57 protein-coding genes and 1 pseudogene (1 of these 58 running past the window's edge) are annotated in these 56,792 nt (G+C 68.6%); 32 read left to right on the forward strand and 26 right to left on the reverse strand.

The genetic code is table 11. The annotated features are described in order from the left end of the window. The 5 genes from AB4Z09_RS13800 to AB4Z09_RS13820 all read left to right on the forward strand — a co-directional run. The coding region (locus AB4Z09_RS13800) for a Fe-Mn family superoxide dismutase (protein ID WP_442240028.1) at nt 1–147 on the forward strand (147 nt) is incomplete at its 5' end. Between the two features lie 169 nt (nt 148–316). Beyond that, nucleotides 317–1,387 (forward strand): SMP-30/gluconolactonase/LRE family protein, encoded by a 1,071-nt coding sequence (locus AB4Z09_RS13805; protein WP_442239978.1) that lies wholly within the window; start codon nt 317–319, stop codon nt 1,385–1,387. A gap of 164 nt (nt 1,388–1,551) precedes the next feature. Then, entirely contained in the window at nt 1,552–2,079 is a 528-nt protein-coding gene (locus tag AB4Z09_RS13810) for a peptidase (protein ID WP_114724056.1), read from the forward strand. 276 nt (nt 2,080–2,355) lie between these two features. Further along, nucleotides 2,356–3,060: a TMEM165/GDT1 family protein gene (locus AB4Z09_RS13815; RefSeq protein WP_442239979.1), complete on the forward strand. Its 705-nt coding sequence runs from the start codon at nt 2,356–2,358 to the stop codon at nt 3,058–3,060. Between the two features lie 9 nt (nt 3,061–3,069). Beyond that, complete coding sequence (locus AB4Z09_RS13820; RefSeq protein ID WP_114724045.1) at nt 3,070–3,549, forward strand: FABP family protein; 480 nt, start codon at nt 3,070–3,072, stop codon at nt 3,547–3,549. A gap of 7 nt (nt 3,550–3,556) precedes the next feature. Here AB4Z09_RS13820 and nrdF read toward each other — a convergent pair whose 3' ends face one another. Both nrdF and AB4Z09_RS13830 read right to left on the reverse strand, forming a co-directional pair. Further along, nucleotides 3,557–4,525 (reverse strand): class 1b ribonucleoside-diphosphate reductase subunit beta, encoded by a 969-nt coding sequence (gene nrdF / locus AB4Z09_RS13825; RefSeq protein WP_442239980.1) that lies wholly within the window; start codon nt 4,523–4,525, stop codon nt 3,557–3,559. After that, nucleotides 4,518–5,165 (reverse strand): superoxide dismutase, encoded by a 648-nt coding sequence (locus AB4Z09_RS13830; RefSeq protein WP_442239981.1) that lies wholly within the window; start codon nt 5,163–5,165, stop codon nt 4,518–4,520. Before AB4Z09_RS13830 ends, nrdF begins: the two co-directional genes overlap by 8 nt. A 256-nt stretch (nt 5,166–5,421) precedes the next feature. Here AB4Z09_RS13830 and AB4Z09_RS13835 point away from each other — a divergent pair, with 256 nt between their 5' ends. From AB4Z09_RS13835 to AB4Z09_RS13855, 5 genes are all read left to right on the forward strand, one after another. Further along, nucleotides 5,422–6,237, forward strand: a complete 816-nt coding sequence (locus AB4Z09_RS13835) for an alpha/beta fold hydrolase (protein ID WP_442239982.1) — start codon at nt 5,422–5,424, stop codon at nt 6,235–6,237. 653 nt (nt 6,238–6,890) lie between these two features. Further along, the gene (locus AB4Z09_RS13840; protein WP_442239983.1) at nt 6,891–7,121 is read left to right on the forward strand and encodes a hypothetical protein; all 231 of its coding nucleotides are present in this window, start codon (nt 6,891–6,893) and stop codon (nt 7,119–7,121) included. Nucleotides 7,122–7,135: 14 nt separating this feature from the next. Continuing rightward, the gene (locus tag AB4Z09_RS13845) at nt 7,136–7,765 is read left to right on the forward strand and encodes a VOC family protein (RefSeq protein ID WP_442239984.1); all 630 of its coding nucleotides are present in this window, start codon (nt 7,136–7,138) and stop codon (nt 7,763–7,765) included. 337 nt (nt 7,766–8,102) lie between these two features. Beyond that, nucleotides 8,103–8,876 carry a TetR/AcrR family transcriptional regulator gene (locus AB4Z09_RS13850; protein WP_429520129.1) on the forward strand — a complete coding sequence of 258 codons (774 nt, stop codon included), beginning with the start codon at nt 8,103–8,105 and terminating at the stop codon, nt 8,874–8,876. Between the two features lie 53 nt (nt 8,877–8,929). After that, nucleotides 8,930–10,348 carry an amidase gene (locus AB4Z09_RS13855; RefSeq protein WP_442239985.1) on the forward strand — a complete coding sequence of 473 codons (1,419 nt, stop codon included), beginning with the start codon at nt 8,930–8,932 and terminating at the stop codon, nt 10,346–10,348. Nucleotides 10,349–10,432: 84 nt separating this feature from the next. Here the strand turns inward: AB4Z09_RS13855 and AB4Z09_RS13860 are convergent, their stop codons facing one another. Genes AB4Z09_RS13860 through AB4Z09_RS13870 form a run of 3 tightly spaced genes read right to left on the reverse strand, consistent with a single transcriptional unit; the run spans nt 10,433 to nt 11,645 of the window. After that, nucleotides 10,433–10,747 carry an ankyrin repeat domain-containing protein gene (locus AB4Z09_RS13860; RefSeq protein ID WP_442239986.1) on the reverse strand — a complete coding sequence of 105 codons (315 nt, stop codon included), beginning with the start codon at nt 10,745–10,747 and terminating at the stop codon, nt 10,433–10,435. Beyond that, nucleotides 10,711–11,046 (reverse strand): hypothetical protein, encoded by a 336-nt coding sequence (locus AB4Z09_RS13865; protein ID WP_442239987.1) that lies wholly within the window; start codon nt 11,044–11,046, stop codon nt 10,711–10,713. The genes AB4Z09_RS13860 and AB4Z09_RS13865 overlap by 37 nt, the downstream gene beginning before the upstream one ends. Further along, entirely contained in the window at nt 11,043–11,645 is a 603-nt protein-coding gene (locus AB4Z09_RS13870) for a GlcG/HbpS family heme-binding protein (RefSeq protein WP_442239988.1), read from the reverse strand. Before AB4Z09_RS13870 ends, AB4Z09_RS13865 begins: the two co-directional genes overlap by 4 nt. A gap of 49 nt (nt 11,646–11,694) precedes the next feature. Between AB4Z09_RS13870 and AB4Z09_RS13875 the strand changes: the two are divergent. Then, nucleotides 11,695–12,321 (forward strand): annotated as a pseudogene (locus AB4Z09_RS13875) (response regulator). Nucleotides 12,322–12,588: 267 nt separating this feature from the next. Further along, nucleotides 12,589–12,855, forward strand: coding sequence for a hypothetical protein (locus tag AB4Z09_RS13880; protein ID WP_442239989.1), 267 nt, complete (start codon nt 12,589–12,591; stop codon nt 12,853–12,855). Here AB4Z09_RS13880 and AB4Z09_RS13885 read toward each other — a convergent pair. Beyond that, entirely contained in the window at nt 12,847–13,317 is a 471-nt protein-coding gene (locus tag AB4Z09_RS13885) for a hypothetical protein (protein WP_442239990.1), read from the reverse strand. The two genes, AB4Z09_RS13880 and AB4Z09_RS13885, sit on opposite strands and share 9 nt — an antisense overlap. A gap of 183 nt (nt 13,318–13,500) precedes the next feature. Between AB4Z09_RS13885 and AB4Z09_RS13890 the strand changes: the two genes are divergently transcribed. Further along, nucleotides 13,501–14,007, forward strand: a complete 507-nt coding sequence (locus AB4Z09_RS13890; RefSeq protein WP_442239991.1) for a DUF3558 domain-containing protein — start codon at nt 13,501–13,503, stop codon at nt 14,005–14,007. 118 nt (nt 14,008–14,125) lie between these two features. Continuing rightward, nucleotides 14,126–14,392: a hypothetical protein gene (locus AB4Z09_RS13895; protein ID WP_442239992.1), complete on the forward strand. Its 267-nt coding sequence runs from the start codon at nt 14,126–14,128 to the stop codon at nt 14,390–14,392. A gap of 63 nt (nt 14,393–14,455) precedes the next feature. Here the strand turns inward: AB4Z09_RS13895 and AB4Z09_RS13900 are convergent, their stop codons facing one another. The 3 genes from AB4Z09_RS13900 to AB4Z09_RS13910 all read right to left on the reverse strand — a co-directional run bounded on the left by AB4Z09_RS13900 (nt 14,456) and on the right by AB4Z09_RS13910 (nt 20,865). Continuing rightward, nucleotides 14,456–16,009, reverse strand: a complete 1,554-nt coding sequence (locus AB4Z09_RS13900) for a TerD family protein (RefSeq protein WP_442239993.1) — start codon at nt 16,007–16,009, stop codon at nt 14,456–14,458. Nucleotides 16,010–16,019: 10 nt separating this feature from the next. Further along, nucleotides 16,020–17,237 carry a TerD family protein gene (locus AB4Z09_RS13905; RefSeq protein ID WP_442239994.1) on the reverse strand — a complete coding sequence of 406 codons (1,218 nt, stop codon included), beginning with the start codon at nt 17,235–17,237 and terminating at the stop codon, nt 16,020–16,022. Between the two features lie 172 nt (nt 17,238–17,409). Continuing rightward, on the reverse strand, nt 17,410–20,865 hold the full coding sequence (locus tag AB4Z09_RS13910; RefSeq protein ID WP_442239995.1) for a DEAD/DEAH box helicase family protein: 3,456 nt from the start codon (nt 20,863–20,865) through the stop codon (nt 17,410–17,412). A 367-nt stretch (nt 20,866–21,232) separates the two neighbouring features. On the opposite strand from AB4Z09_RS13910, the gene AB4Z09_RS13915 reads away from it, so the two are divergent. Beyond that, nucleotides 21,233–21,802: a hypothetical protein gene (locus AB4Z09_RS13915; RefSeq protein ID WP_442239996.1), complete on the forward strand. Its 570-nt coding sequence runs from the start codon at nt 21,233–21,235 to the stop codon at nt 21,800–21,802. A 72-nt stretch (nt 21,803–21,874) separates the two neighbouring features. Here AB4Z09_RS13915 and AB4Z09_RS13920 read toward each other — a convergent pair whose 3' ends face one another. From AB4Z09_RS13920 to AB4Z09_RS13950, 7 genes are all read right to left on the reverse strand, one after another. Next, the gene (locus AB4Z09_RS13920) at nt 21,875–23,653 is read right to left on the reverse strand and encodes an ATP-binding protein (RefSeq protein ID WP_442239997.1); all 1,779 of its coding nucleotides are present in this window, start codon (nt 23,651–23,653) and stop codon (nt 21,875–21,877) included. A gap of 176 nt (nt 23,654–23,829) precedes the next feature. Beyond that, nucleotides 23,830–24,465, reverse strand: coding sequence for a DUF6308 family protein (locus AB4Z09_RS13925; protein ID WP_429520114.1), 636 nt, complete (start codon nt 24,463–24,465; stop codon nt 23,830–23,832). A gap of 1 nt (nt 24,466) precedes the next feature. Then, the gene (locus AB4Z09_RS13930) at nt 24,467–25,051 is read right to left on the reverse strand and encodes a hypothetical protein (RefSeq protein WP_174907370.1); all 585 of its coding nucleotides are present in this window, start codon (nt 25,049–25,051) and stop codon (nt 24,467–24,469) included. Continuing rightward, a complete protein-coding gene (gene mcrC, locus AB4Z09_RS13935; protein ID WP_254622718.1) occupies nt 25,044–26,153 on the reverse strand; it encodes a 5-methylcytosine-specific restriction endonuclease system specificity protein McrC in 1,110 nt (369 codons plus the stop codon). The genes AB4Z09_RS13930 and mcrC overlap by 8 nt, the downstream gene beginning before the upstream one ends. Continuing rightward, nucleotides 26,150–27,973, reverse strand: a complete 1,824-nt coding sequence (locus AB4Z09_RS13940) for an AAA family ATPase (protein ID WP_442239998.1) — start codon at nt 27,971–27,973, stop codon at nt 26,150–26,152. Before AB4Z09_RS13940 ends, mcrC begins: the two co-directional genes overlap by 4 nt. Then, nucleotides 27,970–29,136, reverse strand: a complete 1,167-nt coding sequence (locus tag AB4Z09_RS13945) for a restriction endonuclease subunit S (RefSeq protein WP_442239999.1) — start codon at nt 29,134–29,136, stop codon at nt 27,970–27,972. Before AB4Z09_RS13945 ends, AB4Z09_RS13940 begins: the two co-directional genes overlap by 4 nt. 11 nt (nt 29,137–29,147) lie before the next feature. Next, nucleotides 29,148–30,692, reverse strand: a complete 1,545-nt coding sequence (locus tag AB4Z09_RS13950; RefSeq protein ID WP_442240000.1) for a type I restriction-modification system subunit M — start codon at nt 30,690–30,692, stop codon at nt 29,148–29,150. Nucleotides 30,693–30,858: 166 nt separating this feature from the next. On the opposite strand from AB4Z09_RS13950, the gene AB4Z09_RS13955 reads away from it, so the two are divergent. Together AB4Z09_RS13955 and AB4Z09_RS13960 are read left to right on the forward strand one after the other, a co-directional pair. Continuing rightward, a complete protein-coding gene (locus AB4Z09_RS13955) occupies nt 30,859–31,392 on the forward strand; it encodes a DUF3558 domain-containing protein (protein ID WP_442240001.1) in 534 nt (177 codons plus the stop codon). Between the two features lie 16 nt (nt 31,393–31,408). Then, complete coding sequence (locus AB4Z09_RS13960; protein ID WP_442240002.1) at nt 31,409–31,780, forward strand: hypothetical protein; 372 nt, start codon at nt 31,409–31,411, stop codon at nt 31,778–31,780. A 37-nt stretch (nt 31,781–31,817) separates the two neighbouring features. Here AB4Z09_RS13960 and AB4Z09_RS13965 read toward each other — a convergent pair whose 3' ends face one another. Next, nucleotides 31,818–32,186 (reverse strand): RidA family protein, encoded by a 369-nt coding sequence (locus AB4Z09_RS13965; protein WP_442240003.1) that lies wholly within the window; start codon nt 32,184–32,186, stop codon nt 31,818–31,820. Between the two features lie 102 nt (nt 32,187–32,288). Further along, nucleotides 32,289–33,623, reverse strand: coding sequence for a hypothetical protein (locus AB4Z09_RS13970; protein WP_442240004.1), 1,335 nt, complete (start codon nt 33,621–33,623; stop codon nt 32,289–32,291). 313 nt (nt 33,624–33,936) lie between these two features. On the opposite strand from AB4Z09_RS13970, the gene AB4Z09_RS13975 reads away from it, so the two are divergent. The 8 genes from AB4Z09_RS13975 (at nt 33,937) to thrS (ending at nt 43,404) form a co-directional block, all read left to right on the forward strand. Further along, the gene (locus AB4Z09_RS13975) at nt 33,937–35,226 is read left to right on the forward strand and encodes an SWIM zinc finger family protein (RefSeq protein WP_442240005.1); all 1,290 of its coding nucleotides are present in this window, start codon (nt 33,937–33,939) and stop codon (nt 35,224–35,226) included. After that, the gene (locus AB4Z09_RS13980) at nt 35,223–36,407 is read left to right on the forward strand and encodes a DUF5691 domain-containing protein (RefSeq protein WP_442240006.1); all 1,185 of its coding nucleotides are present in this window, start codon (nt 35,223–35,225) and stop codon (nt 36,405–36,407) included. Before AB4Z09_RS13975 ends, AB4Z09_RS13980 begins: the two co-directional genes overlap by 4 nt. Next, complete coding sequence (locus tag AB4Z09_RS13985; protein ID WP_442240007.1) at nt 36,404–36,622, forward strand: hypothetical protein; 219 nt, start codon at nt 36,404–36,406, stop codon at nt 36,620–36,622. The genes AB4Z09_RS13980 and AB4Z09_RS13985 overlap by 4 nt, the downstream gene beginning before the upstream one ends. Then, nucleotides 36,619–37,722 (forward strand): ATP-binding protein, encoded by a 1,104-nt coding sequence (locus AB4Z09_RS13990; RefSeq protein ID WP_174907346.1) that lies wholly within the window; start codon nt 36,619–36,621, stop codon nt 37,720–37,722. Before AB4Z09_RS13985 ends, AB4Z09_RS13990 begins: the two co-directional genes overlap by 4 nt. Then, entirely contained in the window at nt 37,680–39,953 is a 2,274-nt protein-coding gene (locus AB4Z09_RS13995; RefSeq protein WP_174907344.1) for a DUF5682 family protein, read from the forward strand. The genes AB4Z09_RS13990 and AB4Z09_RS13995 overlap by 43 nt, the downstream gene beginning before the upstream one ends. Next, nucleotides 39,950–41,137 carry a VWA domain-containing protein gene (locus AB4Z09_RS14000; RefSeq protein ID WP_174907342.1) on the forward strand — a complete coding sequence of 396 codons (1,188 nt, stop codon included), beginning with the start codon at nt 39,950–39,952 and terminating at the stop codon, nt 41,135–41,137. Before AB4Z09_RS13995 ends, AB4Z09_RS14000 begins: the two co-directional genes overlap by 4 nt. Nucleotides 41,138–41,229: 92 nt before the next feature. Beyond that, a complete protein-coding gene (locus AB4Z09_RS14005; RefSeq protein ID WP_114724000.1) occupies nt 41,230–41,997 on the forward strand; it encodes an SDR family NAD(P)-dependent oxidoreductase in 768 nt (255 codons plus the stop codon). A gap of 153 nt (nt 41,998–42,150) precedes the next feature. Next, nucleotides 42,151–43,404: a threonine--tRNA ligase gene (gene thrS, locus AB4Z09_RS14010; RefSeq protein WP_442240029.1), complete on the forward strand. Its 1,254-nt coding sequence runs from the start codon at nt 42,151–42,153 to the stop codon at nt 43,402–43,404. Nucleotides 43,405–43,408: 4 nt separating this feature from the next. On the opposite strand, the gene AB4Z09_RS14015 is transcribed toward thrS, so the two are convergent. After that, nucleotides 43,409–43,918, reverse strand: coding sequence for a pyridoxamine 5'-phosphate oxidase family protein (locus AB4Z09_RS14015; RefSeq protein WP_442240008.1), 510 nt, complete (start codon nt 43,916–43,918; stop codon nt 43,409–43,411). Between the two features lie 159 nt (nt 43,919–44,077). After that, nucleotides 44,078–45,637 (reverse strand): TM0106 family RecB-like putative nuclease, encoded by a 1,560-nt coding sequence (locus tag AB4Z09_RS14020; protein WP_441346838.1) that lies wholly within the window; start codon nt 45,635–45,637, stop codon nt 44,078–44,080. Between the two features lie 214 nt (nt 45,638–45,851). Here AB4Z09_RS14020 and AB4Z09_RS14025 point away from each other — a divergent pair, with 214 nt between their 5' ends. Genes AB4Z09_RS14025 through AB4Z09_RS14045 form a run of 5 tightly spaced genes read left to right on the forward strand, consistent with a single transcriptional unit; the run spans nt 45,852 to nt 49,240 of the window. Then, nucleotides 45,852–46,481: a DUF6474 family protein gene (locus tag AB4Z09_RS14025; RefSeq protein ID WP_442240009.1), complete on the forward strand. Its 630-nt coding sequence runs from the start codon at nt 45,852–45,854 to the stop codon at nt 46,479–46,481. A gap of 19 nt (nt 46,482–46,500) precedes the next feature. After that, nucleotides 46,501–47,028 (forward strand): hypothetical protein, encoded by a 528-nt coding sequence (locus tag AB4Z09_RS14030; protein WP_174907336.1) that lies wholly within the window; start codon nt 46,501–46,503, stop codon nt 47,026–47,028. 43 nt (nt 47,029–47,071) lie between these two features. Further along, nucleotides 47,072–47,734 carry a YcnI family copper-binding membrane protein gene (locus AB4Z09_RS14035; RefSeq protein ID WP_174907334.1) on the forward strand — a complete coding sequence of 221 codons (663 nt, stop codon included), beginning with the start codon at nt 47,072–47,074 and terminating at the stop codon, nt 47,732–47,734. After that, complete coding sequence (locus AB4Z09_RS14040) at nt 47,731–48,276, forward strand: copper resistance CopC family protein (RefSeq protein ID WP_114723994.1); 546 nt, start codon at nt 47,731–47,733, stop codon at nt 48,274–48,276. The genes AB4Z09_RS14035 and AB4Z09_RS14040 overlap by 4 nt, the downstream gene beginning before the upstream one ends. A 19-nt stretch (nt 48,277–48,295) precedes the next feature. Continuing rightward, complete coding sequence (locus AB4Z09_RS14045) at nt 48,296–49,240, forward strand: CopD family protein (protein ID WP_174907332.1); 945 nt, start codon at nt 48,296–48,298, stop codon at nt 49,238–49,240. A gap of 10 nt (nt 49,241–49,250) precedes the next feature. Here AB4Z09_RS14045 and AB4Z09_RS14050 read toward each other — a convergent pair whose 3' ends face one another. The 3 genes from AB4Z09_RS14050 to AB4Z09_RS14060 form a co-directional block, all read right to left on the reverse strand. After that, the gene (locus AB4Z09_RS14050) at nt 49,251–50,018 is read right to left on the reverse strand and encodes a hypothetical protein (protein WP_442240010.1); all 768 of its coding nucleotides are present in this window, start codon (nt 50,016–50,018) and stop codon (nt 49,251–49,253) included. Nucleotides 50,019–50,020: 2 nt separating this feature from the next. Then, complete coding sequence (locus tag AB4Z09_RS14055) at nt 50,021–51,043, reverse strand: DUF916 domain-containing protein (protein ID WP_254622713.1); 1,023 nt, start codon at nt 51,041–51,043, stop codon at nt 50,021–50,023. A gap of 65 nt (nt 51,044–51,108) precedes the next feature. Further along, nucleotides 51,109–51,624, reverse strand: a complete 516-nt coding sequence (locus tag AB4Z09_RS14060; protein ID WP_442240011.1) for a hypothetical protein — start codon at nt 51,622–51,624, stop codon at nt 51,109–51,111. A 261-nt stretch (nt 51,625–51,885) separates the two neighbouring features. Between AB4Z09_RS14060 and AB4Z09_RS14065 the strand changes: the two genes are divergently transcribed. Both AB4Z09_RS14065 and AB4Z09_RS14070 read left to right on the forward strand, forming a co-directional pair. Continuing rightward, nucleotides 51,886–52,746, forward strand: a complete 861-nt coding sequence (locus AB4Z09_RS14065; RefSeq protein WP_442240012.1) for an SDR family NAD(P)-dependent oxidoreductase — start codon at nt 51,886–51,888, stop codon at nt 52,744–52,746. Between the two features lie 112 nt (nt 52,747–52,858). Beyond that, the gene (locus AB4Z09_RS14070; protein ID WP_397484754.1) at nt 52,859–53,272 is read left to right on the forward strand and encodes an SPW repeat protein; all 414 of its coding nucleotides are present in this window, start codon (nt 52,859–52,861) and stop codon (nt 53,270–53,272) included. Nucleotides 53,273–53,292: 20 nt separating this feature from the next. On the opposite strand, the gene AB4Z09_RS14075 is transcribed toward AB4Z09_RS14070, so the two are convergent. The 3 genes from AB4Z09_RS14075 to AB4Z09_RS14085 form a co-directional block, all read right to left on the reverse strand. Then, complete coding sequence (locus AB4Z09_RS14075) at nt 53,293–54,930, reverse strand: DHA2 family efflux MFS transporter permease subunit (protein WP_114723988.1); 1,638 nt, start codon at nt 54,928–54,930, stop codon at nt 53,293–53,295. A gap of 137 nt (nt 54,931–55,067) precedes the next feature. Beyond that, on the reverse strand, nt 55,068–56,630 hold the full coding sequence (locus tag AB4Z09_RS14080) for a carboxylesterase/lipase family protein (RefSeq protein ID WP_442240013.1): 1,563 nt from the start codon (nt 56,628–56,630) through the stop codon (nt 55,068–55,070). A gap of 29 nt (nt 56,631–56,659) precedes the next feature. Further along, nucleotides 56,660–56,792: the end of a GAP family protein gene (locus AB4Z09_RS14085; protein ID WP_442240014.1), read on the reverse strand. 545 nt of this gene lie beyond the right edge of the window; 133 of the gene's 678 nt are visible here — the last part of the coding sequence; its start codon lies beyond the right edge, outside the window — the gene reads right to left on this strand; it ends in the stop codon at nt 56,660–56,662.

Genomic DNA, 56,792 nt, shown 5'->3' on the forward strand with positions numbered 1-56,792 from the left:
ATGTGGGAACACGCCTTCTACCTCGACTACCAGAACGTCAAGGGCGACTACGTCAACGCCTTCTGGAACATCGTCAACTGGAACGACGTCGCCACCCGCTTCGCCGCCGCCCGCACCCAGACCGCCGGACTCATCGTCCCCGCCTGATCTGCGCGCAAAGCACTCCAGACATCTCAGCGGCGCCGCCCCCGATTCGTCGGGCGCGGCGCCGCTGCGCTGCCCCCACTCCCGCGCTTTGCACTTGTCGCGCTCCGCGCTCACGTCCACCGCGCTTTGCGCACTTATCGCCGTTGCCGCGCCCGGAGAATCGCGACAAGTGCGCGAAACGCGAGTTGGCATAGTCGTCGTCTGGGTCCTCGAGAATCAGACATGTTTGTGTCGCAACGCCGTTCATCGCGTACGTCGCGTAGCTGCAGCGCTGCGAGCCCTGACCCGACTCCGGAGTGAGACCACCCGGGCCGCCACCGAGTCCACTCAATCCGGTTGGGTGAATGGGAGATTCACCGCGATGGGTATCGTGGCTGCTATGACGGACATCACAATCGAGACCATCACCACGGGCCTTGCCTTCCCCGAGTGCCCGCGCTGGCGGGAGGGCCGCCTGTGGTTCTCCGACATCTACCGCGGTGTCGTCCTGCGCCTCGATCCGGCGACCGGCGAGGTCGAGCGGGTCGTCGAGGTCCCCGGCCAGGCCGGCGGGCTGGGCTTCCTGCCCGACGGCCGCCTGCTCGTTGCGTCCGTGCAGGAACGGAAGGTGTACCGCCTCGAGGACGACGGCACGCTCACCGTCCACGCCGATCTCCACGGCATCGCGCCGTGGCACCTCAACGACATGGCGGTCGACGCGTCCGGGCGCGCCTACGTCGGCAACTACGGTGACGACAGCGCGCCCCCGGCACCGCCGTTCCCCGCCGACCTGGCGATGGTCGAACCGGACGGTACCGCGCACGTCGTCGCGACCGAGATGCTGTTCGCCAACGGCATGGTGATCACCCCGGACGGTGCGACGCTGATCGTCGCCGAGACCCGTGCGTCCCCGGGACGGCTGACCGCCTTCACGATCGAGGCCGACGGCAGCCTCGTGAACCGGCGCACGCTCGTCGAGTTCGACGACGCGGCGGTCCTGCCCGACGGCATCGCGCTCGACGCCGAGGGCTCGGTCTGGGTGGCCTCACCGTTCAACCAGGAGGTGATCCGGGTGACCGCCGCCGGCGAGGTGGCCGAACGCATCGCGGTGCCGCACCCGTACGCCGTCGCGCTGGGCGGCGAGGACGGCCGCGACCTGTTCGTGTGCACGGCCGACACGTGGGTCCCGGAGGACGCGATCCGCATCGGCGGCGGCGCGATCCGGCGCCTGCGGGTACAGGTTCCGGGTGCGGGTTTCTGACTCCCGGCTGRCACTCGGGACCCCTTGTGTGCCAGCGATACAGGAGCGCATGCTCGTAGTACCCAACGAGGTGTGAACGACGTGCGCGCCGGGCGGGCTCCGACCACAGGGGCCCGCCCGGCTGCTCCCGTCGCCAGGTGCCGCACGGGAGAATCGGGGTCGCGATGAACGAGCACGAATATGTCGGGGTCGCACCGTTCCACGCCTCCGGCGACCTCCGTGGCTTCGTGATCTCGGGACGCTGGCCCGACACGACCCGCGAGTGGGCGCAGCTGCTGGCCCTTGCCGTGCGGATCGCATCCCTGCCCGGCCTGCTGCCCACGTCGACCGTCTTCGGGGCGCGGGAGGAACTCCCCGACGATCCCGCACCCGGAACGGTCGGTCTGATCGTCTCCGAAGGACCCGTGCTCGGCGAGTCCGCTGTCGCGCCGGGGCGCTTCGTCGATCATCTGCCCCCGGCACTGCTGGTCCTGCACCCGCCTGCGGAGACCGTCCCGTCGCTTCCCGAGTGCGCCGGGGTGGCATCCGGGTGCGTGCTGCTCCCCGGCCTGCCGCATCTCGGGCTCGAACACCGCGCGGCGTGGGTGGAGGCGGAGGCGGACGGCACTGTCACATCGATGATTTCGCGTGTGGGTATCGATCCGATCAGCGATCCCGACACCGCAGTTCTGGCGATGCTGCTCGCCGCGTGAACGGTTGCGGAAGAAGAAAGTTCGGGATTCCAAACTTATTGTCGCCTTTGCACTTTCGCTGATCCGGAGTTATCGTTGCCTCAGCGAAGGGGAGTAGCCCCCAATCGCTGGGTCGACATACTGGCCGGCACATTGCAGTGCCCGCCCGGCCCAGCGGACCGGATCTTCTCCGGTGGGCGAGACCTTCGGCCGTGAACGCATACGTGGCGTTCGGGGCCGGAGGAAGGTTTCCCGACATCCTCCGAGAAGCGAGAAATCCGGAGGAGGGGTACATACATGCTGGCCGCGACACTGCTGAGTTTCGGCGTCATCTTCGTCGCCGAACTGGGCGACAAGTCCCAGCTCATGGCGATGACGTTCGCGCTGCGTTACCGCTGGTGGGTGGTGATCGCCGGCATCACGGTGGCGACCACCGTCGTGCACCTGGTCTCCGTCGGCGTCGGCCACTTCCTCGGTGCCGCGATTCCGACCACCGCCATGTCGATCCTCGGCGGCGTCGCCTTCCTGATCTTCGGCCTGTGGACACTGCGTGGCGACAAGCTCTCCGACGAGGAGGAGCAGAAGGCCCGCAAGGTCACCGGATCGGCCTTCCTGGCGGTCGCGTCGGCGTTCTTCCTCGCCGAACTAGGCGACAAGACCATGCTCGCCACCGTCACGCTCGCAGCGGACAACGACTGGGTTGGCGTGTGGATCGGATCGACGGTCGGCATGGTGGCCGCGGACGCCCTCGCGATCGTCGTCGGCGCGCTGCTCGGCAAGCATCTGCCCGAGGCGGTCGTCAAGATCGGCGCCGCGGTGCTGTTCTTCGCGTTCGGCGCCTGGCTGCTGCTCGAGGGCTTGTTCCCGGACAGCCCCGCCGGTCCGATCGCGGCGGGCGCCATCGTCGCCGTCTCCGCCGTCGCGGCCATTGCCCGACGCGCTGTCCGTGGGCCCCACACCCCGGCACCCGCCGAGCAGGTCGACGCACCCCGCGGTTCCTAGACTGACGGCATGGACCAGACGCAGCCCGACCTGCTCGCCCCTCTCGGTGATCTCGCCGCCTTCGCCGGACGCTGGGTGGGCGGGGGTGCCGGCCACTACCCGACGATCGACGACTTCGCGTACGACGAGGAGATCGAGCTCTCCCCCAGCGGAAAGCCGTTCCTGTTCTACCGCTCCCGCACCCGCAAGCCCGGCGGCGGCATGCCGATGCACACCGAGACCGGCTACCTGCGACTCACGGACGGCGTCGCCGAACTGCTCGTCACCCAGCCGACCGGTTTCGTCGAAATCCACCGCGCCACACTGTCCGACGGCATCCTCGACTTCGCACCGCACGCGCTGAGCGCGTCGCCCGACGCCAAGCCGGTCCACGAGATCCGGCGCCGCTTCGCCGTCGACGGCGACGTGCTCAGCTACGACATGTGGATGGCCTTCGACACGACGCCGATGACGCACCACCTGCGCGCGGAGCTGCGGCGCGCCGCGTAGAGCACGCTCAGAAGTCCCAGTCGGCGTCCTCGGTCGGCTTCTGCTTCCCGATGACGTAGGCGCTGCCGGAGCCGGAGAAGAAGTCGTGGTTTTCTCCGGCCCCGGGGTCCAGCGACGACAGGATCGCGGGGTTGACCTCGCAGTCCGATGCCGGGAACAGCGCCTCGTAGCCGAGGTTCGCGAGCGCCTTGTTCGCGTTGAACCGCATGTAGGACAACACGTCCGACGTCCAGCCCACCTCGTCGTACAGGTCGGCGGCGTACTCGACCTCGTTGTCGTAGAGGGTCTGCAGCAGCTCGTACGTGTAGGCGCGGTGCTCGTCGCGGGCGCCGACGTCGAGGTGTTCGAGCGCCTGCCGGCACTTGTACCCGATGTAGTACCCGTGCACCGCCTCGTCGCGGATGATCAGGCGGATGAGGTCGGCGGTGTTGGTGAGCTTGCCGTGGCTCGCCCAGTACATCGGCAGGTAGAAACCGCTGTAGAACAGGAACGATTCGAGCATCACCGATGCCGCCTTGCGCTTCAGCGCGTCGTCCCCGCGGTAGTAGTCGACGATGATCTGCGCCTTGCGCTGCAGGTGCGGGTTCCGTTCCGACCAGTCGAAGGCGGCATCGATCTGCCGGGTGGAGCACAGCGTCGAGAAGATCGAGCTGTAACTCTTGGCGTGCACCGACTCCATGAACGCCATGTTCGTCAGCACCGCCTCCTCGTGCGGGGTGACGGCGTCGGCGATCATCGCGACGGCGCCGACGGTGGCCTGCGCCGTGTCGAGCAGCGTCAGTCCGGTGAACACCCGGATCGTCATCTCCCGCTCGACGTCGGTGAGCGTTTCCCACGACGCCAGATCGTTGGACAGTGGGATCTTCTCCGGCAGCCAGAAGTTGCCGGTGAGGCGGTCCCACACCTCGGCGTCCTTGGGATCGGGCAGCCGGTTCCAGTTGATCGCGTGCACTCGGTCGACCAGCCGTTCACTCACCGCCGCTCGCCTCCGTCAGACCGACGAGCCGACCGGCCCGGGCCGCGTCGAACCGTCGGCCGACATCGGACCAGTCGATGATCGACCACAGCCGTTCGATGTAGTCCGCCTTGACGTTGCGGTACTGCAGGTAGAAGGCATGCTCCCACGCGTCGAACACGAGCAACGGCGTGCTGGTGACCGCGAAGTTCGCGTGGTGATCGTGCAACTGGTGCACCACGAGGCGACCGCCGACCGGTTCCCAGGCCAGCACGCCCCACCCCGATCCCTGCACCGTGCCGGTCACCGCCGTCATCTCGGCGCGGAAACTGTCGAAGCTGCCGAAGAATTCGTCGATCGCGGCCGCCAGTTCGCCGTCGGGGCGGTCGCCGCCTTCCGGCGACAGGTTGCGCCAGAAGATCGAGTGCAGCGCGTGGCCGGAGAGGTTGAAGGCGAGGGCACGTTCGAGGCCGGCGAGCGCCGAGTAGCCGCCGCGCGCCCGGGCCTCGTGGAGTTGTTCCATGGTGCTGTTCGCTCCCCTCACGTACGCAGCGTGATGTGCGCCGTGGTGCAACTCCATTATCTCGCCGGAGATCGCCGGTTCCAGGGCGCCGTAGTCGTAGGCCAGGTCGGGAAGTGCATAGCCGCCGGTGCCGTTCATGTCCTCATGCCTCTCTTCGGTGCGTGACGACACGAGCCTAGCTCGAGTTCGGTATCCCGAACATAATTGTTCGATCATGCGGATATCCCGCGCACCGGAAACACGGAGACCGATATCACTCAATCGCATGATTGGTTTCCGGTTCGACCGTAGGCTCGGTTCCCACGCCTCAACGAGATCACGCGAGTTTCGTTCCAGCTCAATGTTTCTGAGCACGGAGGTACCGGCCCGTGCCCGCCCAGGAGATAGGACCGCCATGAGCACCCCCGACTACGTCGACACCACCCGAGGACCGTCCGCCACGGACAAACTGCACTTCAACGAGGCCGGCGACGGCCATCCGCTGGTGCTGCTGCACGGTTCCGGCCCGGGCGTATCCGGCTGGTCCAACTTCTCGAAGAACCTCCCGGTGTTCGCCCGCAACTTCCGTACCGTCGTCGTCGACATGCCGGGCTTCGGCGCGAGTCCCGACATGGAGTACGACCGCCCGTACCCCGAGATCGCCGCGCAGTCGATCGTGACGCTGCTCGACGACCTCGGGATCGAGAAGGCGCACCTGCTGGGCAACTCCATGGGCGGCTGGGTCGCGCTCGAGACCGCGGCGCTCGCCCCGGAACGCGTCGAGCGCCTGGCCCTGATGGGCCCGGGCGGCCTGTACGCGCCGCTGCTGGGACCGATGCTCAGTGAGGGCGCGCGTCGGCTCAACGCCTTCCTCGTCGATCCCACCCGCGAGGCCCTCGAGGCGTGGGTGGACTCGATGGTCTACGACCCGGCCACCGTCACGCCGCAATTGCTCGACGAGCGCTGGGCCAACACCACCGCACCCCGCGCGATCGAGCGCATGCGCGCGGTGATGGCGTCGCTCGCACTGCCCGGTAAGGCACCGCTGTGGACGCGCACCGACGAGATCCCGCACAAGACCTGGTCACGTGGGGCCGCGACGACCGGATGCTGCCACTCGACGGCGCCCTGTTCGCACTGCGCCGCATGCCCAAGGCCGACCTGCACGTCCTGGGCGAGTGCGGGCACTGGGCGCAGGTCGAGCGCAAGCACGACTTCGAATCCCTCGTGACCGACTTCCTCACCCGCTGACCCGGCATCCCAGCCGGCGAAAGGAGCTTTCACACATGCTTTTCCAGCACGATGCGATCGATAGCGTCCTCGCCGCCGGGGACCGCCTGAGCGCACTGGAATCCGAGTGCGTCGAGGAGCGCAGGCTCGCAGCCGACAGCGCGAAGATCCTGCGCGATGCGGGCATCATGCGCCTGATCCAGCCCAAACGCTGGGGCGGGTTCGAGGCCGCGCCGACTACCGGATCGACGACGTGTGGTTCACGTCCGGACTGGCGGGCACCGGCAGCAACGACATCGTCGTGGACGGCGTGTTCGTCCCCGAGCACCGCGTCCTCGACGTCGAGGACCTGTACGCGGGCCGCTGCCCGGGCCGCGAGGTCAACCCGAGCGCCCTGTTCCGGGTGCCGTGGTACACCCTGTTCGTCAACACCGTCGTGGTGCCGCTGGTCGGGATGTCCCGCCGCGTGCTCGACGAGGCGGTCGGAATTCACAAGTCCCGCTCGGCCGCAGACGCCACCAAACTTCCCCGTCCGGCAACCCTCGCCCGGTTCACCGAGGCGGACTTCGAGATCGACACCGCATACCGGATCCTCCAGTCGAACCTGGCCGACGCCTTTGCGGCCGTGGCGGATTCCGACGTCGTCCGATGGAGATGCGGCAGCGTTCGAAGCGCGACCACATCGCCGCGGTCGGCGTGGCGGTCTCCGCCGCGGACAAGGCGTACCAGGTGGGCGGGCCCCGCTCGATCGCGACGTCCAGCGCGCTGCAGTCGGTGTGGCGCGACGTCCACGCCGGACAGCATCACGCAATCAACCTGCCGGACAAGGTCAACCACGAATACGGCACCTACCTGCTCACCGGCGACCCCGGAACGCTCTACTGATTCGAGGAGATGCAATGCCTGTTCTCTCGCTGGGATACCTGCGCCTCGTGGTGGCCGAGTCCGCGACACCGGGATTGGCGGCCGTCGGGTTCGAGGTGCTCGACCGAACGGACCTGCGCCACCTGGTCGAGCGGATCGAGGCCGCCGGTATCCCGACGCACGCCGGCACCGCCGCGGAGTGTGCGCTGCGCCAGGTCACCGGGTTCGTCGCGTTCGACGATCCGTCGGGCAACCGGGTGGAACTGTTCTACGGACCCGTCCTGAGCCATCGGCCCGTCGACCTGCCCTCGGTGTCCGGGTTCGTGACCGGCGACCAGGGCATGGGCCACGTGATCCTCAATGTGACCGACACCGAGGTCACCTACGACTTCTACACGGGGGTAATGGGATTCGCCGAACGCAACTCGCTCGAACTGCCGGGCGGCACCAGCTACTTCCTGGGCTGCAACCCGCGTCAGCACACTCTCGGGCTCAATCCGGCCGAGGGTCCGGGGCTGCTGCACTTCATGGTGGAGACCGCGGAGATCGACGACATCGGCAAGGCGCTCGACCGGGCGCACGACCTCGGCATCTTTACCGAGGGCGCGGTGTGGGGTCATCGGTACACGCCGCCCCCGGCCGGCGCGAAGGGCCTGCCCCGGTGACGGGAACCCTCGACGGCGGACTCTCGACGGGCACCGGAGTCCCATCGACCGAGCCACAGCAGCGTTGGACGCCGCGGCTCGTCACCGTGCTGGTGGTCCCGATCCTCGTCTCATCCCGGTCTCGGCAGCCCCGGACAACCAGGTGGTCAGCTCGAGCGTCGCGGAGGTGAGCCGCACACTGATGGCGGGCGTCGGCTTCGTGTGGGCATACGTCCTGTTCCTGCCCCGCCGATTCGGTGCCATCGAACAAGCGCTTCGTCAGTAAAGCGGCCGATAACCCGCTGCTAGCCTCGAGTAGTACACGATCGAATCAATACCTGAACAAGAGGAGTGAACCGTGGCGTCAGTGGGCCGACGCGAGGTGATCCTGGCCGAATCGGCACGACTGTTCTCCGATCGTGGCATCACAGCGACAACGATTCGGGAGATCGGCGAGGCAGTCGGACTCAATTCGGGAACGCTCTATCACTATTTCAACTCGAAGGACGCAATCGTCTCCGAGATCCTGGTGAGCTTCCTGACCGACCTGGTGGAGCGCTACAACTCCGTCGTCGAGTTGCCGGAGACCGCGCGCGAGCGTCTCGCGAGGATCGTGCGCGTGTCCCTCGAGACGGCCGACGCCCATCCGTACGCGACCGAGATCTACCAGAACGAGTTCGCGAACCTCGGCACGCTCCCCCGCTATACCGAGATCGCCGCGGCGGTCGAGGCTTCCCACGATGCCTGGTTCGGGATCGTCGAGGACGGCGTCCGCGGCGGCGAATTCAATTCCGGAATAGACGTTTTCGAGTTCCAGCGGATGATGCGCGAATGCGTGTTCATGTCCGTGCGCTGGCATCGCAAGACCCTGAGCCGGGACATCGAGTCCCTGACGACGACCCTCACCACCGTCTTCCTCAACGGGTTCGTCCCGGCGCCGACAGAGACCGACGGCGCTCCCCTCCCGCCGGCACCGAAACGAGCACGCACCAAGAAGATCGTCGCCGCCCCCGCCCCCGAACCGGAGACCCCGACCGGCGGGGCCGAGGACATCCGGGCCGAACTCGACTCACTGCGCACCGAACTGCGGGCGATCCGCGAGGCCATCGCGGACCGACCCGACGCGAGCTGATCCGTCCGCTGGAACCCTCCCGGACCGAGCCCGCGGCGACCTAGACTCCGGACATGACCGATGATCCGCGGATCCACACATTCGGTGACGACGCCCTCGGCGACCTGGACGCGACCGGCGTCGCCGCCCGCATCGCGGCCGGTGAGGTGTCGTCACGGGAGGTCGTGCAGGCGGCCATCGACCGCGCCGAGAAGGTCCAGGGCAGGCTGAACGGTATCCAGGCCCGCGACTTCGAGCGAGCCCTGAAGCTGTCCGATACCCCGCGCCGCGGCGTCTTCGCCGGTGTACCGACGATCGTCAAGGACAACGTCGACGTCGTGGGGCTGCCCACCGGGCAGGGCAGTGCCGCGTTCACCCCCRCCCCCGCCGACCGCAACAGCGACTTCGTGGACCAGTTCCTGTCGACGGGCTCCGTCTCCATCGGCAAGAGCCGGCTGCCCGAGTTCGGGTTCAGCGCCTCCACCGAGTACGCGGACGCCGATCCGGTCCGGAACCCGTGGAACCCCGAGTACTCGTCCGGTGCGTCGTCCGGCGGTTCGGCGGCGCTCGTGGCGTCCGGCGCTCTGCCCTTCGCGCACGCGAACGACGGGGGCGGCTCCATCCGAATTCCCGCTGCGGCATGCGGGCTCGTCGGCCTGAAGCCGACCCGCGGCCGCACCATCCCCGATGCGACCGACAAGACCATGCCGATCCGGATCGTCACGCAGGGCGCCATCAGCCGCTCGGTGCGCGACACCGCCCGCTTCTACGCCGCGGCCGAGCGGTACTACCGGAACCCGAAGTTGCCGCCGATTCGCCTGGTGGAGGGTCCGGCCGCAACGCGGCTGCGGGTCGGCGTGATCGCCGACTCGGTGACCGCGGTGCCCACCGACGACGAGACGCGCAAGTCCGTGGCATCCACCGCCGATCTGCTCGACGAACTCGGCCACCATGTCGAGGAGGCGTCGCTGCCGGTCGGCGAGGACTTCATGCGCGACTTCAAGCTGTACTGGGGCTTCCTGTCCTTCGCGATCCTCGCCGGCGGGAAGCGGATGTTCGGACCGACGTTCGATCCGAAGAAGACCGACAATCTCAGCCGCGGACTGGATGCGATGTACCGCAAGCACATGGTCGAGACACCCCGCATGCTGTACCGGTTGCGGCGCACGGCCCGCACCTACTCCCGAGCGTTCCAGAAGTACGACGTCGTGCTCTCCCCGGTCCTCGGACACACCACCCCCAAGCTCGGGTACCTCTCCCCCGCACAAGATTTCGACACACTGTTCGAGCGCCTGGTGACCTACGCCTCGTTCACCCCGCTCAACAACGCCTCCGGCGGACCGGCCATCTCCCTCCCACTGCACCGGACGTCGAACGGTCTGCCCCTGGCCTCGCACTTCTCCGCGAACCACGGCGACGAGCGCACCCTCCTCGAACTCGCCTTCGAACTCGAGGCCGCCCGGCCCTGGGCCCGGATCCAGGACCCCGACTGACCCGACGCCTGTCCGCCCCACCTCCCGACCCACCTCGAGCGATGAACGGGAGTTCACGGCACGGTTCGGGTTCGGGGCGTGCCGTCAGTTCCCGTTCGACGCGGTCAGCACCGCGACGATGTCGGGCTGGCCGCGGGACTGCGCATTCTGCAGCGGCGTGCGGCCCCGCGCGTCGCGGATCGACGGGTCGGCGCCGGCGTCGAGCAGCTGGGACACGACATCGAGGTACCGGGCCGATCCGTCGCCGTAGACGATCGCCTCGTGTAGCGCCGTCCAACCCGGGTCGTTGACGTGGTTCACCGGCACCCCCGCCCGGATCAGGGTCCGCACGGTCTCCACATGCCCGTACTCGGACGCCGGGATCAGCGCGGTCCCACCGAATCGGTTGGTGCTGTGCACATCAGCGCCGCCGCCACGGCGACCGCGTTCGCCTTGGTCGCCTCCACCAGCGGGGTCCGGCCGCCCGCACCCCGGGCCTCTACATCGGCTCCGCCGGCGAGACCGTCGCGCACTCGGACCGCGTCGCCCGCCCGTGCCGCCGCGAAGAGCGCCCCTTCGAGTTCCGGCGTGGACACCGGCGTGGTTCCGGGCGACGCGACGTCGGAAGACACTGGCGTGGAATATGTCTCGGGCACCTCGGCGCTGCCGCACGCGGCCGCCGTCGACGCGACGGCGGCCAGCAGGACGGCAGCCCTCACTGCACGCTCCCGGCGATCTCGGCGAGTCCGGCTGCGGCGCAGGCCTGGTCGGCGTTGCCGTCGGGCGCACCGCCCACCCCGATGCCGGCGATCGACGCGTTACCCACATTCACCGTGACACCACCGGGCAGGAACAGCGTGCCGGGCAGGTCCGCAACGGTCGGGCCGTCGCCCTTCGCGCGGCCGGCGAGGTGGCTGGTGTTCGCACCGAACGCGGCGGCCGTGTAGCCCTTGGCCCGCGACGCCTCCACGGTGTGCTGGGCCGCGTTGTCGCCGCGCAGCATCGCCTGCACGTTGCCGAAGCGGTCCACCACCGAGACGGTGACGTAGCCGAGGCCGTCGGCCTGGCACTTCGCGAGCGCGGCCTGCGCGGCGCGGCCGGCGGTCGCCACGGCCAGCCGGTTCGCGGAGACGGTGCCCTTGTCGGCGGCGCCGGGCTGTTGCGACGAGACCGCGGCGGGCGCGACCTCCGTGGCGGTGGGCGGAGCGGCAGCGTCGTCGGTCGATCCGCAAGCGGCCGCGGCCAGCAGGGCAACGGTGGGGACGGCGATCGCGAGGGCTCGGGGCAGACGGCGGGACGTTCTCGGTGGAGAGCGCACCCGGCGAGGGCACCGTCGTGGCCGCCCAGGTTCCGGTCGGGGGTGCGGCGTGATCTCCGTGCTGCTGGTGGACGACCACCTCGTAGTGCGCGCGGGGCTGCGCGCCCTGCTGGACTCGCAACCCGACATCGGCGTGACCGGCGAGGCCGACACCGGCGAGGACGCCGTCGCGCTCGCCGCGGACCGCGGACCGGATCTGGTGATGATGGATCTCGCGCTCGGCGCCGGAATCGATGGGGTGGAAGCGATTCGACGCATCCGCGCCGCCCGGCCCGACCAGCCGGTGCTGGTGTTCACCACCTACGACACGGACGCCGACGTGGTGCGCGCACTCGACGCGGGCGCGATCGGCTACCTGCTCAAGGACTCCGCGCCGCGGGACATCTTCGCCGCGATCCGCGGCGCGGTCGTGGGCCAGAGCGTGCTGTCGCCGCCTGTCGCGGCCCGCGTGCTCGACCAGATGCGCCGACCCGACCAGGCCCTCACCGCACGCGAGGCGGAACTGCTGACCCTGCTGGCCGAGGGCCTGACGAACAAGTAACTCGGCCGGCGGCTGTTCATCAGCGAGGCCACCGCGAAGACCCACCTCGCCCACATCTACGCCAAGCTCGGCGTCGACTCTCGTGCCGCAGCCGTCTCGATCACCCTGCGGCGGGACGGGATTCGCTGGCGATGATCGAGTTCTCCACGCTCCGCCTGCTCGGCGCGCCCACCCTCGCCCACATCGACGTCGACTTCCTCGACAGCTTCCGGTTCACCGACGGCGCGGGGTTTCCCGACTCGTACCGGGCCTTCGTGCGAGAACTGGGCTGGGGCAGGCTGTTCGGGCTCTGGCTCGTGTACCCGCCCGTGCGGGGCGGCTACGCCGACGGCTGCCAGGACAGGAGCGCGATCCTCACGAGCGAAGGCCTACCGCGACGGGCAGGTCGAGGAGTTCGACTGGATGATCGAGCCGGACGGCAACTGGGCGCTCGTCGACTCGCTCCAGGTTTTCGCCATCAGCGAGAACGGCGATGTGCTGTTGTGGGACACCGCCGCTCGTGACGAGCGAGGCGAGTTCCCGGTGTACTGCTCGCAGCGGATGAATTCGCTGCGGCTGCTCGGACCGTCGCTGGATGCTGCGGCGCCGGTGCTGCGGGCGGAATCCGCGACGTTGTTCGGCGCGACCGAGGTCGACTTCGAACCGCTTGCCGCGCAGCGGCTACCGTGACCGCCCGAACCAGCGCCGCTTCGGGGCGGGGCGGGCGAGGTCGACCGCCACGTCGACGAACGACTGCACGGCGTCCTCGGAGCCGTTGTCGACGCGCTTGAACGCCTTGCCGATGGGGTCCGCGAAGGTCCCGTCAGGCAGTTCGATGCCGGGCCAGCCACCGATCTCGGTGGGCGGCTCGACCCACCTCCCTCCGGCGTGGCGGACCAGCAGCTCGCCGAGGTAGGCGCCGAACTTGAACACGAGTTCGGCGAGGTAGTCGCTGCCGCCCTCCTGGTCGCGTATCTCGCCGAGAAAGGCGTCGACATCGCGTGCAGATGCGAGCGTGAAGGGCAGGTCGTGCCCGGTGTTGGCACGAACCGAGTGCGAACATGCCTGCGCGAGGGCAGACATGTTCTCGATGGTCGGCGGAGCGGGGAGGCGCAGCGGCCGGCCGGAGTAGGCGCCGGAGGCAGAAGTCATGAGCAGAACCTAGCCGGGATGGCTCAGGACTCCGGTGTCGCATCCGTGGCGTCGCCCGGGTCACCGGTCGTCGTCAGTGGAGATCTTCGGTGGAACCGAGTGGGGTCACCGTGCGTCTGATCCAATGAGCGGATCGTCGCCGAACGAGGGGGAAACGTGAGGTCTGTGGGACGGTGTACTGTCGTGGCCGTCGCCGCGGTCGGGGTTCTGAGCCTGGCCGGCTGCAGGTCGACGAGCGTCGAGGGTCAGGCCGACCCKGCCACACCCGGGGCCGCAGAACCGGCATTCGACCCGTGCAGCATCCCGGACGACGCGCTGCGAGCGGCGGGGGTGGATCCGGCGTCAGAGACGCGCGACATCCTCGGGGTCAAACAGCCAGGGTGGAATCTGTGCGATTGGGGCGGTGAAAGCACAGCGGTAACGGTGTTCATTGCGGCACGCACCCTCGACGAGGTCCGAGAGAACGACCGCTTCACCGACTTCACTCCAGTCGACCTAGGCGGCCGGAAGGCCTTCACCTTCCGCGAGGCATCCGACACTCGCAATGAGTACTGCGATGTCATGTTCAGTTCTGGAACCGACACCGTGATGATCAAATCGGGCTACTTCGTCGGAAGAACTCCACCTGAAGGCCCGTGCCCCCTCGCCATTCGAAACGCCCAGGTCCTCGCTCCGACGATCCCCAACTGACAGGACGGCCGACGCTGTGAACAGCAACTCGTGGAGTGCACTCGGTGATCAGGTCGATGCGGGTCTTCTCTACTTGGAACCTGGCGTTGCCGAGCAGTGTGCGCAACGCTGCGCCGAAATGGTCAGGGAACTCGATCGGATCAAGCGCGGAGCCGCTGGACTCAGCCGTGTCGACGGCCTCGGCATCCTCCCCTCCGGAGTCGCGCTGGCCCGCAAGTTCGGGCAGAAGGCGTCCGGCGGCGCCTACCCGCTCGATCAGGCTCTGGCCGATCACATCACCGTCGTCGAGCAGATGCAGTCGGTGTTCGAGAAGATCGCGGCGAGCTTCGACGCCGCCGAACAGTCGAACACACAGGCCATCACGGCGGTCGCTCCCGGCCGCTGATCCACCACCCGAGAACTCAGCACAGTCCAGCGTCGACCCAAGAACAGGTGCCGACCGCACCTGCTACCGGTCCGCGAAGTGCGCGAGCACTTGTGCCAGGCGGTTGGCGTCGGCCGGTATCTGATCGGGGGTGAAGGTCCAGTCGTTGAAGGTCCACGGGTCACACCACTCGGATCGGTCCGCGGCCGGAAGGGCGTAGCTGCGGTGGACGAGGTCGCTGTCGATCGCCTCGACGGAGGAGGAATCTTCGCCCACGATCACCATCGAAACACCCATCGACGGGCCATGCTCTGCGAGGAACGCGATCGCCGGCCAGTGCCGCTGCTCGTAGCCGAACGGGAAGTGGTTCAGAACGAGAAGCCGCTGGGGACGTGCGGAACATCGGACTCCGCCGGCCCCGTCGAGTATGCCGAGTTCGACCGACGCGGAGATCGACTCGAGGTAGGCGGCTACTTCGTCGACACCTGCGATCGTGGTTCCGTGGGGACGATGGGACAGCGCGGACGTCAGCGGTCGAAGTCCGCCGCTGAGATCGACGATATCGAGGGCGATGTCGTCGTAGGAGGCCAACATCCGCAGTGCGACAGCGAAGACGACGGCTGAAGTTCCGGGTGTGTCCGGGCCGATGATTCGAAGCGGCTGCCGGAGTGGGAACGGCAGACACACCGGGATTCGCAGTGGACCACACTGGGGGGCTGACAGTTCCCCGATGCGGATTCCGTCTGCGGTTCCGCCACCTGCACTGAGGTTGGTCCAGGCTGGAGAGTTCCAGTCTGCGAACGGTCGCGGCAGCATCGGCCCGACGGCTTGGAGTTCAGCCTCGAGGTGGGCGCTGTCTCGGCGGTATCGGATGAAGGCCTCTTCGACGACCGTGTCGTGTCGCTGCTGCGCTCGTGCCCTCGCCTGCCCCGCTTCCGGGCTGTTGCGGGTGGCGGGATCGGCTACCGCCGCGGTCATCTCGTCGTCGAGGCGGGACTCTGCGAACTGGCGCGCGGCGATAAGGGCACCGGCCGAGCGAGCAGCGTCTTCCTGGATCATCCCGAACCGCTCCACGATCCTGTCCGGGTCGAGCGGCTCGATCGGCGCGTATGCGGTGGTTGGGGCTGCCATCTGCGCCGCGGGTTGTTCACTCGCGTCGTCGTCGACGTCCACGCCGTGCCGAGTGATCAGGCCCGCAAGCCCGTCGTTGTATCCCTGCCCGACTGCGCGGACCTTCCACTGCCCGGCTCGCCGGTACAGCTCCCAACAGATCACTGCCGATTCAGCGGATCTGCAGCCGACGTCGACGGTGGCGACAGGCGCTCCGCTGTGGTCGTGCAGCGTCGCGGTGAGCTGGGTGAAAGCCGCATCGGGGGCAGCGTTCGGGTCGACGCTCGCGATGCAGAGCACGGCGCCGGCATCGGGGTGGACGGCGTCGAGATCGATCTCGACGCCGTCCGGTCCCAGATGGACTCCGCTCGTCCGTGGTTGGTTGTAGAACACGAAGTCGTCGGACGACAGTGCACGGAGCGAGGAATCGGTCACCAGGGCCGACACGTCGAGTGCAGTTGCGCTGTTGGCGGTGAACCGCAGAGTCGCGGTCGACAGCACGGTGTTCTGTCCAGGCGTCAGGTGCACTGTCGGTCCTCTACGCGCCGATGAACCGGTGCAGTTGGGGTGCGGCCTCGCCGGCGTGCCGGGCCTGGATTCCCTCGCCGATCGCTTCGAGCTTCCAGTCACCGCCCGACCGGAACACCTTGGCCATGACCATGCCCGTGAATGGCATGCCACCCTGCAGGGTGTATCGGGCGAGTTCGCTGCTCGTGGTGGCGTCGACGAGCCGGCAGAAGGCGTTCTTGACCTGCTCGAAGGTGTGCCCCTTGTAGGAGGTGACCAGGAAGATGACCGTGGTGATGTACGGCGGTACCCGCGTCAGGTCGACATGGATCACCTCGTCGTCACCGTCACCGACGCCGGTGAGGTTGTCGCCCTCGTGAAGAATCGAGCCATCCTTGGACCGAAGCTGCCCGTAGTACGCGACGTCGACGATCTGGTTGTCGGCGATCAGGACGGCCGAGGCGTCGAGGTCGACGTCGACGGCGCGGCTGCCGAACATTCCTCGCTTCTCGATCGGATCCCAACCCAGGCCCATGCTCACCATGGTGAGGGCCACCCCGCCGTCCTTGCGGAGGCTCACCTTCTGGCCCTTGGTCAGGCTGACCGGGCGGCCCTTCACGAGGCTGACTTCGGCACCCGCGGCCGGGGGCGCCGGGTGAACCGGCGGCGCGGCAGGGGCCGGCGCAGCCGCAGGCGGCGCGGGGGGCGCCGGCGGCGCGACAGGAGCCGCAGGAGCGGCCGGTTCGTCGTCCACCGAGACGCCGTGGTCGGTGACCAGCGCGGCGAAACCGCCCGCGTATCCCTGCCCGACGGCGCGTACCTTCCACCCGCCCTGTCGCCGGTACAGCTCGAGTGCGATCACGATCGACTCGGTGTCGAGGCCGTCGATCCGATACTCGTACAGTGTGTTTCCGTTGGCATCGGCCAGACGCGCGGTCGGAGCGCCATAGCGACCGAACGTCGACGTGGCGTCCTCGAGGGTGATGACGGTACGAATCTGGTCGATGTCGGCGGGCACCGACGTGAGTGAAACGCGCAGCGTTGCAGCCTGACCGGGCGGGCCCGGCTGCAGCTGCACGCCAGGACCGCTCGGCTGGTTGAAGAAGACGAAGTCGGCGTCGGAGCGAACCTTCCCGTTCGCGGTGACCAGAAGAGCCGACAAATCAGCGGCCGCGGTCAGATCGAGCAGGACGACGACGTCGCCGGCAGTGATCGGGGCGTTCTGCCCCTTGGTCAGCGGTGCGGTCACGGCGTTACGGCTCCTTCGATGTGAAAGTGGTCGATGCGGACATATCGGGTCAAAGATCGGGTATACACGAAGGTCGAGTCCGCCGGGTGAACCACCCGCGAACCCGCCACAGTCTCCGGCCGGCGGCGATCCTGGGTGCCACCGTGACTGCTGGGGACAGCCGCGGGTCGGATCAGGCGCTGGCGGCGTCGGTGGTGTCGACGGACTCGTTGATCGACCGGATCACCTGGACCAGGCGCATCACCTGGTCGTCGCCGAATACCTGCCCGGGTCCGTGCGGCGCCTTGTCGGTGAACGGCGACTCGAACAGCAGCGACGGATCCATCTCGCCGTGCCGTGTCAGGTGGGAGATGATCAGATTCACGAAATCGATCTGGTCCGCCGTCGCGGTCTTGCCGTGCAGGAACTCCGCGAACGCCTGGGCGGCGGCCTGCTGATCAAGGCCCACGAGTGAGCGGATGAATCGGGCCAGTCCCTTGGCATTCTCGACCGCGCGTTCCAGATCCTCCGGCTCACCTGCACCACTGCGGGCGAGCATCTCCTCGAGCGAGGCGAGGTCCGCGGTCGTGAGCGGTTTGCCGTGGCGGACCTTCGACAGCGCCAGGTTGTCGGGCTGCCGCCGCAGGTAGTCGCGCACCTTCGCGGTGAACCGCTCCACATCGGTGCCCGACCGAAGCACAGGCATATCGACCTCGACGACATCACCGAGGGTGTCCTTGAAGTCGGTGTAGACGATCGTCCGCTTCTTCTTCTCGAGCAGTCCGACGATGGAGCGCAGTTCGCGGCGCGCGTGTTCGAGCATCGGCAGCGTGACGTCCTGCCACCACTCGTCACCCGCCACCTCACGCAGCAGCGCCTCCTTCGCCTTGACCTTCGGGATGTTCAGCCCCTCGTCGAGCAGGCCGTCGGCGATCTGCCGGATCGGCGCCTCGAACTTGGGCAGGGTGCCGTCGGCGTGCACGACCGCCAACTGGCCGCGCAGGACGATCAGGTCGAACCTCTTGGCCAGCTCGTCGGTATCGCGCACCGTGGTCGGCAGCGGTGCGAGGTTCTCGATGATCTCGGCGACCCTCTGCTCGGAGAGCGAGTCCCACTCCGCCCGGTCGGCGTACTTCTCCACCTGACGTCGTTTCGCGCGGACGATGAAGTTGTCCAACCGCATACCCTGCACCTGCCGGTGCAGCATGTCGGCGGTGTCCGAACGCAGATCGACGTCCGCACCGCTCTTGCCCAGTGCCGCAATCAGTTCGGTCCGGGTGGCGAACAGGCGGTGCGACAGCGACGCCGCCGGCGTGCCCTCCGCGGCATYCGGGTGGGCGCTGAAGAACTCGAAGTTCCCGCACACGTCGAAGATGAAGAAGTCGGTCTTGTCCCGACCCGGCCCGTACAGGTCCTCGCAGAGCCGGGTACCGCGGCCCACCATCTGCCAGAACTTCGACCGGGCGCGGACGGGCTTGAAGAAGACGAGGTTCACCACCTCGGGGACGTCGATGCCGGTGTCGAGCATGTCGACGGAGATCGCGATCTGCGGTTCCTTGTCGCGCTGCGAGAACTGGTCGATCAGGTCCTGGTTCTGGACCACCGAATGGGTGATCACCTGCGCGAACGCACCCTTGAACTCCGGATAGTTCGCGTCGAAGCGCTCGGCGATGAAGTCGGCGTGCCGCTGATTCTTCGCGAAGACGATCGTCTTGCCGAGCCGGTCACCGCCTTCGACCTTGTGCCCCTGCGTCATCAGGATCTCGAGCACCTTGTCGACGGTGTCGGTGTTGAACAGCCATTTGTTGACGACCTCGGCGTCCACGCCGTCGGGAATCGCGGCCTCGACGACGTCGTCACCCCAGTCGAGATCCTCCCACCGCTGCTTCTCCTCGTCGCTGAGGTTCTCGTACTTGATGCCCCGCTGCGGGAAGGCCAGCGGCACCGTCACCGCGCGCGGGGGCACCAGGAACTTGTCGGCGATGGCCTGTTCCAGACTGTAATCGTCTGTGGGGACACCTGTTTCAAGATTGAACAACGAGTAGGTGTTGTAGTCGACCTGATCCTTCGGGGTCGCCGTGAGCCCCAGCAGCAGCGAGTCGAAATACGAGAAGATGTGGCGGTACTTCTGGTACACCGAACGGTGCGCCTCGTCGATCACCACGAGGTCGAAGTGGCCGGGACCGAACCGCCGCTCTCCTCCGTCGACCTCGTTGATCAGGCCCATCATCGTCGGGTAGGTCGAGACGTAGACGCGGCCCTCGGTGTTCTTGTCGGTCAACAGGTTCACCGGCGCCGAGTCCGGCAGGTGCGTTTTGAAGGCGTTGACCGCCTGCTTCACGAGCGCCTTGCGGTCGGCGAGGAAGAGCACCCGCTTGGCCCAGTTGGCCCGCATCAGCATGTCGGTGAGCGCGACGACGGTACGGGTCTTGCCGGACCCGGTGGCCATCACCAGCAGGGCCGCACGCTGGTTGTCGCTCTCGAAATGCTCAGCGACGCGGCGGATGGCGCGCTCCTGATAGGGCCGTCCCGCGATGTGCTTGGGCACCTCGATCGTGGCCAACTGCTTACGGGACGTTCGACGCTGGACCATCAGCGCCAGTTCGTCGCGGGTGTGGAACCCTTCGATCGGCCGTGGTGGGTACCGGGTGTCGTCCCAGATGTGGTGATCGAATCCATTGGTGTAGTAGATGATCGGGCGTCGGCCCGTCTGCAGTTCGAGGCAGTCGGCGTACAGCTTGGCCTGGTGCTGCCCCACCCGCGGATCCTTGGAGGTGCGCTTGGCCTCGACCACCGCGAGCGGCAGACCGTCGTCGCCCCACAGCACGTAGTCGACGAAGCCGTTCTTGCCGTCGGGCATGCCCTGGACGGGAAACTCGCGATCGCGCGCCCGGTCGAGCGGCCACCCCGATTCATGGAGCAACAGGTCGATGAGGTCTCGCCGGGTCTGCGCCTCGCCGTAGTCGTGGGTGTCCAGCACGGCCGCGCTGGCCGCCTGCGCCTCGGCGACCTGCGCCTTGAGTTCGGCGACGAGCTGTTCGAGCGTCGCCTTCTCCAGGTCCGAGGCCTGCTTCTCGGCGTCACGGGCCGCCAACTGCGCTGCCAGATCGAGCTTCTCGGCCTCGGACTTCTCGAGCAGGGCATCCTTGGCCGCCATGTCGCCTTCGAGCTTCTTCAGCTGCGCGACGGTCTTCGCGACGACGGCCCCGCCGCCCGGCTTCGGGAGCAGACCGGGATCGAACTGCTGCTGCGGCGACGGCTTGCTGGCCGGCTGCGTCGCATACCTGCGGGCCAGCCACGACAGCACGTGGAACAGTTCGACCAGCGCCTTGCGGCCGGCATCCGGCGGCACCGGGCGGGCCTCGTGCACCGCGGCATTGCCCAGCTTGCGGATGAGGTTCATCTTCGTCTGGAGGGCGTAACCGATGACCGCGACGAAGGCCGGGTCGTGGAGCTTCGCCGACAGATCGCTCTTGTACGGCTCCTGCAGCGACTCCACCTGGTACAGCCACTTGACCGTCAGCTCGACGGTACGGCGGGCGTAGAAACACGTGGTGCGGGCGTCGAACAGCGCGTCCCGCTCGGCCTTACGCGCCTCCGCGTGCAGTGTCGGCCACTCTGCCTGCAGAAAGTCGAAATTCCCCGCCATCGACACTCGTCCTCCCCATGTAGCACCTGTCCGGTGATCTTGACACAGGGCTCCGACCGAACCGGACACGGCCGAGAAACCTCTCGTCAACGCCCATTGATCAATGGTTTGAGACACCAAACTTTGATCGACTGGTTCCTGATCCAAGGATGATCACTGCAGAGATTGCGGGAGGAACCCCGCGCCGGTCCAGCAACGACCCCGCCCGCCATACCGGAGCAGCACCGTTGACGATGCGGCGCCTGCACGACGCCGATCCTGTCGGTGGTGTCTGTCAGTCTGTCCGGCTCTCGCGAACGTCGAGGGCGCGCCGCGGTACATCGGGCCTCCGAACCCGCGGTGCCACTTCCCGTTACAGGAGCTCGACATGACCGGTCCCACCTTCACACCCGATCTCACTGTCCCGAACGCTGCACCCTCGAAGCCCGCCAAACGCCGCCGCTGGCCGTGGGTCGTCGCGCTGATCGCGGCGCTGCTCGCCGGCGTGGGTATCGGTGCCGCCGGGGCATCCGACCCGACCGGTGAGCGAACGAAAGCCGTCGAGGCCCGCGAGCAGACCGTCGCGAAGCAGGAGCAGGATCTGCAGGCGCGCAAGGACTCCGAGACCACCGCACTCGACTCCCGCAAGTCGCAACTCGACAAGCAGAGCGCCGACATCGCTCGCCGCGAGCGGGAACTGCTGCCGAAGGAACAGGCTGCCGCGAAGAACACGATCAAGGGCGACGGCATCTTCCTCGTCGGCAAGGACATCAACCCCGGCACGTACCGCAACAGCGGGACATCCAGCTGCTACTGGCAGCGGTCCAGCGGCACGAGCGGCGACTTCGACGAGATCCTCGCCAACGGTAACGAGAACGGTCCGGCCGTCGTCACCATCCAGCCGGGCGACGTCGCATTCACCAGCAAGCGTTGTGGCACTTGGACGTTGGTGAGCTGACCCCAGCCCAGAACCGGCCCCGCTGCCATGCGTGGCGGGGTCGGGCGAGCCAGGTTTGTACGTTCCGAGTTGTCAAGAGCTACGGCGATATCGGGTACCTCGGCGCCCCGGGCCGCCGTCGACGTGAACGATTCCATTGTCGACCATCTTGGCAAGCGCATACCTGACCTGATGCGCCCCGAGTCCTGTCACCTCTGTCAACTCTCGGACGGACCTGGGCTGATCGAGCGCGTCCCAGATGGTGGACGCATTGGACGAGATCGCCATCAAGTTGGCCGGCGCCCCTGGCGCAGACACCTCGGACGCGGCAACCGGGTTGTCGAGGATCTCGACAGTGGGCACGGTCCGCTCGTTTCCTTCGACAAGGTTCGGCGCAAGATGATAAGTGGTGCCGCCCCGATCTCCGCTCGCCGCAGCGAATCCCGCGGCGACCAGGCCCTGCAACACTGCGCGGGCGGCAACCGAGTCGATCGGTGCGAACTCCTCTCGCACAAACGAATTCGTCCACTCCTGCCCATGCCGCATGGATGCGAGGATCTGCCGCTGCACGTTCGACAGCGGCGCATCCTTGACAACGGCCGCCAACCAGGACAGGTCATCGGGTGACAGCAGGGCATGGCGCGGCACGATGGCGGTGAACCTGACGCCGGTGTCATGGAACTCCGGAGGACGCATCCCTGCCTGGCGCAGTGCGGATCGCACCTCTCGAATCCCACCCCCTTCGCCCTCGACAACACGGTTCCCCATCGTCGTTCTCGTCAGTTTGCAGATCTCGTATAGGAACTCGTTGACCGCCGACTTACCTGTCGGCATTCCGAGTTGGTCTCGGCTGATCCCCCAGAGGCCACCCGGGTTCGCGATGATCAGCTTGTCGTCCCGCAAACGGATCTCCACCCGCTTGCTCTGCGTGTGTGGACCGAGATCACGGTGTACGAGCGCGTTTGCGATCAGCTCACGGACGGCGATCATCGGAATCTCACTCTGGTTGACTCCGTGACCGTCGGCGCCGTATCGAATGACGCTGCGAGTGTTACGACGCACCCACTCCATCGCATGATCGAGCATTTCGGGAATCGGCCCGTCCAGATGGACGAGATCACGTGTGCGGCCTTCCGTGCGATCAGGTAGTTCGACMGCGGCGGTGATGGCCAGCGACGGGGCGAACTGCTGAGGAAACTGCCCCAGTGCGTACAGCCCAGCAATCGTCAGAGTCGTGCCGTCCGATGCAGTCACGCCTTTCCATCGGAGGATCTGGCCGTCCGTGGCGTCCGCAAGCCGTCGTGACGACGATCTCGCTTCCGACAGAAACAACGTCACCAACCGCTTGTCGAGATCCGTCGTCGACGATCCCTGCACCGCATCCGCGTCGTATCGTGGCCGGTTTCGGAGCGCAATCAGTTGCGCTACTTCCTGATCCGACATCCGATAGTCCCCGTCGCCCTGCCGTAGGTAAGCAGCACCGCCTCTGACGAGTCGACACGGCCGGTCGGAATCGGGAAGCCCGGCCACACCGGCAATCACAACATCGCGGCCGTCGACGATCGCATGCTCGAACGTGACGTTGACGGGTGGCGCGACGGCGTTTCTCGCTTGTGACGCAACCCCCTTCTCGATGTCAGCCACGGACGTCACACCGACGACCTCGAAGTCCCGTGCCTCGWCGATTCCGAGCAGGATGGTGCCGCCTTCGGGCATGTTGCCGAAGGCGCAGAGAGTCTCGGCCAAACCGGGACACCCACCAGAGGCGCGCTTCACTTCGATCTCCGTACGATCACCGCCGCGCGTCCGCAGATCCGCCAGGACGTCCTGTAGCCGCTCCGCTGTCCACGACATGCCCACAGGATAGTCCACCTACACACTCCATTCTACATTTGTGACTATTTGTGTATATTTCCTGTTCAAGACGTACTTTTCGCCTGCAATTCGTCGCCGATTCAGGCTCATCTCGCTCATGAGGAGGTCAGCTGTGCATTCAAATAGGCACTCCTGTGCACAGCGGCGCGCAGAGCTGCGATCGAGTCGAGCGCTCAGCCCGGTGCCTTCAGTTGCATCCACGCAAGCACGTCGAGAATCCGGATGGCCGGGACCGCGGCCGGCAACTCCGCCCGTTCCCGCAACGCGACGAGCCGGTTGTGCAGTTCGCGGTCGTTGTCCCGCAGGGCCTGCCGGACGGGGTTGAGGTGCGCCTTCTTGGTGTCGAGAACCTCGCCGACGACACGGTCGTAGATGGGGTAGAGCCGCGGGCGCTTGCGCGCGATCAGTTTCGAGGCGACGGTCCGCCCGACGCTAGGGACCGTCCACAGCGCCGTCTCCAGCCGCCACGCCGGCGACTCTGGGGTCATCTCGTCGGCCTCGTCGACGAGGTCGCGGTCGGGGCCGACCTCCCGCAGCAGCTCGGCGAACTCGTCGCGGCGCTCGCGCAGGATGATGTCGGCGCCGTCCGGGGATACCGCAACCGAGAGCAGCGTGACGGCGACCAAGTCGTCGGCGGTGAAGACGTCGACGTCGCGCTCGCGGGTTCCGCTGGAATCCCATTCGTCCCACAGCGCGCCGCTGCGCAGTCGGCCGGTCTTCACCCACGGCGCGCGGAAGTACTGCTGCAACACCTCGACTGCGGCGCCGTCGTCACCGGACGCGAGGACCTTCGGAAGACGAATCGTCATGTCAGGCCTCTTCTGTCATCACGTCGAGCACATGCTGCGCGAACCGTCGATTGTGATATTGCGCGTACGGGCCTCGACCCTTACCGACAAGTCGCTCGGCGAGCGGGCGGATGGTCGTCTCGTCGAGGGGAAGCTCGAAGAACTGGTCGTCCGCGCCCTCGTCGGAGAGGAACCAGTCGATCACCACACCGTCGCCGTCCGCGGAGGCCAGTTCGGTTTCGCGGAAACGCAGCAACGGGTTTGCCATCGTGAGGCCGTCGAGGCTGTACCCGGTGCCGCGCATCAGCGCGGACTTCGACGTGTACAGCACGGTGCGGTAGTCGACGGTCTCGCCGTTCTCCGTGTACCGCTCCACGTAGAGCACCTCCATCGGTCCGATGTTGAGGGTGAAGAGACGTTCACTCTCGGCGGTCTTGTTCGTCGTCGGGAGACACGTCAGCGTCCACTGGTCCACCTCGCCCGACGCCGCGTCGTCGAATGCGGACGAAAGATAACCGGCGATCAGGTCGACCACCACCTCGAAGAACGGTTCCTGGCGCAGCCGTTCGAAGTTCTCGTCGCTTGCCGCCGGATGGATCTCACTCATGACTGTCCTCGAGTTCGATGGTGGGTTCGTCCGTGACCGCGGCAAGTGCGGCACGGATGTCGACGGCGCTGCCGGCGAGGTCGACGGTGAGGAAACGGTAGCGGTGGCCCTGAATGCGGACCGACTCGTCGAGGTGCTCCCCCACCGTCGGATACAGCAGCACCCCCTCGGCGGTGGCGGCGAGCGCGTCCTGCTCGTGCTGCGACTGGATGTAGGCGTACAGCTGAAAGACGTGTCCACGAGCGAGTTTGAGGGCGCCGTACCGGTTGGACTTGAGCGCGTCGGTGAACTTGGTCTCGACGACGATCCGCCGGTCGACGGTCTCGAGGATGGTGTCGGCCCGCATCACCGGCAGGATCTGACGCACCCGGCTCGTCGCCTCCTCGGTAGGCCAGCGGAGCGTCTTCTCGCCCGCATGCACCTGCCACGGCGCGGTGAGGGTGGCGCGATAGAACCCGCGCACCGCGGCTTCGTAGAGGCGACGCATCTCGGCGACGTCCCGCGATGCCGCCCAGCGGTGACCGGATCCGTCCTCCTCGGTCGGAATATCCATCGCCAGAATCAGTTTCGCGGCGTCGACGGCAGCCACGTCGGTCGCCTCGTTGCGGCCGAGGACGACGCCGACGACCTCGCCCCGTCCGATGGGCCGGGGCGAGACGCCGGCCTGGACGAGGGTGGCGGCGAGCCGGCGGCACCGCGCCGAGAGTCGTTCGCTGCGCACCCGTCCCGCAGCGACGGCGAGGGCGGTGCGCATCAGCCGGTTCCGCGGATTGTCCACGGACAGTTCGGTGAACCGGCACGCGACGCGACCGCGGGAGAGGAGTTGTCGGGTCGTCGTCTCGAGCACGTCGATCTGGCCCCGCACCCGGGTGAGCGCGGCGCGGCGCGGCCTGTAGGCCTGGCCGAGGGTGCGCTGCAGCCGGGTCTCGACGGCGTCGGCGAGGATCTCGGCGACCACGTCGCACAGGTCTTCCGGATTCTCTTCGACGCCGCCGCGGCGCAGCGACTCGTCGGCCCGGTACAGGCTCGACGCGTACAGCATCAGCAGCCACAGGTTCCGGACGGGGATCCGGGTGCGGCCGCTGACGATCACGCCGGTCACAGCGGATACCCGAGCAGTGCCTCCGCTTCCTTCCGCACGCGCTCCGGGTCGTCGAACCAGTACTCGTCGAGCAGCGGACGGATCTCGGAGTCCACCACCTGCCGCAGCCAGCTGTCCGGGTCGCCGATGCGGGTCTTGCCGGACGGCGTGAAGAAGCTGTGCCCGATCCGGTACTGGTCGCCGAGCGAGCGGTCCGCCGCGATGCTGTCGTTGAGCGCGTCGATGCGGTGCGCCAGCGCGGCGAGGAAGGCGTCGGGGATGCCGTTGTGCTCGGACACCCAGCGGCGCCAGGCCTCGTTGAGGTTGGGTTCGAGGTTGCGGAAGGCGAAGCGGCGGCGCAACGCGAAGTCGACGATCGCGAGGGAGCGGTCGGCGAGGTTCATGGTGCCGATGATGTAGAGGTTCTCGGGCAGGTATGTGGGCGGTTCGCCGGGGCGGCGGTAGGACAGTTCGAGGGCCTCGTCGGGTGTCCGTTTGCTGTTCTCGAGGAGCGTGAGCAGTTCACCGAAGATCTGGGCGAGGTTGCCGCGGTTGATCTCCTCGATGACGACGACGTGGTTGTGCCCGGGGTCGGCCTGGGCGGCATTGACGATGTCGAGGAAGATGCCGTCCTCGAGCTGCAGCTTGCCGTCGCCGCTGGGCCGCCATCCTCGGATGAAGTCCTCGTACGCCAGGGTGGGATGGAACTGGATGGCGCGCAGCAGGTTCCGATCCTTGCCACCGATGAGGGCGTAGCCGAGGCGCTTGGCGAGCCAAGTCTTGCCGGTGCCGGGCGGGCCCTGCAGGATGAGGTTCTTCTTGATACGCAGGGCATCCAGGTAGTCGCCGAGCACCGGGGCGGGGACGAAGCAGCCGTCGGCGACGATATCGGCGAGCGTGTAGCCCTGCTGGGCGCCCTGCAGTTCCTCGTCGTCCGCACCGATCTCGTCGTCCACGTCGGGCGCCTCGGCGAGGCCGGCGTCGTCACCGAAGCGGTCGGCCCAGAACCGAGAGTTCCGGAAGCGGTCGAGGTCTTGCTCTTCACCTTCGAAGGCGAAGTCGATGAGTCCGTCGGTGCGCCAGTCGCCGGGTCGGACGCGCCAGACGGTGAGGCGGTTGGTGTAGAGGAACCACTCGCGGACGTCTTCTTGTGGGTCCCAGTCGACTTCGACGGTGCGGCCGTCGCCGCGGTTGGCGGTGATGGTGCCGATCGCCTTGATCGCCATGATCGACACGCTGTGGCCGTTGGTGTCGAACGGGATGTCACGTGCGCGGTGGAAGGCCGCCTTGATGGCGATGCGTTCGCCGGGCTGCATCGACTTGACCTCATCGAGGTACTTGTCGGCGTAGCCGTTCTCCCAGATGCCGTCCGCGAGGAATCGTCCAGTTTGATCCTGAGGATCGAAGTCGGAGTAGTAGGCGCCGACGAACCAGTACGACGGTCCGTCCTCGATTGCGTCCTTCGGAGAAGCCTTGCGCGGCTTGGGAACGTATTCCTGAAAGGCCGGGACGGCCACGAGATCTGCCTCGGTGATCGTCTCCGGATGCTCGGCGAGAAACTGATGCCCGCACTCGGTGATCTCGGAGTAGCCGTTGCGGATCTGGGTAACCGCACCCGCGCGTTTCAGCATCGACAGCGCCCAGCCGACGCGGTTCTCGGCGCGACTCTGCCCGGAGTTCAGTCGCTCAGCGCGTTGAGTTTCGGTCAACTGCATCGTGTCGGCGACGGCCTCGCGAAGGTCAGCGGTCCGCCAGGTCCGATCGTCCGACAGGACCGCGAGCGTGGGCCGTACGAACACCGGCCAGGCGGGGAGGATCGCATTCTCGTTCTCGGGGATCACAATTCGCTCCGGAAGGCTCGGTATTGGAGCGAAGCAAAAAGGGCGTCGAGTTCCGCCAGAGCGTTCAGTTGGCGCGTCTTCATTTGGCCGATCCCTTCCACTCTTCGTGCGAATTCCTCCTGGAAGCTCAAAGCCGGCAGGGGCAGAGGGAATGCCTTGAGCTGTGACATGTTGATCGATGCAATCCCTGTGGTCTGCTTTGCGGATCGCAGAAAATACGCCTTCCCACGTCTGCTACCTACAGCCCAGTTCAGGAAGACGGGATTCACTCGCTCTGTGTCTGGTCGGACACGGAAGATGTGGTTCTGGTGAATAGCCTCGGGCAGTTCGCTATTCCACAGACATCCCCGCCCGAGCTTGTCCGGGTCACCGCCCTCGGTGAGAAGCAAGTCGTTGCACTCGAGCCGATACTTGTCGATCTCAGCGTCGGTGACCGCGATGGTCTTCACTGCAGACAGATCGAGCGCCTTGTCCTGCACGTTCGCGACCGCGAGATACGGCACTTCCTGCAAGGGAGCGCTCGGCAACTTCCGCCCCTTGGTAATGCCGGATGAGACAGATGCAACGTCTTCGAGCTTTACCGTTTGAGCAACTTCTCGATCATTCTCGAACATGTCGATGAAGATCGACTGGGTCAGCTCATCGAGGCGGGCGAGTGCTTCGCGGCGCTTGGCGCGGAGGGCGTCGGCGTGGTCGAGGATCGCGGCAATTCGGCGCTGCTCGGGGAGCGGGGGGAGAGGAACCGGCAACTGCTTGAGCTTGTCAATTGAGAAGTTGTCGGCCGTCGTTGCTCGTACCCATTGAAGGATCTCGCCGGACTTCCACTTGACGAAGCGCGCCAAATAGTCTGGTGCTACATCCGAATTGCAGAGCAGCGCCTTCATATCCTGGTTGATTGCAACCTGTACCCCGGCAAGGCCAACCGGCAGTGTGTGCTTGAGGACACCCGAGCGCACGACGATCAGCACCGATCCTTCAGGAACGAGCCGTGCTGCACTCTTCTCCAAGCCCAGGTGTGTGATACCGATCTGCGACTCGCCAATATTCCAGCGCTTCATGTCCTTAGGCGTTACCCACGGGATGTCGGATCCATAGAATTCCGGATTGGTGCGCGTCGGAGTGCCACCGCCGACCGCTGTGCAGAGATCGCCCAACGCCACCATCGGCCACATCGTCACTCCGCACCACCCGTCAGCATCTCCCGCAGCTGAGCCATGCCGTCGCCGATTTCCTTCTCGATCCGCTCCAGTTCGTCGAGGATCACGTCCGGTGCCCGGTGCTCGATTTCCTCGTGGACGATCTCCTTGTACCGGTTCAGCGACAGGTCATACCCCTGCGCCGCGATGTCTTCCTTCGGCACGCAGAAGCTCTGCTCAGTCCGCGCCCGATCCACCTCGGATCCATCGCGATCAGCCCAGCGCCGCAACACGTCCGGCAGATTATTCTTCTCGTGCTCGGACTCGTCGAGCACCGCCGACACCCCGAGCTTCTCCTCGCCGAGAGCCGGATTCCGCTTGTCGTCCAACGAGTATCCGTCGGCCTGGACGTCGTAGAACCACACGTTGTCTGTGCCGCCGGAGTCGGTCTTGGTGAAGAACAAGATTGCCGTCGACACTCCCGCGTACGGCTTGAACACACCGGACGGCAGCTTCACGACCGCGTCCAGCTTCTGATCCTCGACCAGAATCCGGCGAAGCTCCTTGTGCGCCTTGGATGAACCGAACAGAACACCGTCCGGCACAATCACCGCCGCCCGTCCGCCCGGCTTGAGCAGCCGCAGGAACAGCGCCAGGAACAGCAGCTCCGTCTTCTTCGTCTTTACGACCTGCTGCAGATCCTTCGCGGTGCTCTCATAGTCCAGCGAGCCGGCGAACGGCGGGTTGGCGAGAATCATCGAGTACGCACCCGCATCACCAGTGTTAGCTTCCGCCAACGAGTCCCGATACCGCACGTCCGGCTGCTCCACGCCGTGCAGCAGCATGTTCATCGAGCCGATTCGCAGCATCGTATTGTCGAAGTCGAAGCCGTGGAACATGTCGTGGTGGTACTGCTCCTTGCCCGCACCCGACGCGATCGCGTCGGCGTGGTTGGCCCGCATGTACTCGCTCGCCACCACGAGGAAGCCACAGGTACCGGATGCCGGGTCAACGATCCGGTCGCCGGGCTTGGGCGCCATCATCTCGACCATCAGCTGGATGATGTGCCGCGGCGTGCGGAACTGGCCGTTCTGGCCGGCGCTGGCGATCTTCGCGAGCAGGTACTCGTAGATGTCGCCCTTGGTGTCGAGATCACCCATCGGCACCTTGTCGAGCCGGTCGATCACCCGCTGCAGCATGCCGGCGTTGGGGATCGACAGCCGTGCGTCCTTCATGAAGTGCGCGTAGGTGGAGTCGTCGCCGCGCATGGTCTTGATGAACGGGAATACCCGCTGGTCGACCACGACGAACGCCTCGTCGGCGGACATGTTCTTGATCCGCGACCAGCGCAACTCGTCGTAGTCGCGACCCTGCTCGTCGGTACCGACCGGGAACGGGTTGCCGGTGACCGGCTTGCCGAGCATGTTGGCGCGGCTGAGGGCGAGCGTCTGCTCGTCGTCGAGCCGCCGGATGAACAGCAGATACGTGATCTGTTCCATCACCTCGAGCGGGTTGGAGATGCCGCCCGTCCAGAACGCATCCCAGACGGCGTCGACTTTGCTCTTGATCTCACCAGTGATCACGTGACCAGGCCCCTATCCAGCACCAACAAGCGAACAGACGACTGTATCCGCCGGTGCCGACAGCTCGGTCGGCCGGACCTGATTCTCGACCCCGACACACGCGGAACCGAGAGCGCTCCCTGTGCGTCTGTTCAAATGAGTACATCTGCGGACACGAGGGGGAAGCGTGAGGTCATCGAATCGGTTCCGGACCGCGGTCTGCGCCGCGGCCGGAATCCTGGCACTCACCGGTTGCGGCACGACCACCGTCGGGGGGCAGGCCGAGACGGCGCAGCCACCGTCCGGCGAACCCCAGTTCGACCCGTGCAGCATTCCCGACGACGCGCTACGGGCCGCAGGCGTCGACCCCGCGACCCAGTCGCGCGACATCGTAGGCGTCAAGCAACCCGGGTGGAGCCTGTGCCGGTGGCGCGGCCCCGACTACTTCGTGACAGTCTTCGCGGCCGGGCGTCCCCTCGACGACATCCTCGCCAACGACCGCTTCCACGACGTCACACCCGTCGACGTGGACGGACGCAGCGCATTCACCGTCCGCGAGTCCAACGACACCCGCAACGAATACTGCGACGTCGCCTTCTCCTCCGGACCCGACGCCATCATGATCAAATCCACCTACTTCGACGGGCTCCCGGCCTCGGACAGCCCGTGCCCATTGGCGATCCGCAATAGTGCGGCGCTCGCCCCGTCCATCCCCCACTGACCGGAAGGACACTCCCATGAACGGCATCCCATCCTGGCCGGAGATCGGCGCGATGATCGACACCGGCCACCTCACGCTCGAGCCCGGCGTCGCCGAGAAATGCGCGCAGCGATGCTCCGAACTCATCGATCAACTCCGCGAACTGAAGGTCCAATCCGGCGAACTCACCCGCATCGATGGGCTCGGCTCGCTGCCGTCCGGCCTCGCCCTCACCCGCAAGTTCGAGCAAAAGGCATCCGGCGGCGAGTACCCCCTCGACCGCGCCCTCGCCGACCACATCACCGTCGTCGAGCAGATGCGAGCCGTGTTCGAGAAGGTCGCGGCCGACTACGACGCAGCAGAGCAGTCGAATATGCAGGCGCTCAACACGATTGGTTCCGGACGCTGACACCGCACCGCACGGACCGCCGATCGACTCCCGAGCCTCAGCCTCGGTCGTTCACCGCCGCGACGGCGTCGATCTCAACCGTCGCGCCGTAAGGGAGCCCGCTCACCTCGACGAAGGTGCGGGCGGGACGCGGAGCGTCGAAGAGACGCTCGAACTGTCGGTTCGTCTCCTCGCGCAACGACAGGTCGGTCACGAAGTAGGTGAGCTTGACGACGTCCTTCAGTTCGCCGCCGACCGTCGCCAGCCGCTCGACCATCCGGTCGACCGCAGCGTCGAGCGCTGCCATGCGGCCGGGCACCGGAACCCCCGTCGCATCGACGGACAGTGCGCCGGAGACGAATACGAGCCCCGCGGCCACGAACGCCGGGCTGTACGGGTGGTCGGCGGAAACCTCGGTCATGGACATCGAGTACTCCCTCTGCGGTAGGCAGCAACGAATTCACCCAGACCATAGCCCGCGGCCGGATCGGCATGTCGACTGCCCAACCAGCTGACCCCACCTGCATCCCTATCGCGCGTTCACCTGGGAGTGGAGGGACTTCAACTCCCGCAGCGCCTCGCCGTTCCCGAGCTTGTCCCGCCAGCCCGGTTCGTCCCCGACAGCTCGGTCCAGGACCTCGAGGAGCAGGGCGCTGTCGATATCGAAGGACAGGGCGCTGACGTTTATGTCCGGGTACTCGACCAGGTTGTCGCGGCCCCAGCGCCGTCGCTTTACGACAGCGGGGTAGCCGCCGCTCACCGCGATGGTCCTCACCCTCCCCTGACGGGTCGCGGTTGCGGAGTCCGCCGAGGTCCACCGCGTGAACGCGCACGAGGTGTTGCTGCTCACGAACATGCCTTCTCTCGACAGGTGGATTCGGGGACGAAAGCCGCCTCCGGGGAGCAAAGTCACACCGGCGAACCAGATCCCGAACAGGGTGAAGATCCACGCGCCGACCGTGACGGGAAGCGGGATATCGGACTCCGGATCGATGTACATGAACGTGAAGGCCGGTCCGGCGAGCAGCACCACGAGTGAGATCGATAGATTCCGGAACCAGAACCAACGAGACACCGGGATCAGGATCCCGGGCGTGCCGCTGTCAATGATCTCCCCGGTGCTCGGGACCAGCTTCTCGACCCGCACCCGCCCCGACAGCGCCGACGGCCTGGGCCGTCCACACGCCGACAGGAACATCGCCCCAATCGCGAAGAACCACATGCTGATTACTGCGCCGGCAGCCCAGCCCGTGACACTGAGAAGTGCCACACCACCGGACACGAAAGCAACTGCCAGCGGTGCCGCGAGCCAGATCGAGATCACGGATCGCGGCCATTCATCAGGCCACCGCACGACTCCGTTCCCGCGCGAGATCACGCCTCCCCCTGCCACGTCCCGCGCCGACCGTCGACGAGTTGATCGGATCCGATCACCCGAAGAGCCATCCACCGTCACGACCACCGACGGCAGCTTCAACGCCTTCCGCGCCGACGCACTCACATAACAGTCGCCCGAGGCCGCCGAATGCAAAATGCCGTTGTAGACGAGATCCCATGTTCGCGGACTTGCTCGAATATCTTCCAATGCCGTCACGGCTTGTCGACCCGACGAATCCCTCAGTTCCAAGGTGGGGCGGTTTCCCCCGGAGACCTTGACCTCGACGAGCTCGTAGGTGTTCGCCCAGGACTTTCCCGCCTGGAACCACACCGCGCCGGCCGCCCGCCACTCCTGCCCGCCGAAACGCCAGTACGCGAAGACACCAAAGGCAACCAGGAACGCCCAAAGCTGCCAATTCGACAGCCAGGCGAAGCCGTCCACGACGGTCGAATAGACGACCCCGAGCGCCACCGCGGCGAAGCTCATCTGCAGACGGAACCTGCGATTCGGTAGCGACCACTCCAGCATCGGGCCCAGATGATCGGGGACACGAGGATGCGCATCCGGAACGGGTCCGGAGGACAACGCGTTCGTCCCCCTCGACCCTCCCGGCGCCGCGGGCGGACGCGGCTCACCGGTCTCCCGATCCGGAACCGGCGGCAACGCCAGACGACCCTCCCCGTACATATGTCTCCTCCCCAGGACACTCGCCGACCACGGTAACGCCCTGCGTGACGAAGCCCACGGACGGCCTGCGCGCTTGGCATCTTGTCGGGCATCTGCCGTACGTTTTGCTGACGTGACAGAACCCTGGTCTTCCGCGCAGGTCGTGGCCGCCGCACCCGATGCGGCGTCACTGTCGGCTGCCCGCGGGCTGGCGACGAAATGGGCCGACACCGGCCGCACCGACACCGCTCTGTGGGGGTCGTGCGGCGGCAGCGGCAAGAATCCGTACCTCGCGGCGGTCGACCTCACCGGCCCCGCGTACCGCTGCTCGTGCCCCAGCCGCAAGTTCCCGTGCAAGCACGCCGTGAGCCTGCTGCTGCGCTGGTCAGACGGTGCCGTGCCGACCGCCGCCGCCCCCGAGTTCGTCACCGACTGGCTCGCGACCCGGGCCGCCCGCGCGGCGGCCACCCCCGAGGCATCCCCAAAGGCGGCACCCGATCCGGCCACCACCGAGCGCCGCACCGAGCGGATCGCCGCCGGTCTCGACGAGCTGGACCGGTGGCTGACCGATCGGATCGTCGCCGGCCTGGGCTCCGTCGCCCACGACGCCGCCGCCTACGACGCGATCGCCGCCCGCATGGTCGACGCGCAGGCCCCCGGCGCCGCCGCCACCCTGCGCGCGCTGCCGACGCTCGTCGCCACCGCCCCGGACTGGCCGGCGCCGCTGCTGACAGAGTACGCGCGCCTGCACCTGCTGATCCGCGCGTTTCGGGACCGCGGCCGGCTGCCGGAACCGCTGAATCGCTCGGTGCAGACACACCTCGGGGTGCCCGTGCGCGCCGACGAGGTGCGCGCCGAGCCCGCCGTCCGCGACCGCTGGCAGGTGCTGGCGGTCCGCACCGCCGAGGAGGGGCGTCTGGTTACCCGCCGGGCGTGGCTGCGCGGACGCGACTCCGGCCGCTGGGCACTGCTCCTCGACTTCGCCCACGGCAGCGCCCAATTCAATACGGCTGCACCGATTCCGGGAACTCTCATCGACGCCGACCTGCATTACTACCCCGGCGCCGCACCGCTACGTGCGCAACTGGGCACCCAGCACGCCGCCCCGGAACCGTTCACGACCCTGCCCGGCGCCACCGACCCGGTCACCGCCCTCGACGGCTACACCACCGCACTCGCCGCCGACCCGTGGATCCGCGCGTGGCCGATGCTCCTCGCCGACGTCACCCCCACCGTCACCGCAGGAACCTGGCACGTCGTCGACCGTACCGGGCGGGCCCTCCCGGTCGGCGGCGACGACACGGGACGATGGCAGCTGCTCGCCGTCTCCGGCGGCCACCCGGTCACCGTGTGCGGCGACTGGGACGGCACCGCACTGCTGCCCGCATCCGTGTTCGACGCCGGCACGGTGATCGCCGCATGATCCGTCCCTATCCGGAGTCCCTCACGGCGACAGCACTTCTCGGGACCGCGAGATCGACGACGCCGCTGTCCGGCCTGCACACCGCAACCGCGGCGACGGCCCTCGACGGCGAGCCTGCTCCGACGCTTCTCGCGGCGGCGGCGCTGGAGTCGGTGTTCCTCGCCGGGGCAAGCGCACCGACGACAGTAGCGATACCGGCACCCGCCCCCGACGATCCGCGTCCGCTGCTGCCGGCGGCGGCCGCGGCGCGACTGCGTTCCCTGCTCGTCGTCGACTCCCCGCTGCTGCCCGAATGGTTCGATGCCGCTGCAGGTTTCCGATCCCCGCCGGAGATGCTCGTCGAGGTGCTCGGCGCCGCGGTCCGCCCCACCCCGCACCGGGAGCGACTGGTCGCGCTCGCGGGACCGCGCGGACAATGGCTCGCCGCCCGCAACCCCGACTGGGCAGCGCTACGTGACCCGGACCCGTCCGACGACGAGGACTGGCGGCACGGCACCCCCGCCGTGCGGCGGCGATGGTTCGCGGCCCTGCGCCGCAGCGACCCGGCCGCGGCGACCTCGCGACTGTCGGCGGCGTGGCGGTCCGAGAACGCCGACTCACGCGCCGCCCTGGTCTCCGAACTCGCCGTCGGCATCGGCCCTGACGACGAACCCCTGCTCGAGCAGGCCCTCGACGACCGCAGCCGACGCGTGCGGCAGGCCGCGGCGGGGCTGCTGCGTCAGCTGCCGCACTCCGCGTACGGACAGCGGATGACGCGGCGCCTGCGGGAGTGGATCGAGGTCGCCGACGGGGTGGTCACCGTGGCCCTGCCCGACCGCCTCGACGACGCCGCAGGGCGGGACGGCCTCGACGACCGCACCGCGCGGCGCCCGGACGTCGTACTGACCCTGGCCGTACAGGCCGCACCGCTGTCGGTGTGGCCCGAGATCGGTGTCACCCCAGAGGATCTGCCGCATCTGACGGTGGCCGAACCGTTCAGGTCGGAGCTCGAGCACGCGTGGTCGGCTGCCGTCGCCGCGCAGCGCGACCCTGCCTGGGCGGTGGCGTTGCTGCGCCGCGAGGGCACCGTCGCCGCGCCGGTGGCCGCGCACCTGCCGCGCGACGTCGTCGTCGCGCACCTGCTCGCCACCCCCGACGGGGTGCTGCCGGACGCGAGCCTGCCCCGTGGCCGCACGACGTGACCGCCGCGGTGCTCCGGGCGGTGTACGCGTCCCGGGACCAGACGGCCCGGGTGCGGCACCCGGTGGACCTGCTCGGGCACCGCGCGCCGTTCGAGTTCGAGTCGGTGCTGTCCGACGCCGCGACACGCACCGGGGACCTCGATCGACTGGCCCTGTTCGCGGCCGCGGCCGACATCCTCACCCACCGCCGACACCTTCACGAGGAGCTGACGTGACCGACACCCTGACCACCGAGCCCGCACTGCTGCGCCCCCACGCCGAGCAGCAGTACGCACACGAACTCGCGGCGCTCGCCGCGGCCGACGACCGCCCCCGGCCGCCGTCGTGGCGCCTGTCGCCGCACGCCGTGGTGACGTACCTCCTCGGCGGCACTCTGGCCGACGGCAACGTGATCACCCCGAAGTACATCGGTCCGCGCCGCCTGATGGAGGTGGCGGTCGCGACCCTCGCCACCGACCGTGCCCTGCTCCTGCTCGGCGTGCCCGGCACCGCGAAGACGTGGGTGTCCGAACATCTGGCCGCGGCGATCTCCGGCGAGTCGACGCGACTGGTGCAGGGCACCGCCGGCACCGCGGAGGAGGCGGTGCGCTACGGCTGGAACTATGCGCGACTGCTCGCCGAGGGCCCCACGCCCGCCGCGGTGGTGCCGTCGCCGGTGATGACCGCGATGCGCGACGGCGCCATCGCCCGGGTCGAGGAACTGACCCGTATCCCCGCCGACGTGCAGGACGCGCTCATCACCATCCTGTCCGAGAAGACCCTGCCCGTTCCGGAACTCGGGACCGAGGTGCAGGCGGCGAAGGGGTTCAACGTCATCGCCACCGCCAACGACCGCGACCGCGGCGTCAACGACCTGTCGTCGGCGCTGCGTCGCCGCTTCAACACCGTCGTGCTGCCGCTGCCGGCGAGCGCCGACGACGAGGTCGCGATCGTGGTCCGTCGCGTCGAACAGCTCGGCGCCGCACTGGAACTGCCGCCGGTACCGGCCGCCGCAGAGGAGATCCGCCGCGTCGTCACCGTGTTCCGGGAACTGCGCGACGGTGTCACCGCCGACGGGCGCACCAAGCTCAAGTCCCCGTCGGGCACGCTGTCCACCGCCGAGGCGATCTCCGTGATGACCAACGGTCTCGCCCTGGCCGCGCACTTCGGCGACGGCACCCTGCGACCGGCGGACGTCGCCGCCGGCATCCTCGGCTCCGTCCTCAAGGACCCGGTGGCCGACCGGGTGGTGTGGACCGAATACCTCGAGGCCGTGGTGCGCCACCGCACCGAATGGGACGACTTCTACCGGGCGTGCCGCGAGGTGACGGGGTGACCACCGCGACCGCCGGCGCGCAGGTGCGGGTGTTCGGCATCCGCCACCACGGTCCCGGATCCGCGCGGGCCGTGCTGCGCGCCCTCGACGCGTTCGAGCCGGACACGGTGCTCATCGAGGGGCCGGCCGACGCCGATGCGCTCGTCCCGCTCGCCGCGGACGACGGGCTGCGGCCGCCGGTGGCCCTGCTCGGCTACGCCGCGAACGATCCTGCGCGCGCGGCATTCTGGCCGCTGGCGGTGTTCTCGCCGGAGTGGCAGGCGTTGCACTGGGCGGTGACCCACGACGCCGATGTCCGGTTCTGTGACCTGCCGGCGACGCTCGCGCTCGCCGCGGACCGCGGCGCCGACGAGACCACCCGGCCGGATCCGCTGACCGCACTCGCGGCGGCGGCCGGTTACGGCGACTTCGAGCAGTGGTGGGATACCGTCGTCGAATCCCGTTGCCCTGCAGTCGAAGATGAAGATCATACCGGCGACGGAGACGACCCGGCCTCGGCCTTCGATGCGATCACCGAGGCGATGGCGGCGCTGCGCGACGGCGTCGAGCTCGACGACCACACCGCGCGCCGCGAAGCGCACATGCGGCAGGTGCTCCGCACGACGATCAAGGCGGGTGCGCTGCGGATCGCGGTGGTGTGCGGGGCGATGCACGCGCCCGCCCTGGCCGGAAGACTCGGCCCGGCCGCGCCGGACGCCCGCCTGCTGCGCGGGCTCCCCAAGGTCAAGGCGTCGCTCACCTGGGTGCCGTGGACACACTCCCGGCTGTCCATCGCGTCCGGCTACGGCGCGGGCATCGTCTCCCCCGGCTGGTACGAGCACCTGTTCACCGCCCCCGACGACACGGTCGCGCGGTGGCTGACCCGGGTCGCGCGGGTTCTGCGCGCCGAGGACCTACCGGTGTCGAGCGCACACGTCATCGAGGCGACCCGGCTCGCGGACACCCTGGCGGCCCTGCGGGACCGGCCGCTGCCGGGACTGGCGGAGGTCACCGAGGCCACGCGCGCGGTGCTGTGCGACGGCGACGAAGTGCTGCTCGACCTGGTGACGCGGCGCCTGGTCGTCGGGGAGTCCCTCGGCGAGGTCCCCGACTCCACCCCGACGGTCCCGCTCGAGGCCGACCTGCAGGCCCGATCGAAGTCGCTGCGGCTCAAGCGTTCCCCGACGGACAAGGATCTGGACCTGGATCTGCGCACCGACATCGACCGGCAGCGGTCGCAGTTGCTGCACCGGCTGCGGTTGATCGAGGTGGAGTGGGCGGTGCCCACCCAGTCCACGGTGCGGTCGACCGGCACGTTCCGGGAATCGTGGAAACTGCGGTGGCGTCCCGAACTCGCGGTGGCGGTGGTGGAGGCGGCGCGCTGGGGCACCACCGTCGCCACCGCCGCCGACGCGGTGGTGCGCGACCGCGCCGCCCGGCCCGACGTCACGCTGGCCGAGGTGACCGGGCTGCTCGAGCAGGCCCTGCTCGCCGACCTGCGCGACACCGTCGCGGACCTGCTCGACGCCGTCGACACCGCGGCGGCCCTCGACCACGACGTCGCACACCTGATGGCGGCGCTGCCGCCGCTGGTGCGCACCCTCCGGTACGGCGACGTACGCGGCACCGACCTCTCCGCGCTCGACCGCGTCGTCGACGCGCTGCTGGTGCGCATCTGCGCGGGCCTGCCCGCGGCGGTGACCGGTCTCGACACCGACGCGGCGGACGGGCTGCGCGACGCGCTCGACGCCGTCCACGCCGCGCTCACCCTGCGCGACGATCCCGCGTCGACCGACCGGTGGTTCGACACCCTCACGACGCTGGCCGGACGCGACGACGCCGACGGGCTGCTCACCGGCCGCACCGTGCGACTGCTGCGCGACGTGGGCCGGCTCGACACCCCCGAGACCACCGCCCGGGTCGGTCGGGCGCTGTCGGCCGGTGTCGCGGCCGCCGCGAAGGCCCGGTGGATCGACGGCTTCGCCGGTGGCAGCGGACTGCTGTTCGTCCACGACCGGGACCTGCTCGCACTCGTCGACGCCTGGGTGTCCGGGCTGCACGCCGACGAGTTCGTCGACGCGCTGCCGGCGTTGCGCCGCACCTTCGGCGGGTTCGGACCCGCGGAACGCCGCACGCTCGGCGCGGTGCTGCGCGACGGGAAACGGGCCGCCGTCACCGACGGCGCCCTCGACACCGACCGCGGCGGTCGCGCCCTGACGGCCACCGCCCTGATCCTGGGAATCCCGGCATGACCACACCGATCGACGACGAGCGGATGCGCCGCTGGCGGCTGCTGCTCGGCGACGTCGCCGAGGAGTCCACCGGCGGACTGGCATCGGCGTCGGACACCGCGATGGACTCGGCCCTGTCCGCGCTGTACGACGACCGCGGCTCCGCGGACGGAAACCCCCGGCGCAGTGCCGGTCTCGGCGGCTCCGCACCGCGCGTGGCGCGCTGGCTCGGCGACATCCGTACCTACTTCCCCACCTCGGTGGTGCAGGTGATGCAGCGGGACGCGATGGAACGGCTCGGGCTGACCCAGCTACTCCTCGAACCGGAGCTGCTCGAGGCCGTCGAACCGGACGTCCACCTGGTGGGGACACTGCTGAGCCTGAACCGGGTGATGCCGGAAGCCACCAAGGCCACCGCCCGGATCGTGGTGGAACGGGTGGTGCGCGGCATCGAGGAACGCCTGGCCCGGGCCACCCGCTCCGCCGTGACCGGGGCCCTGAACCGGGCGGCGCGCACCACCAATCCGAAGCTGCGCGACCTGGATTTCCACCGCACGATCCGCGCGAACCTGCAGCACTATCTGCCGGAGTACCGGACGGTGGTGCCGGAACGGCTGATCGGCTACGGCCGCCGATCCCAGGCGGTGCAGCGCGACGTCGTGCTGGCGATCGACCAGTCGGGGTCGATGGCGTCGAGCGTGGTGTACGCGTCGGTGTTCGGTGCGGTCCTCGCATCCATGCGGGCGCTGCGCACTTCGCTGGTGGTCTTCGACACGGCGGTGGTGGACCTCACCGACAGGCTGTCCGATCCGGTGGACGTGCTGTTCGGTACCCAGTTGGGCGGCGGCACCGACATCAACCGCGCGATCGCGTACAGCCAGTCGCTGATCACCCGCCCCACCGAATCGTTGTTCGTGCTGATCTCCGACCTGTACGAGGGCGGGATCCGCGCCGAGATGCTGTCCCGGGTGGCCGCGATGCGTGATGCCGGGGTCCAGGTGGTGGTCCTGCTGGCCCTGTCCGACGACGGCGCACCGGCGTTCGACCGGGACAACGCGGCAGCACTTGCCGCACTGGGCGTTCCGGCGTTCGCGTGCACACCGGACCGGTTCCCGGACCTGCTGGCGGTGGCGCTCGAGCGCGGCGACGTCGCCGCGTGGGCGCACCGGCACGACCTCGCGGCGACATCGGGTGGACCGATGTGAGCACAGGTCCAGCGCCGCCCACCACCCCGCGTTAGGGTGCAGATCACCACGGCCGGCCGATGAGGGCCGACCCGGACCGAAGGGGAACAGCAGTGGAAATCCAGGGAACCGCGGCACTGATCACCGGAGCGGCATCCGGTCTCGGGGCCGCCACCGCCAAGCGCTTCGCCGATGCGGGTGCCACCGTCTTCGGCCTGGACCTGGCCCAGTCCATCGAGCGCGCCGGCGACAGCGTGCCGGCCGGCGTCACCCTCATCCCCACCGACGTCACCAGTGAGGCCGAGGTGCAGGCGGCGATCGACCAGATCACCGAGTCGGGTGTGCCGCTGCGCATCGTCGTCAACTGCGCCGGTGTCGGCTGGGCGGGCCGCATCCTGTCGAAGAACGGCCCGCACGACCTGGAACTGTTCCGCACGGTCATCACCGTCAACCTGCTCGGCACGTTCAACGTGATGCGCCTGGCGGCGAACGCGATGCAGCACCTACCGACGGTCGACGACTCGGGCCAGCGCGGCCTGATCGTCAACACCGCGTCGGTGGCGGCGTTCGAGGGCCAGATCGGCCAGATCGCGTACACCGCGTCGAAGGGTGGCGTGCACGCGATGACGATCACCGCCGCACGCGACCTCGCGCAGGTCGGCATCCGCGTCAACACCATCGCCCCCGGCACCATCGACACCCCGATGCTCGCCGGCGTCACCGACGAGTACCGCAAGAACCTCGAGGCGGGCATCCCGTTCCCGTCGCGCCTCGGCAAGCCCGACGAGTACGCGCAGCTGGCGCAGTTCCTCGCCGAGCACGACTACCTCAACGGCGAGACCATCCGCATGGACGGCGCGCTGCGCATGGCGCCGCGGTAACAATGCGAAAAAGTTGATGCGCGTGCCTGATTCGGCTGCTACCGTGGCCGACATGCAGCGCGCCATTGCGACGACGACGCCGGAGAGTGTCCCGGCGCGCTGACTGCTGACTGAGTCCGAAGCCCCGGGGCGAGTGCCCCGGGGCTTCGTCGTCTGGTCACTCGCTCCCCATCCGCGAGGAGACCGAAGATGATCGACCACCGCAAACTCGGCCGCGAACTGGACCTGTTCGACACCGACCCACTGATGGGCGCGGGCCTGCCCTACTGGCTGCCCGACGGCGCGGCCGTGCGCCACACCCTCGAGGAGTACGTCCGCGACATCGAGCGGCGGGCCGGCTACCGGCACGTCTACTCGCCGGTCCTGGGCAAACGTGAGTTGTACGAGATCTCCGGTCACTGGTCGCACTACCGCGACGACATGTTCCCGCCGATGCAACTCGGCGCCGAGCAGGTACTGCTACGCCCGAGCCTGTGCCCGCACCACGCCCTGATCTACCGCTCCCGATCGCACAGCCACCGCGAATTACCCTTACGCATAGCCGAATTAGGTGGAATGTACCGCTCCGAGCTGTCCGGCGTGCTGGGCGGCCTCACCCGCGTCCGAGCAATCCAGCTCAACGACGCCCACATCTTCTGCACCCCGGACCAGGTCGCCGACGAGGCACGCGCCGCCCTCGACCTGATTCGCCGTGCCTACGACGCGCTCGGCATCCGGCCATCCCGGTACCGGCTGTCGCTGCCCGGACCGGGCGGCAAGTACGTCGCGGCACCCGAACTGTGGCGGCGGTCAGTCGCGATACTCACCGAGGTCCTCGACGCCTCCGGCGTCCCGTACGACGCCGTCGTTGGCGAGGCCGCGTTCTACGGCCCCAAGATCGACGTGCAGATCTCCGACGCCGCGGGCCGCGAATCGACCCTGTCCACCGTCCAGGTCGACCTCCACCAACCGGAGCAGTTCGGCCTGCACTACATCGGCTCCGACGGCGCCAGGCATCGGCCGGTGATGATCCACCGCAGCATCATCGGCAGCCTCGAACGAGTCGTCGCGCACCTGATCGAGGCGCACGACGGCGCCTTCCCGGCCTGGCTCGCGCCGACCCAGGTGGTGGTCCTGCCGGTCACCGACGACGAGACGGACGACGCCGAGCGTCTGGTGCAGCGCTGCCTCGATTCGGGCCTGCGTGCGCACGCGGTGAGCCGGGCCGACGGCACCCTCGGCGCCCGGATCCGGAACTCTCGGCGAGTGCCGTACCAGGCGGTGATCGGCCCCAAGGAGGCCGCCGACGGCCATGTCGCCCTGCGCCTTCGGGACGGCCGCCGGATCGACCCGCAACCGGTCGACGACGCCCTACGGCGCATCGTCGGGTCGATCGACACCCGCAGCACCGAGCTGTGGGAGAACTGAGCCGTCAGAACCGCCAACGCGTCTGCGCGTACTCACCTTTCGCGAAGGCGAACACGGCGGCCGGTTCGATGCGGAACACCGTCGCCGGACCGCCGACGGTGTTGACGAAGTTGCCGTCCGCGACGTCGAAGCTCCAGTCCGGCCCGTACTTCGCGCGGTAGGCGTCGGCGATCCGGGTCAACGACTCCGGATCCGAGACCTGCACCGCCCGTCCCTCGACCACGGCGTCCAACCCGGATCCGAGGGCGTTCGTCCCGGTCGTCAGCACGCAGGCGTCGGCCGCCGAGAGATTGCGTGCCTTCTGCTCGTCCAGGCCGGTGCAGAAGTGCATGCGGTCGTCGACGCGGACCGCGATCAGCGGTGTCACGTGCGGTCGCCCGTCGGGCCGGACGGTGGACAGCCAGAACACCTCGGCGGCGTCGAGCGCCGCCGTCACCTGCTCCCACGTGGAGGGCGGCGCGCTCTCGGCGCTGTACCGTCGGTCGAGTTCGGCGGCGGGCAACTGCGCGGTCATGGGGTGTCTCCCGTCTCGTGGGGTGCTGTCACAGGTACAGACCCGCAACGTCCCCAGAACTCATCGCCCCCGCGCTAAGTGCGCGAAACGCGGAATCGAGGGCCGCGAAAGAGCGATAAGTGCGCAAAACGCGGGGAACCGGGGCTCGAGATACCCGCGCTACAGCTCCGACTCGTGCGGGATCTCGTCCATCGCCCGGTCGGACATCCATTCCCGCAGCACCTTGGTGGCGATGACGTCGTCCTCGTTGTACTCGAGGAGTCGCTGCCGCTGAGTGAGGTCGGGGTCGCCGTCGTAGCCGACGGCCTCGCGGTACCAGCTCATCGACGCCTCGCCGCTGGCCTCGGCGTCGCGCCAGTGGAATCCGGCGACGGGGGCGATCTTCTTGAGCCCCTTGCCGTTCGGGCATACGAAGTTGTCGCCGACGGCCTGGTAGATGTCCACCCACTGCGGGCTGTCGATGAACTCGCGGATCTCGGCGACGGTGGGGATGCCCGGGGTGCCGGCGAAGCGGCGCGCCGAGTCGAGCAGCCACTTGTCCTCGGCGGAGCGGGAATAGCAGTAGGCGGCAAAGGTTTTCCCGACGGCGGCGGCGGCGGCGCGTTCGGCCATGAGCCAGGTCCAGAATTCGGCGAAGGACCGGGCCTCGTCGGCGGTCGGCACCGGGTCCCAGCTCACGAACGGCCGGTACACCGACGTGCCGGCGACGTTGAGCAGCGTGCCCCACAGGTAGGCGCCGTGCTCCTGGTAACTCTCCATGTCGACGTCCACCTCGACGTCGGCGCGGGTCACGGTCACCGTCTCGTGCCGGCGCACCAGCGCGGCACCGGACAGCCACGCCTTCGCGGTGACGACGGTGTCGTGGAACGAATTGTGCGGCCACTCCTCCGGGGGATCGCCCTCCCACGCGGCGAGCTGCTCGATGGTGGTCACGCCGTGCTCGCGGAGCACGTCGGCGCGGGAGCCTGTCGCGACCAGCGACACGTCGCGGGTCTCCTCGAGCTTCGCGCGGCATCCGGACCACCACGGGCACGACCGGCACTCGCCGATCTGCGACGGCACCGTCACGATCTCGCCGCGCGCGACGGCGATCCGGTCCGCGAAGCGCTCGTCGTAGTCGCTCAGCACGGTGGACAGATCGTGCACCAGCACGCAGTCGGCGCCGTAGCCGATGGCGCCGCCCAGCAGGGCGGGGCTGGCGAGGTCGTGCCGCTCGAGCATCCGGTACACCTGCGCCAGCCGCATCTGGTCGCGCAGCTGCGCGCGCACCTTACGCTTCTCGTCGACGGCGGGGGCCCACTCGAACAGCCCCGACGTGGTAGCGCCCCGACCCGGATCGGTGACCTTGTGGTTGACGACGATCACCGGGATGTAGCCGCCGCGGTCGACGTCGCGCAGCAGGATCTCGACGCGGCCGCGTCGTCCGGTATCGCGCTCGGCGGGCAGCATCGCGCCCCAGATCTTGTCGGCTCCGGCTCGGCACGCCTCGAGGGTGTCGCGGGCCCGCTGCCCGGCCGGGCCGTCGGGTGCGATCCGCACCCACGCGTCGGGGTCGGCGTCCATCAGCCGGACCCGGACCGCCTCGCGCTGCGCGGCCGCCGCCTCCTGCCGCTGCTTGACCCCGGTGTTCTCGGGCGCGGCCACCAGCAGATCCGGGTTGGCGGCATCCAGGTGCACCCGATGGCGGCACCGCGTCAGCGCGCCCGGCTCCAGAAGCACGGGGGGCACAGGGACCAGGGAGGCGCCGAGTCTCGCCGACGCCGCCGTATCAGCGGTGTCGGCGCCGTCCTGCGGGCCGATCGGGGAACACACGATGTGGAAGATTATGTGCTCACCTAGGGTAAAGCCGAAAGCGGCAGAGCATAAACAAGCACGGATAAGCTGTGACGCAGTCCGCCGCCGCGCCGAAACACCAGATGGAGGGGCCTTTCCAGTGGGGTTGTTCAAGAAACGTAAGCGGCGCGCCACGCGCAAGGCCGAGGCGCAGGCGCTCAAGCACAAGGCGAAGCTCGAGGCAAAGCTCGGTGCGAAGAACGACCGCAGGAAGCACCGGTCGGATTCGAAGGCCCAGAAGAAGGTCGACAAGGCCCAGATCTCGGCGCTCAAGGCCCAGGAGAAGGCCGCCGTCAAGGCCGCCGAGAAGGGTCTGACGGTCGCTCAGCTGCGCCGATACCTGGGTGTGGCCCGCCTGCTCGCGCCGGTCGTGGTGCCGCTCGCGTACCGCGGCGCGACCGCCCTGCGCGGCCAGCTCGACACCCAGCGCGCGCAGCGCATGGGCATCGCCGTCGACCAGCTCGGCGAGTACACCGGCCACGGCGCCAAGCTCAGTGCCCGCATCGCCGGCGCCGAGAAGTCCGTCGACGAGATCGTCACCCGCCACCCCGGTGACGCGGAGACGCAGCAGTTCGCGACTGCGATCCGCGCCCGCCTCACCGACCTCGGCACCGCGGTCCACGCCGCCGAGCAGATGCCGCCGGCCCGCCGCAAGCAGGCCCACCACGCCATCTCCGCCGAACTCGACGGCGTCGAGGCCGACATCCTGGCCCGCCTCGGCGTCCGCTAGCCGTCACCGCCCGATCGCCGTGTCCGTCACGCGTCCCGCCCCGACCGCCGCGCTCCGCGGCGGCGCGGTGGGCGCGGCGGCGGCCGCCCTGGCCATCGCCGCGCACGGCATCGCCGGCGGCGGTTTCCCCGACTCGGCGGCCCTGACCCTGTTGTTCGCGTCGTGTGCCGGCGTCGGCGTGATCGTCGGCGGTCTGCCCGTCCTGAGCCGGAGCCGCACGGCGCTGTTCGCGGCGCTCGCGGCCGGGCAGGGTGCCGGGCACCTCACGCTCACGCTCGCGTCGGACGCCCACGCGCACGCCGGCGTGCCCGCCGCCGCGATGCTGACCGCGCACGCCGCAGCCACCGTCGTGTGCGCGAGCCTGGTCCACGGTGCCGAACGCCTGTACGGGCCGATCACCCATGTCCTGCGCACGGTCCTGGCGCCGCTGTTTCGCGGCGTCGATCCGACGTCGGCACCCGCGCCGCGGCCGCTCGACCGCCGCGCACCCCGTCTGACTGTGCTTGCCGCCGGGCTGACCCGGCGCGGACCACCGGTGCACGCGTAAGCCGCGTCCATCGCACCCTCCGCACAGAAACGACACCCGAGCAATGAAGAGAATCCTCTCCCGCGCCCTCCTCACGGTGGGCGCCGCCGGCGGCGCGCTGCTGCTGGCCACCGGCGTGGCCTCCGCCCACGTCTCGGTCGCCGCACCCGGCGCCGAGCAGGGCGGCTACTCCGTCCTCACCTTCCGCGTCCCCACCGAGTCCGAGACCGCGGGCACCACCGCGGTCACGGTGCAGCTGCCGAACCTCAAGTCGGCCCGCACCGAACCGATGCCCGGCTGGACCTCGACGGTCCAGAAGGATCCGGCGTCGGCCACCGCGACGTCGGTGACCTGGACGGCCGATCCCGGCGTGAGCGTCGGGCCCGGACAGTTCCAGCAGTTCGTGCTCTCGGCCGGACCGCTGCCCGAGCAGGGCTCCGTGGAGTTCCCCACCACCCAGACCTACAGCGACGGCACCGTCGTGCAGTGGGATCAGAAGCCCGGCGCCGACGGCAGCGAGCCGGACAAGCCGACCCCGACGCTGACGCTCGCCGCGGGCAGCGGCGGCGGCAAGGCACACGCCGCGGCCGACACGGCCGTCACGGTCGACGCGACCACGAACAACGCCGACACCACCGCCCGCTGGCTGGGCGGCATCGGCCTGGTGCTGGGCGCGCTGGGCACTGCCCTGGGCATCGGCGCGACCATCCGGAACCGCCGCTCATGAGCGCGCACAAGGTCCACCGCGTCCGCATCATCGCCGTCGGATTCGTCGCGATGCTCGCGACCATGCTGGGCGCCGGCACCGCGTCCGCGCACTCGGCCGTCCTCTCCAGCAATCCCGAGAACGCGGCGCAGATCGCGACGGCCCCGGAGCGGGTCACCGTCACGTTCAACGAGGCGCTGCAGCAGAAGTTCGCGTCGCTCACCGTCGTCGGCCCGGACGGCAACCTGTGGTCCAAGGGCGACCCGACGGTCCAGGGCGACAGCGTCAGCGTCCCGCTCGACGGCCTCGGACCGGTCGGCGAGTACACGATGGCGTTCCGGGTGACCTCCGCCGACGGCCACCCCGTCAGCGGTACCCGGGTGTTCACCCTCACGCAGGAGGGCACCGGCACGCCTGGCCCGAAGGTCAACGGACAGAACGAGACCGGCAGCACCGACGACTCCGGACCGAACCTGCTGGTCTGGGGACTCGTCGGCGTCGGCGTCGTCGTCTTCGGCGGCGGCCTGTGGTTCGCGCTGCGCAAGCCGCGCGGCGAGAACTGACCGGCCGGACAGCGCGCGGATGAAGACGGTGAACATCGGCCGCCCCTGGCTGCTGTTCGCCGTCCTCACCGCGCTGGCCGGGGTGGCGGTCGGGTGGCTGCTCGCCACTCCCGACGGGCCCTCCCCCACCAGCGTGGTGCGGGTGCTCGCCGTCGGCCTGGGCGCGACGGCGTTCGGTCTCGCCGCGTGGCAGTGGCTGCAGCGCGACGAGCGTCGGCCCGCACTGGACGCCGGCCTGCTGTGGCAGACCACCGCCGCGGTGGCCGGTGTGTGGACCGCGGCCGAGACCGTGCTGCTGGTGCTCGAGGCGGCCGAGGCAGAGGGGCGGTCCCGGTTCGCGGTCGCCCCGGAGACCGTCATCGACTTCGTGCGGGTCGTGAACACCGGTCGTCTCGGCGCCGCGACGGTGGTGTGCGCGGCGCTGGTGGCCCTGATCTCGGCGATCGCGTACCGCCGCAGCCTGCCGTGGCCGGCCGCCCCCGTCCTGGCACTGGCGGGCCTGGCCCTCATCGCGCGCCCGATCAGCGGGCACATGTCGCAGCAGACGCTCGGATCCCTGCTCGACGCCGGACACGTCCTCGCGGCCGCCACGTGGTTCGGCATGCTGGCGGCGCTCGCGCTGACCGCCGGCTCCCGCGGTGCGTGGTCGACGCTGCTGCCGCGCTATTCGACCGTCGCGTGGCGGTGCGTGTGGGTGCTCGCGGCCACCGGCGTCGTCAACGCCGCGGTCCGCCTCGGTGGCGTGGCACCCCTGGTGACCACCGGATACGGCCGGGTTGTGCTCGCCAAGGTGGCCGCGCTCGCGGCACTGGTCGCGGCCGGTTGGTGGCTGCGCCGCACGTGGGTGGCCCCGGCCGCCGCGCACCGGATGGGGGCCGACGCGTCCCTGCGCCGCGCGGTCGGTGAATCCGCCGCGATGGCAATCGCATTCGGACTCGCGGCCGCGCTGGCGACCACCGCCTGATCCGAAACGGTCAGGCGACCGAGACTGTGATCGTTCCGGTGTAGGTCCCGACCGCCGCACCGTCGGGGTAGTCGACCCGCAGCGCCGGAGTCCAGGTGACCGTCTCCGACGGCCAGATGCTGCCCGTACGCGCGACGACGGTCTTCGGGGCTTCGAGCGTCTGCGTCGGCGCCGATGTCGAGCCGCCGACATTGCCGGCGAGGGCGGTCGCAGAATAGGTGACCGCGCTCTTGGGGATCGTGCCGTTGGGTCCGACGAAGTCGGTCGACGACGCGGTGGCGGTCCAATCGACCGGCGAGCCGACCACACCACCGGTCGCGGTCACGGAGATGAGTGTCAGGGTTCCGCTCGCCCTCTCCGCCCCGGGGACGATGGTGCCCCACTTCCCGGCGACGGTGATCGACAGCCCAGCTCGGCCCGCAGTGGCAGCAAGTGCGCCGCTCCGGGTCTGCCCGGTGGTAGTCGTCGGAGCCGCACTCGACGTGGTCGGCGCCGCGGTCGTCGAAGCCGTCGTGGTCGGTGCGCTCGTGGTCGTGGACGGCGTGGTCGTGGCTTCCTCGGRATCTTCCCGGGAGACGTACCGACGAGGGGTCGTCGTCGGCGCCGCGGTCGTAGTCGTCGGCGCCGTTGTCGTCGTCGATTCTGCCGTCGATTCCGTCGTCGCCTCGTCCGACACGTCCGAAGGTGCGGCCGTCGCGGTCGGCGCACCGGCGAGAACCAGCACGCCGGCGGCAGCGAGGGACAGCCGAAGCGCGCGGGGCATCCTGCTGTGCCACATGTCTACTGATCCGTTCCCGAGGGACGACGCTTCCGCACCACCAGGTAGGCACCGACTCCGGCGACAGCGAGCACGGCCACCACGATCCCGCCGATCAGCGGCCACGACGTCGAATCGGACGCGCCGACGGAGTCGCCGTCACCCTTGTCGGGGAACGTGAGGGTCGCCGACATGTCGTGCTCGAGGATTCCGCTCTCGAGCTTGACGTCGGCGTTCCACGGACCGGCGGGCAGGGCGGTGCTGTCGGGCACGGAGATGACGACCTCGCCGTCCTCGCCGGGTGCGATGGTCGCGACCGCACTGTCGATGGGGCCGGCGGACAGCCCACCGGGTCCACCCGAAAGGTTGAGTGCGCCGGACAGATCGACCGCGCGGCCGCCGGTGTTGGTGACGGTCGCGACGACGGACGCGAGGCCGTCCGGCCCGCGCCGCGGGGTGAGGCTGGAGATGGTGAAGTCGGCGGGCGGCCCGTTGCCCGGCCCCACCGACAGGTAGACGCGAACCCCTACCCGCGATTCGTTGGTGATGCCGTTGGAGGCAGGGGCCTTGTGCGACGCCCAGATCACCGCGTACTGCTCGATCTCCGGCGCATCCTTCGGCACCGCGATCGTCACCGCCACCTCGGCCTGCTCACCGTCGGCGAGTTCCACGGTCGGGCGATCGACGGTGATCCACGACGTGAGGGCGTTCTTCTCGCCGGGCTCCGCCAGCGCGAACGCGCCGTCGGCGACGCGGGCGGCGCCGGGGTAGACGTCGATCTTCGCGGGCGCGCCGGTGTCGTTGGACACCAACACATGTCGGGTGATGGTGGTCCCGGGCGGAAGGTTGTCGACGATGTATCGCAGCGCCCGAGGATCGTCCTTGAGTGCGACCGGCGCGTCGAGCAGACGGATGCCGATGGACCCGGCGGGGGTTTCGCCCGCGGGCTGATCCGGGGCGGCGAGCGCGGATGCGGGGACGCCGACCGCGACGAGGACGACGGCGAGGAACGCGAGGAGGTTACGCAGCGCGGGGAGAGAACGCATGGATCACTTTCTGGCCGAACGGCCGGGACGCATGCAGCGTCCCCGGCCGATGGGTGCCGGGCGTTCTAGGCGACCGAGACGGTGATGGTGCCGGAGTATTCTCCGATGGCGGCGCCGTCGGGGTAGTTGACGGTGAGCGCCGGGGTCCAGGTGATGACCTCGAGCGGCCAGGTGAGGCCGGTGCGATTGACGACCGTCTTCGCCGAGTCCAGCGTCTGGTCACCGGTCGACTCGAGGGTGCCCGGGCCGACCTTGCCGGCGAGGGCCGTGGCCTTGTAGACGACCGCGCTCTTGGGAATGGTCCCGAAGTCCGTCGACGTGGCACTGGCGACCCACCCGCGCGGCGCGCCGTTGCGGTTGTCGCTCACCGTGACGGTGGGCAGGGTGCCGGTCGCCTTGCCGGCGCCGGGGACGATGGTGCCGACCGGCCCGCCCGTGATGAGCGACAGGTTCCCGCCCGCGCCGGCGATGGCGAATGTGACGGTGGTGTCGGCCGAGTCAGCGGCATTGGCGGCGGTGGCCGGGACCAGAAGTCCGGCGGCAGCGGCTAAACCAGCGGCGAGAAGCGTTACTTTGCGCATGATTCMTCTTCGGGGGGCGTTCGGGTCGAACAGACAGCTGCCCGTACCGAATAGAACCAAACGGCCCGATTCGGGGGTCGATTATTGATACTCGACAGTTGGTCAAGTGTCCAGTAGGGAGCGCGAAATATATTTGCAGAGCGTTTGTTTGTCGGGCCGGGCCCTGCGGGCGTGCCCGCAGGGGAGGTGATGCCGTTGTCGGGCACCGACTCTGATTACTTTCCCACTTGCAGCCCTCCGGCGGCACTAGGATCCGTCACCATGACTTCGACGGGGTGGTGGTTCCAGGCCAAGCATGGGCTCGACACGCGGGGACCGTTCCCACGGCGGCGGCGCCGCACGCTCGGTGACGCGGTGGCCGGGCGTCGCGTCCTCATCACCGGGGCGTCGTCCGGCATCGGTCGCTCCGCCGCGATCGACCTCGCCGACGCCGGTGCAGTCGTGCTGCTGGTGGCCCGCCGCGAACCTGAGCTGCAGGAGCTCGTCGACGCCGTGACCGGTCGCGGCGGCAAGGCGTTCGCCTATCCGTGCGACCTGAACGACGCGGAGGCGTCCGACACCACGATCGGCCAGATCCTCGACGAGCACGGTGGCGTCGACATCCTCGTCAATAACGCGGGACGCTCCATCCGGCGGGACCTCGCCCAGTCGTACGACCGGGCCCACGACTTCGAACGCACCATGCAGCTCAACTACTTCGCGGCGGTGCGGCTGATGCTGGCGGTGCTACCGGGAATGCGGGAACGACACTTCGGCCAGGTGATCAACGTGCTGTCGGCGGCGAACCTGTTCGGTGGCCCCGGGTACTCCGCGTACGTCGCGTCCAAGGCGGCACTCGACGAGGTCTCCACGTCGTTCCAGGCCGAAACCCTGGACGAGAACATCACTTTCACGTCGGTGTACATGCCACTGGTGCGGACCGCGATGATCGCGCCCAACGCGCAGTACCTCGAGGCCGCTGCGCTCACGCCCGAGCAGGCCGGCCGGGTCCTCTGCGACGCGATCGTCGACCGTCCGCGCCGCATCGGCCCCACGTTCGGACGGCTGCAGCAGCTGGTGGACGTGATCAATCCGGAACGGGCCGACACCGCACGGCACCGCCGGTTCAAGTCGGGTATCTGAGCCCTCTTCGGCCCCGCTCGACACCCCGGAAGCGGACTAGTCTCGACATTGGGACACAAGGTCGAGGAGATGATTCGTCATGTCGACAACACCGACATCACCGTCCACGTCAATGGAAACCCACCCTGACATCGCCGAGCTACGCGCCCGCTACGACGAATTCGGTGAGAGCCCGGTTCCGCAGGTCGCCGAGGGGCTGATGGTTCTCGCCGGTCTGTACGCGGCCGCGTCACCGTGGATCGTCGGTTTCAGCGGGCAGACGTCGCTGATGATGTGCAACCTGTTCGCCGGTCTCGCGGTCGCGCTGCTGGCCGTCGGTCACGCCACGACGTTCGGCCGCACCCACGGCCTCGCGTTCGTCGCCCCGCTGCTCGGGATCTGGCTGATCGTCTCGCCGTGGCTGGTCTCCGGCTTGAGCAGGAGCACGGGGATGATCTGGTCGAACGTCGTGGTCGGCGCCGTGGTCCTCGCTCTCGGAGCCGGGATCATGGGCATGGGTATGACCCGAGGACGGATGCGCCGATAGCGGTACCCGATCGAGCAGCCCTACGCCGCGGCCTCCTCGCGTCGGCGCGGCTGTAGCTGCGTGGCCGAGACCAGGCCCGCGGCCAGGAATCCGGCTGCGACGAACAGCGACCACCGGGTGGCGTCGGCGAACCCGTCGGACAGCGCGTCGGCGGTCTCCGGTCCGGCCGGGCCGAGCTTGCCGTGGTCGCCCTGCTCGCGAATCGGCGGGATGGTGCCGCCGGCCGAGTCGCGGGTGCTGTCGACCAGCTGTGACGACACCTGCGGCGGCAACGCGACCGGCTCGAGCCGGTTGGTGAGGCTGTGCGCCAGCCCCAGCGACAGGACGGTGCCGAGAATCGCGGTACCCAGAGCGGCACCCAGCTGGCGGACGGTGCTCTGCGTCGCCGACCCCTGACCGGATTCCTCGGTGGGAATGTCGACCAGGACGGTGCCGGTGAGCTGCGCCGACGCCAGGCCCAGGCCGAGCCCGTAGATTGCCAACAGCAGCGCCAGCAGCCACGCCGACGACGACGGCCGCAGGTACAGCGCGAAGGCCAGCACGCCGATCACCTCGAGCGCCAGACCGATCATCACGGTCCGCGGGGCACCGAACCTCGCGGTGACGTGCCGGGCCGCGGCGCCGGACATGAAGGCACCGGCCGCCATCACCGCGAGGACGTAGCCGGCCCCCAGTGTGCTGAGCCCGTACGCGTTGACCAGGAACAGCGGCAGCACCAGCAGCAGACCGAACTCGCCGATCGCGACGGCCATCGCGGTGAAGTTGCCCCAGCTGAACGTCCGGAAGCGGAACAGCGCGAGATCCAGGATCGCCGAATGCGCGATCCGGGCGCGGTGCCGCTCCCACACCACGAACCCCACGAGTGCCACGGCGCCGACCGCTGCCATCACCGGCGTCGCGGAGATCGGCGCGGTCACGGGCCACGTCGCCCCGAACACGTTGAGCTCGGCGATCGGCTTCCACCAGCCGAGGGTCTGGCCCTCGATGAGCGCGAAGATCAACGCGCCGAACCCGATTGCGCTCAGCAGCAGTCCCACCACGTCCAGTCCCGGGACGGTGATCTTCGCCCGCGTCTCGGGGACCGCGAGGAACGCGCCGATGATGACGAGAATGCCGATCGGGACATTGACCAGGAAGATCCACGGCCACGTGAACGACGTCGTGAGCCAGCCGCCGAGCAGCGGGCCGACGGCCGCCATGCCCGAGATCACCGCGCCCCACACACCGAATGCGATGGCCCGGTCCCGGCCCCGGAACGTCGCGTTGACCGTCGACAGCGTGCACGGCAGCACCAGGGCTCCGCCGACGCCCTGCACGACACGGGCCACGATCAGCGCGGTGGAACTGTCCGACGCCGCGGCCATCAGGCTGCCGACGATGAACACGACCACGCCGACGATGAACAGCAGCCGCCGACCCAGCCGGTCGCCGAGCCGTCCGGCGGTGAGCAGCAGCGCCGCGAACACCACCGAGTAGATGCTGTTGATCCACTGCGCGTCGGTGAGGTCCAGGTCCAGTTCATCGATGATCACCGGCAGCGAGACGTTGACGATGGTGCCGTCGACGACGATCAGCGACAGTCCGGCAGCGAGAACCCCCAGACCTATCCAGTCCCGTCGTCCCACACGGGGTTCGACTTCGGCCGGGTCCATGGTCATTACTGCGCCCCTCCTCCGAGGATGTGGCTCGCCATCCGTCGACGCTACCGCGATCCCGGCAGAGGACACGGGGGCGCACCGGCGAATGACGGCCACAATTCGGGCATTTCAATCTTTCGATTGAACCGGGCCTGCCCTCATGTGAAGGCGATGACCTGTTCGCCCCACGCCTCGCGGAGCGGGCCGTCGAGGTCGCGGACCACCCGGTCGTGCTTGTCGATCACCAGCGAGTCGCGGCCGAACCGGTCATAGGCGTCCCATCGCGGCTCACCGTCGAGACCGACCGGCGCACCGGTTTTCGCGAATTCGATCCACCGGTGCTGCATGCGTGCCGACACCTTGCGTCCGGTCGACAGGCCGCCGAGCAGGTAGGTGATCTCCTTGGGGCCGTGCGCGATGTTGCCGAACACGTACGGAAGCTCGGTCGCGTGGGTGGCGCCGATCTCGAGCGCCCTGAGCATCGGGGTGGCGTAGTCGAAGCGGTACAGCCAGGTGGGGGCATACCTACTGTGCGCCTCCACGATCCACAGTGTCGGCAGCCGGAACCCGAAGTCCCGGGTCAGGCCCAACGCGTCGTCCTCGGTGGCCAGCCCCGAGTACGCCGCCTCGATCCGCGCCTGGTCGGGCAGTTCGAGGTCGGGGTGCTCGGCCGAGATCTCCGCGAACATCGCGCGGATCACGTCCGGCTCGATCGGCATGAGCGGCGACTTCATCAACTTGAACAACGACGATTCGTCCTTGTTGGTGCCTATCAGCAACGGGATCCGCTCGGCGGTGCCGTTCCAGAAGGCGTTGACCGGATAGTCGGGCACGAGTTCACCGTCGACGATCGGCACGTAGGCCAGTGTCCCCGGGGTCTCGCGCGGAATCCGCGCGAACAGTTCCTCGGAGGCGGCGAGCAGCTCATCGGTGGTCGCCGACATCAGCCGATCCGCAGCATCACCTGCGCCACCGAGTATTTCGAGGAAGATGTTCGCGATACCCGCCGCCCGATCCTGGTTGTAGACGGACGTGGCCGGTGAGCTCTCGGCGATCGCACGGTGGAACAACCCGTGCGCGGACGGCATCGTCATCAGTGTCGTGACAGCACCGCCACCGGCCGATTCACCGAACAGCGTCACGGCGTTCGGGTCACCGCCGAACGCGGCGATGTTCGCCTGCACCCAGCGCAGCGCGGCGATCATGTCCTGCAACGCGACATTGGTGTCGAAGCGATGCTCGTCGGTGCTCAGCGACGAGAAGTCGACGAACCCGAACACCCCCAGACGGTAGTTCAGGGTCACCACCACGACGTCGCCGTTCTCCGCGAGCGCGCGCCCGTCGTAGACCGGCTGGCTCGACGCGCCGCGGAAGTAGGCGCCCCCGTGGATCCACACCATCACCGGCCTGCCGGACGCCCCCGCCGCTCCGGCGCCCGGGGCCCAGACGTTGAGCGAGAGGCAGTCCTCGTCCATCCGGATGTCGTCGCCGAGCGGGATCGCGGCGAGCCGACTCTGCGGTTCGACTGCGCCGAAACGGTCCGCCTCGAACACCTCCGTCCACGGCTCGGGGGGCGTCGGCGCCCGGAACCGGAGGTCCCCGGTGGGTGCGGCCGCGTAGCGAATTCCCTTCCACACGTGGACGGGCCCGTCGGTGGTGCCGCGCACGGGTCCGTTGGTGGTGCGGACGACGGTGGTGCTGTCGGGAGCGATGAGTGTCATGTCGTTGACTCCTTCGGATCGGCGGGAACTCACGCGGTGAGCGCGGTGACGACGTGCGAGGCCTGCAGCCCGGCCAACAGCAGGAACAGGACGGTCATGAAGGCGGCGTTGTGCAGGATCAGTTCTTCCTTGACCACTCCGAGCGCGGCGGTGACCCGCTTC

Source organism: Rhodococcus sp. TAF43 (assembly GCF_052113525.1).
GTDB lineage: Bacteria > Actinomycetota > Actinomycetes > Mycobacteriales > Mycobacteriaceae > Prescottella.

Bases quoted from the DNA above. Each gene is read 5' to 3' on its own strand.
- AB4Z09_RS13810 (WP_114724056.1), top strand. From the start codon at position 1,552: ATGAACGAGCACGAATATGTCGGGGTCGCACCGTTCCACGCCTCCGGC.
- AB4Z09_RS13815 (WP_442239979.1), top strand. From the start codon at position 2,356: ATGCTGGCCGCGACACTGCTGAGTTTCGGCGTCATCTTCGTCGCCGAA.
- AB4Z09_RS13820 (WP_114724045.1), top strand. From the start codon at position 3,070: ATGGACCAGACGCAGCCCGACCTGCTCGCCCCTCTCGGTGATCTCGCC.
- AB4Z09_RS13830 (WP_442239981.1), bottom strand. From the start codon at position 5,165: ATGAACGGCACCGGCGGCTATGCACTTCCCGACCTGGCCTACGACTAC.
- AB4Z09_RS13835 (WP_442239982.1), top strand. From the start codon at position 5,422: ATGAGCACCCCCGACTACGTCGACACCACCCGAGGACCGTCCGCCACG.
- AB4Z09_RS13840 (WP_442239983.1), top strand. From the start codon at position 6,891: ATGCGGCAGCGTTCGAAGCGCGACCACATCGCCGCGGTCGGCGTGGCG.
- AB4Z09_RS13845 (WP_442239984.1), top strand. From the start codon at position 7,136: ATGCCTGTTCTCTCGCTGGGATACCTGCGCCTCGTGGTGGCCGAGTCC.
- AB4Z09_RS13880 (WP_442239989.1), top strand. From the start codon at position 12,589: ATGATCGAGCCGGACGGCAACTGGGCGCTCGTCGACTCGCTCCAGGTT.
- AB4Z09_RS13885 (WP_442239990.1), bottom strand. From the start codon at position 13,317: ATGACTTCTGCCTCCGGCGCCTACTCCGGCCGGCCGCTGCGCCTCCCC.
- AB4Z09_RS13895 (WP_442239992.1), top strand. From the start codon at position 14,126: ATGGTCAGGGAACTCGATCGGATCAAGCGCGGAGCCGCTGGACTCAGC.
- AB4Z09_RS13915 (WP_442239996.1), top strand. From the start codon at position 21,233: ATGACCGGTCCCACCTTCACACCCGATCTCACTGTCCCGAACGCTGCA.
- AB4Z09_RS13925 (WP_429520114.1), bottom strand. From the start codon at position 24,465: ATGACGATTCGTCTTCCGAAGGTCCTCGCGTCCGGTGACGACGGCGCC.
- AB4Z09_RS13930 (WP_174907370.1), bottom strand. From the start codon at position 25,051: ATGAGTGAGATCCATCCGGCGGCAAGCGACGAGAACTTCGAACGGCTG.
- AB4Z09_RS13945 (WP_442239999.1), bottom strand. From the start codon at position 29,136: ATGGTGGCGTTGGGCGATCTCTGCACAGCGGTCGGCGGTGGCACTCCG.
- AB4Z09_RS13960 (WP_442240002.1), top strand. From the start codon at position 31,409: ATGAACGGCATCCCATCCTGGCCGGAGATCGGCGCGATGATCGACACC.
- AB4Z09_RS13965 (WP_442240003.1), bottom strand. From the start codon at position 32,186: ATGTCCATGACCGAGGTTTCCGCCGACCACCCGTACAGCCCGGCGTTC.
- AB4Z09_RS13970 (WP_442240004.1), bottom strand. From the start codon at position 33,623: ATGAGCTTCGCCGCGGTGGCGCTCGGGGTCGTCTATTCGACCGTCGTG.
- AB4Z09_RS13980 (WP_442240006.1), top strand. From the start codon at position 35,223: ATGATCCGTCCCTATCCGGAGTCCCTCACGGCGACAGCACTTCTCGGG.
- AB4Z09_RS13995 (WP_174907344.1), top strand. From the start codon at position 37,680: ATGGGACGACTTCTACCGGGCGTGCCGCGAGGTGACGGGGTGACCACC.
- AB4Z09_RS14000 (WP_174907342.1), top strand. From the start codon at position 39,950: ATGACCACACCGATCGACGACGAGCGGATGCGCCGCTGGCGGCTGCTG.
- AB4Z09_RS14015 (WP_442240008.1), bottom strand. From the start codon at position 43,918: ATGACCGCGCAGTTGCCCGCCGCCGAACTCGACCGACGGTACAGCGCC.
- AB4Z09_RS14035 (WP_174907334.1), top strand. From the start codon at position 47,072: ATGAAGAGAATCCTCTCCCGCGCCCTCCTCACGGTGGGCGCCGCCGGC.
- AB4Z09_RS14040 (WP_114723994.1), top strand. From the start codon at position 47,731: ATGAGCGCGCACAAGGTCCACCGCGTCCGCATCATCGCCGTCGGATTC.
- AB4Z09_RS14045 (WP_174907332.1), top strand. From the start codon at position 48,296: ATGAAGACGGTGAACATCGGCCGCCCCTGGCTGCTGTTCGCCGTCCTC.
- AB4Z09_RS14055 (WP_254622713.1), bottom strand. From the start codon at position 51,043: ATGCGTTCTCTCCCCGCGCTGCGTAACCTCCTCGCGTTCCTCGCCGTC.
- AB4Z09_RS14060 (WP_442240011.1), bottom strand. From the start codon at position 51,624: ATGCGCAAAGTAACGCTTCTCGCCGCTGGTTTAGCCGCTGCCGCCGGA.
- AB4Z09_RS14065 (WP_442240012.1), top strand. From the start codon at position 51,886: ATGACTTCGACGGGGTGGTGGTTCCAGGCCAAGCATGGGCTCGACACG.
- AB4Z09_RS14070 (WP_397484754.1), top strand. From the start codon at position 52,859: ATGGAAACCCACCCTGACATCGCCGAGCTACGCGCCCGCTACGACGAA.
- AB4Z09_RS14075 (WP_114723988.1), bottom strand. From the start codon at position 54,930: ATGACCATGGACCCGGCCGAAGTCGAACCCCGTGTGGGACGACGGGAC.
- AB4Z09_RS14080 (WP_442240013.1), bottom strand. From the start codon at position 56,630: ATGACACTCATCGCTCCCGACAGCACCACCGTCGTCCGCACCACCAAC.